Annotated in this window: 31 protein-coding genes, 17 tRNA genes, 2 rRNA genes and 2 pseudogenes (1 of these 52 only partly in view); 50 read left to right on the top strand and 2 right to left on the bottom strand. The window is 34.9% G+C overall.

What is annotated here, in order from left to right; genetic code table 11:
- The 18 genes from AC1DS7_RS16180 to AC1DS7_RS16095 form a co-directional block, all read left to right on the top strand.
- Positions 1-193 (top strand): 23S ribosomal RNA (locus tag AC1DS7_RS16180); the annotation flags it as partial.
- Between the two features lie 100 nt (positions 194-293).
- Positions 294-409, top strand: a 5S ribosomal RNA gene (gene rrf, locus AC1DS7_RS16175).
- 8 nt (positions 410-417) lie between these two features.
- Positions 418-492: transfer RNA gene (locus AC1DS7_RS16170), tRNA-Asn, on the top strand.
- A gap of 2 nt (positions 493-494) precedes the next feature.
- Positions 495-586: transfer RNA gene (locus tag AC1DS7_RS16165), tRNA-Ser, on the top strand.
- A 19-nt stretch (positions 587-605) separates the two neighbouring features.
- Positions 606-680 (top strand) — tRNA-Glu (locus AC1DS7_RS16160).
- 5 nt (positions 681-685) lie between these two features.
- Positions 686-761 (top strand) — tRNA-Val (locus AC1DS7_RS16155).
- 24 nt (positions 762-785) lie between these two features.
- Positions 786-862: transfer RNA gene (locus AC1DS7_RS16150), tRNA-Met, on the top strand.
- Positions 863-919: 57 nt separating this feature from the next.
- A tRNA-Met gene (locus tag AC1DS7_RS16145) sits at positions 920-996 on the top strand.
- A gap of 3 nt (positions 997-999) precedes the next feature.
- Positions 1,000-1,075: transfer RNA gene (locus AC1DS7_RS16140), tRNA-Asp, on the top strand.
- Between the two features lie 9 nt (positions 1,076-1,084).
- Positions 1,085-1,160: transfer RNA gene (locus tag AC1DS7_RS16135), tRNA-Phe, on the top strand.
- A gap of 14 nt (positions 1,161-1,174) precedes the next feature.
- Positions 1,175-1,250 (top strand) — tRNA-Thr (locus tag AC1DS7_RS16130).
- 10 nt (positions 1,251-1,260) lie between these two features.
- Positions 1,261-1,344, top strand: a tRNA-Tyr gene (locus AC1DS7_RS16125).
- A gap of 8 nt (positions 1,345-1,352) precedes the next feature.
- Positions 1,353-1,426, top strand: a tRNA-Trp gene (locus AC1DS7_RS16120).
- Between the two features lie 19 nt (positions 1,427-1,445).
- Positions 1,446-1,521 (top strand) — tRNA-His (locus tag AC1DS7_RS16115).
- Between the two features lie 66 nt (positions 1,522-1,587).
- Positions 1,588-1,662 (top strand) — tRNA-Gln (locus AC1DS7_RS16110).
- Positions 1,663-1,667: 5 nt separating this feature from the next.
- Positions 1,668-1,742: transfer RNA gene (locus AC1DS7_RS16105), tRNA-Gly, on the top strand.
- Positions 1,743-1,756: 14 nt separating this feature from the next.
- Positions 1,757-1,827: transfer RNA gene (locus tag AC1DS7_RS16100), tRNA-Cys, on the top strand.
- A gap of 9 nt (positions 1,828-1,836) precedes the next feature.
- Positions 1,837-1,918 (top strand) — tRNA-Leu (locus tag AC1DS7_RS16095).
- A 156-nt stretch (positions 1,919-2,074) separates the two neighbouring features.
- Here AC1DS7_RS16095 and AC1DS7_RS16090 read toward each other — a convergent pair.
- Positions 2,075-2,393, bottom strand: a pseudogene (locus AC1DS7_RS16090) (DUF3884 family protein).
- A 660-nt stretch (positions 2,394-3,053) separates the two neighbouring features.
- Between AC1DS7_RS16090 and AC1DS7_RS16085 the strand changes: the two are divergent.
- The 19 genes and pseudogenes from AC1DS7_RS16085 (at position 3,054) to AC1DS7_RS15995 (ending at position 29,070) form a co-directional block, all read left to right on the top strand.
- Entirely contained in the window at positions 3,054-3,773 is a 720-nt protein-coding gene (locus AC1DS7_RS16085) for a YebC/PmpR family DNA-binding transcriptional regulator (protein ID WP_002113875.1), read from the top strand.
- A 150-nt stretch (positions 3,774-3,923) separates the two neighbouring features.
- Positions 3,924-4,385, top strand: a complete 462-nt coding sequence (locus AC1DS7_RS16080; protein ID WP_002010362.1) for an NUDIX hydrolase — start codon at positions 3,924-3,926, stop codon at positions 4,383-4,385.
- A 529-nt stretch (positions 4,386-4,914) separates the two neighbouring features.
- A complete protein-coding gene (locus AC1DS7_RS16075; RefSeq protein ID WP_088038372.1) occupies positions 4,915-5,691 on the top strand; it encodes a transglycosylase domain-containing protein in 777 nt (258 codons plus the stop codon).
- 186 nt (positions 5,692-5,877) lie between these two features.
- Positions 5,878-6,531 carry a DsbA family protein gene (locus AC1DS7_RS16070; RefSeq protein WP_002091101.1) on the top strand — a complete coding sequence of 218 codons (654 nt, stop codon included), beginning with the start codon at positions 5,878-5,880 and terminating at the stop codon, positions 6,529-6,531.
- A gap of 115 nt (positions 6,532-6,646) precedes the next feature.
- Positions 6,647-6,720: transfer RNA gene (locus AC1DS7_RS16065), tRNA-Gly, on the top strand.
- 200 nt (positions 6,721-6,920) lie between these two features.
- Positions 6,921-8,063, top strand: coding sequence for a tRNA epoxyqueuosine(34) reductase QueG (gene queG, locus AC1DS7_RS16060; protein WP_002115986.1), 1,143 nt, complete (start codon positions 6,921-6,923; stop codon positions 8,061-8,063).
- A 44-nt stretch (positions 8,064-8,107) separates the two neighbouring features.
- Positions 8,108-8,995 (top strand): amidase domain-containing protein, encoded by an 888-nt coding sequence (locus AC1DS7_RS16055; RefSeq protein WP_002029655.1) that lies wholly within the window; start codon positions 8,108-8,110, stop codon positions 8,993-8,995.
- Between the two features lie 58 nt (positions 8,996-9,053).
- On the top strand, positions 9,054-9,542 hold the full coding sequence (trmL, locus tag AC1DS7_RS16050) for a tRNA (uridine(34)/cytosine(34)/5-carboxymethylaminomethyluridine(34)-2'-O)-methyltransferase TrmL (RefSeq protein ID WP_002029656.1): 489 nt from the start codon (positions 9,054-9,056) through the stop codon (positions 9,540-9,542).
- A gap of 124 nt (positions 9,543-9,666) precedes the next feature.
- Positions 9,667-11,736 (top strand): sensor domain-containing protein, encoded by a 2,070-nt coding sequence (locus AC1DS7_RS16045; RefSeq protein WP_372476163.1) that lies wholly within the window; start codon positions 9,667-9,669, stop codon positions 11,734-11,736.
- Between the two features lie 403 nt (positions 11,737-12,139).
- On the top strand, positions 12,140-14,035 hold the full coding sequence (locus AC1DS7_RS16040; protein WP_002029658.1) for a PrkA family serine protein kinase: 1,896 nt from the start codon (positions 12,140-12,142) through the stop codon (positions 14,033-14,035).
- Positions 14,036-14,483: 448 nt separating this feature from the next.
- A complete protein-coding gene (yhbH, locus tag AC1DS7_RS16035; protein WP_476999109.1) occupies positions 14,484-15,659 on the top strand; it encodes a sporulation protein YhbH in 1,176 nt (391 codons plus the stop codon).
- 128 nt (positions 15,660-15,787) lie between these two features.
- Entirely contained in the window at positions 15,788-18,637 is a 2,850-nt protein-coding gene (locus tag AC1DS7_RS16030) for a leucine-rich repeat domain-containing protein (RefSeq protein WP_476999108.1), read from the top strand.
- A gap of 303 nt (positions 18,638-18,940) precedes the next feature.
- A complete protein-coding gene (gene colA / locus AC1DS7_RS16025) occupies positions 18,941-21,838 on the top strand; it encodes a collagenase ColA (RefSeq protein ID WP_002140307.1) in 2,898 nt (965 codons plus the stop codon).
- A gap of 246 nt (positions 21,839-22,084) precedes the next feature.
- Positions 22,085-22,633 (top strand): NfeD family protein, encoded by a 549-nt coding sequence (locus tag AC1DS7_RS16020; protein WP_002134284.1) that lies wholly within the window; start codon positions 22,085-22,087, stop codon positions 22,631-22,633.
- A 12-nt stretch (positions 22,634-22,645) separates the two neighbouring features.
- A complete protein-coding gene (locus AC1DS7_RS16015) occupies positions 22,646-24,220 on the top strand; it encodes a flotillin family protein (protein ID WP_002029662.1) in 1,575 nt (524 codons plus the stop codon).
- A 112-nt stretch (positions 24,221-24,332) separates the two neighbouring features.
- Positions 24,333-25,520, top strand: a pseudogene (locus AC1DS7_RS16010) (HAMP domain-containing protein); the annotation flags it as partial.
- Positions 25,512-26,459: a methyl-accepting chemotaxis protein gene (locus tag AC1DS7_RS16005; RefSeq protein WP_431179786.1), complete on the top strand. Its 948-nt coding sequence runs from the start codon at positions 25,512-25,514 to the stop codon at positions 26,457-26,459. The pseudogene AC1DS7_RS16010 and the gene AC1DS7_RS16005, both read left to right, overlap by 9 nt.
- A gap of 308 nt (positions 26,460-26,767) precedes the next feature.
- Entirely contained in the window at positions 26,768-28,378 is a 1,611-nt protein-coding gene (locus AC1DS7_RS16000; RefSeq protein WP_033716301.1) for an ATP-binding protein, read from the top strand.
- Complete coding sequence (locus AC1DS7_RS15995; RefSeq protein ID WP_002029668.1) at positions 28,378-29,070, top strand: response regulator; 693 nt, start codon at positions 28,378-28,380, stop codon at positions 29,068-29,070. Before AC1DS7_RS16000 ends, AC1DS7_RS15995 begins: the two co-directional genes overlap by 1 nt.
- 69 nt (positions 29,071-29,139) lie before the next feature.
- On the opposite strand, the gene AC1DS7_RS15990 is transcribed toward AC1DS7_RS15995, so the two are convergent.
- Positions 29,140-30,444, bottom strand: coding sequence for a CitMHS family transporter (locus tag AC1DS7_RS15990; protein ID WP_033730985.1), 1,305 nt, complete (start codon positions 30,442-30,444; stop codon positions 29,140-29,142).
- 255 nt (positions 30,445-30,699) lie between these two features.
- Here AC1DS7_RS15990 and AC1DS7_RS15985 point away from each other — a divergent pair, with 255 nt between their 5' ends.
- The 13 genes from AC1DS7_RS15985 to AC1DS7_RS15925 form a co-directional block, all read left to right on the top strand.
- On the top strand, positions 30,700-30,954 hold the full coding sequence (locus AC1DS7_RS15985) for a hypothetical protein (RefSeq protein WP_002029671.1): 255 nt from the start codon (positions 30,700-30,702) through the stop codon (positions 30,952-30,954).
- A gap of 136 nt (positions 30,955-31,090) precedes the next feature.
- The gene (locus AC1DS7_RS15980; RefSeq protein ID WP_002140312.1) at positions 31,091-31,594 is read left to right on the top strand and encodes a nitrous oxide reductase accessory protein NosL; all 504 of its coding nucleotides are present in this window, start codon (positions 31,091-31,093) and stop codon (positions 31,592-31,594) included.
- Between the two features lie 289 nt (positions 31,595-31,883).
- Positions 31,884-32,756 (top strand): ankyrin repeat domain-containing protein, encoded by an 873-nt coding sequence (locus AC1DS7_RS15975; protein WP_002029673.1) that lies wholly within the window; start codon positions 31,884-31,886, stop codon positions 32,754-32,756.
- A 170-nt stretch (positions 32,757-32,926) separates the two neighbouring features.
- On the top strand, positions 32,927-33,607 hold the full coding sequence (locus AC1DS7_RS15970) for a GNAT family N-acetyltransferase (RefSeq protein ID WP_002125110.1): 681 nt from the start codon (positions 32,927-32,929) through the stop codon (positions 33,605-33,607).
- A 307-nt stretch (positions 33,608-33,914) separates the two neighbouring features.
- Positions 33,915-34,481 (top strand): glycerol-3-phosphate responsive antiterminator, encoded by a 567-nt coding sequence (locus tag AC1DS7_RS15965; protein ID WP_016101863.1) that lies wholly within the window; start codon positions 33,915-33,917, stop codon positions 34,479-34,481.
- Positions 34,478-35,575 carry an ABC transporter ATP-binding protein gene (locus AC1DS7_RS15960; RefSeq protein WP_016101862.1) on the top strand — a complete coding sequence of 366 codons (1,098 nt, stop codon included), beginning with the start codon at positions 34,478-34,480 and terminating at the stop codon, positions 35,573-35,575. The genes AC1DS7_RS15965 and AC1DS7_RS15960 overlap by 4 nt, the downstream gene beginning before the upstream one ends.
- A complete protein-coding gene (locus AC1DS7_RS15955; RefSeq protein ID WP_476999107.1) occupies positions 35,575-36,507 on the top strand; it encodes a carbohydrate ABC transporter permease in 933 nt (310 codons plus the stop codon). Before AC1DS7_RS15960 ends, AC1DS7_RS15955 begins: the two co-directional genes overlap by 1 nt.
- A complete protein-coding gene (locus AC1DS7_RS15950; RefSeq protein WP_002125118.1) occupies positions 36,504-37,325 on the top strand; it encodes a carbohydrate ABC transporter permease in 822 nt (273 codons plus the stop codon). Before AC1DS7_RS15955 ends, AC1DS7_RS15950 begins: the two co-directional genes overlap by 4 nt.
- A gap of 27 nt (positions 37,326-37,352) precedes the next feature.
- Entirely contained in the window at positions 37,353-38,729 is a 1,377-nt protein-coding gene (locus tag AC1DS7_RS15945; RefSeq protein ID WP_016101861.1) for an ABC transporter substrate-binding protein, read from the top strand.
- Between the two features lie 419 nt (positions 38,730-39,148).
- The gene (locus tag AC1DS7_RS15940; protein ID WP_002029682.1) at positions 39,149-39,853 is read left to right on the top strand and encodes a metallophosphoesterase family protein; all 705 of its coding nucleotides are present in this window, start codon (positions 39,149-39,151) and stop codon (positions 39,851-39,853) included.
- Positions 39,854-40,065: 212 nt separating this feature from the next.
- The gene (locus AC1DS7_RS15935) at positions 40,066-40,737 is read left to right on the top strand and encodes a response regulator transcription factor (protein ID WP_002091066.1); all 672 of its coding nucleotides are present in this window, start codon (positions 40,066-40,068) and stop codon (positions 40,735-40,737) included.
- An 11-nt stretch (positions 40,738-40,748) separates the two neighbouring features.
- A complete protein-coding gene (locus AC1DS7_RS15930; protein ID WP_016101860.1) occupies positions 40,749-41,987 on the top strand; it encodes a sensor histidine kinase in 1,239 nt (412 codons plus the stop codon).
- Positions 41,988-42,221: 234 nt separating this feature from the next.
- Positions 42,222-42,541, top strand: partial view of a hypothetical protein gene (locus AC1DS7_RS15925; protein ID WP_002140315.1) — the 5' portion only. The gene runs 502 nt beyond the window's last position; only the first 320 of its 822 coding nucleotides appear in the window; it begins with the start codon at positions 42,222-42,224; its stop codon lies beyond the right edge, outside the window.

Raw genomic sequence — 42,541 nt, 5'->3', positions numbered from 1 at the left:
GGGCATAGCTGGGTAGCTATGTGCGGAAGGGATAAGTGCTGAAAGCATCTAAGCATGAAGCCCCCCTCAAGATGAGATTTCCCATAGCGTAAGCTAGTAAGATCCCTGAAAGATGATCAGGTTGATAGGTTCGAGGTGGAAGCATGGTGACATGTGGAGCTGACGAATACTAATAGATCGAGGACTTAACCATATAATATGAAGCAATGTTATCTAGTTTTGAGAGAATATAAAAAACTTATTGACTTTCAGAGTGAATAAGTTATAATAATGATTGTCTCAAAAGAATAATGTCTGGTAATGATGGCAGAGAGGTCACACCCGTTCCCATACCGAACACGGAAGTTAAGCTCTCTAGCGCCGATGGTAGTTGGGACCTTGTCCCTGTGAGAGTAGGACGTTGCCAGGCAATATTATTCCGCAGTAGCTCAGCGGTAGAGCTATCGGCTGTTAACCGATCGGTCGTAGGTTCGATTCCTACCTGCGGAGCCATTGGAGAGCTGTCCGAGTTGGCCGAAGGAGCACGATTGGAAATCGTGTATACGTCACAAGCGTATCAAGGGTTCGAATCCCTTGCTCTCCGCCATAAGGAATTTATAATATTTGGCCCGTTGGTCAAGTGGTTAAGACACCGCCCTTTCACGGCGGTAACACGGGTTCGAATCCCGTACGGGTCACCACTTTTGGAGGATTAGCTCAGCTGGGAGAGCACCTGCCTTACAAGCAGGGGGTCGGCGGTTCGATCCCGTCATCCTCCACCATATAAATTATATGAATAATATTGTCGCGGGGTGGAGCAGTACGGTAGCTCGTCGGGCTCATAACCCGAAGGTCGCAGGTTCAAATCCTGTCCCCGCAACCAAACATTCTCGTAATGTGGTTGCTAACACTTATCATATAACTATATAAATAATATTATCGCGGGGTGGAGCAGTACGGTAGCTCGTCGGGCTCATAACCCGAAGGTCGCAGGTTCAAATCCTGTCCCCGCAACCAAATGGTCCCGTGGTGTAGTGGTTAACATGCCTGCCTGTCACGCAGGAGATCGCCGGTTCGACCCCGGTCGGGACCGCCATTTTAATAAGGCTCGGTAGCTCAGTCGGTAGAGCAGAGGACTGAAAATCCTCGTGTCGGCGGTTCGATTCCGTCCCGAGCCACCATTTTAATAAAATATGCCGGCTTAGCTCAATTGGTAGAGCAACTGACTTGTAATCAGTAGGTTGGGGGTTCAAGTCCTCTAGCCGGCACCATGTAAGTTTCGGAGGGGTAGCGAAGTGGCTAAACGCGGCGGACTGTAAATCCGCTCCTTCGGGTTCGGCAGTTCGAATCTGCCCCCCTCCACCATTTTACATAGGGGCATAGTTTAAAGGTAGAACTGAGGTCTCCAAAACCTCCAGTGTGGGTTCAATTCCTACTGCCCCTGCCAAATATATAAACACAACATGGCGGTTGTGGCGAAGTGGTTAACGCACCGGATTGTGGCTCCGGCAYTCGTGGGTTCAATTCCCATCAGTCGCCCCATTTTTATTTTTTAAAAAATTACAAATAAATTAATGGATACTTACATATAATTAAGTAAAACTTCGGTGGGCTATAGCCAAGCGGTAAGGCAACGGACTTTGACTCCGTCATGCGCTGGTTCGAATCCAGCTAGCCCAGCCATTTTTGCGGAAGTAGTTCAGTGGTAGAATACAACCTTGCCAAGGTTGGGGTCGCGGGTTCGAATCCCGTCTTCCGCTCCATTTTAACTTCATATGGCGGCATAGCCAAGTGGTAAGGCAGAGGTCTGCAAAACCTTTACCACCGGTTCAAATCCGGTTGCCGCCTTTCTTTTATGCCGATGTGGCGGAATTGGCAGACGCGCACGACTCAAAATCGTGTTCCTTCGGGAGTGTCGGTTCGACCCCGACCATCGGTATCATGAACGGCGTAACATCAAGGCTCTACACTAATTGTGTAGAGTTTTTTTGTGTTTTCTTCACACTACAAAATAAGCACTAATAGTGCGTTGGGGTAGTGTGCGGTGAGTAAGTGACGAACTTTAATTACATATACAAGAATTTTTTCGAGCACTCTAGAGAGAATCTCTCCACCCTGGTGACATGAAGTTAAATCCGATACCACCAGTTGAAATTACCACATTATCAGCTGGTAATTTCGTAATTTCGAAAAACTTCTTTTCAAACTCTTCTCTGTTGTACTTGTACATAGTTGAGTGACACGACCATATTTGCGTTGAAGTACTCAACCAGTCCCCTAATTCCTTTAATTTAGGGAACGACTCAAATTGAATTGGACCATCCAATTTCATGAATCTCACTTGATAGATAGTTGGGTTTAACTTCTCCTATTCCTTTAAAACCATGTGATTTTTTCTCATTTGAATGTGTCATAATTCTCCCCCATCTTTTCTTCAAATTTTTTCCTATTTTAATTATACAGCAATAGAAAGTAATTAAGGAAATATTATGGGATTAGTAGAGGAATGAAAAGGAATAACTTTAGTTTGATAATGAATAGTTCATAACATACTACATAACAAATCTTTAAAAGGACATGGCAGCTTTGCCCTGTTTCTTATTGTTTAGCGAGAAATAATAAAATAAATCATCACAGTAATAAATGAAATATGATAAATTTAATCAAGGGAGAGAAATGAAAGTAAAAGGTGTCAGTTATTTAATATGATTCCATTTTGGCTCCGTTTCATTTTAATTTATCATGTTTAAAGAAGCTCGAAATTTTTAAAATGCTTTAAAATAAAGGATTTTAAGGGTAGCACTCTATATAAATGTCACCTAAAAAGACCCTAACAGAAATGTTAGGTTTTTTTTTGTTAAATTATGCTATGTGATTCTAAAATTCGTAATAAACTTAGGAATTCATGTATAATATAACTTGTCGAAAGAACAAAATGATAGTGATTTATATTATGTCTGTAATATGAATCAAAAATGAACTTTTTATATTTCTTTTAAAAATGTGTTGAATACACATTATATTTCATATTAATATTTTTATGTAGATTTAAAATGGGAAAGAGAGTGGAAAGTATGGGCCGTAAATGGAACAATATTAAAGAAAAAAAAGCATCAAAAGATGCAAATACAAGCCGTATATACGCGAAATTTGGACGTGAAATTTATGTGGCAGCAAAACAAGGCGAGCCAGATCCAGAATCAAACCAAACGTTAAGAGTTGTATTAGAACGTGCGAAAACATACAACGTGCCAAGAACAATTATTGACCGTGCGATTGAAAAGGCAAAAGGCGGTTCAGAAGAAAACTATGACGAGCTTCGTTATGAAGGCTTTGGACCAAACGGATCTATGGTAATTGTAGATACACTGACAAATAACGTAAACCGTACTGCAGCAGATGTACGAGCTGCATTTAGCAAAAACAGTGGTAACATGGGTGTAAACGGTTCTGTCGCTTACATGTTTGATGCGACAGCTGTTATCGGTCTTGAAGGTAAAACATCTGATGAAGTTCTTGAAATCTTAATGGAAGCAGATGTAGATGCACGTGACATTCTAGAAGAAGAAGATTCTGTTATCGTTTATGCTGAACCTGATCAGTTCCATTCAGTACAATCTGCACTTAAAGGTGCTGGTGTTGAAGAATTTACAGTTGCAGAATTAACAATGCTTGCACAAAGTGATGTGGAACTTCCTGAAGATGCTCAAGTACAATTTGAAAAAATGGTTGATGCATTAGAAGATTTAGAAGATGTACAGCAAGTTTACCACAACGTAGACTTAGGGGAATAATATAAGACAGAAGACCCTTTCCTTTAACGGATAGGGTCTTTTTTTATGGAGTTAATTAAGGTGGTAAAGTATTAAAGGTATTTTGTAGCTGCTAGGGAATATGGTTATAGGTTTGTATTTTAAATAATCATATTTCTAGGAGGTATTTCTGTGGAGCATAAAACACCAAAACATATTGTTGCCGTAGCAGGTTATTTAACAAATGAAAAGAATGAGGTGCTTTTAACGAAAGTGCACTGGCGAGCAGATACGTGGGAAATGCCTGGAGGACAGGTAGAAGAAGGGGAAGCGCTCGATCAAGCTGTTTGCAGAGAAATAATGGAGGAAACAGGATTAACTGTGAAGCCTATCGGAGTTACAGGGATTTATTATAATGCTTCTATGCATATTGTAGCTGTTGTTTTTAAAGTAGCATATGTTAGTGGTGAAATAAAAATTCAATCTGAAGAAATACAAGAGGCTAAATTTGTTGCTTTAAACGAAGAGAACATTGATGAGTATATAACGCGTCCTCATATGAAATCAAGGACACTTGATGCGATGAAAGCAATGCATTTTATTCCATACGAAACATGGGAAGTTCAGCCATATAATCTTATAGGAAGGTTGTAAAGAAAAGGTTAGTTATTTGAGGACAGCTCAAATTGCTAACCTTTTCTTTATGTATACTGTTTCAGAAAAAGGTCACAATAATAAAGTGTAGGCTAATAATTGGTGGAGGAAGCAGGACTACCACCTAATTTCCTAGTTTTAGCCAAGTTTTGAGGGAGAATTCTTACTGCACACAAATAGCGAGATAATCCGAAAGCTAGTATTGATTTATAGAACGTTCGTTCTGTATAATGGTGATATATCGTATATAATTAGATTGCTAGATGTTTAAAAGCATAAATGTATAAACTGATATAATAAAAGAATAAAGTGAAATTAAGGAGAGTCCTACTTCCTATGAATAGTGTGATAAATAAATGTATATTCAATATTTCATATGAATAGTAGATAAAAAGGGACTGTGATACAATACATTTTTACACCTTACAATGTTGTAAGGTAGGTGTAAGAGAAATCGATGGGATATTCTTTTATAACAAGGTATTCTTAAATTAAGAGTTATATGCTGTGTGGAAAAGAGGTGTTCGAGATGAAAGAACGAGTATTATCTAGGGTGAACTATCATCAAAAAGTTGCATTAAATCCATTAACTAAATTTCTTTATAAAGCCATTATATTATTATTATTGTTAAGTTTTGCATTATTATTCGTTGGAAATGTAATGATTGAGCGAAGTGATATTGGTAAATTACATGTACCTGCTAATTTAGAGGTGCCAGAATCATTAACACACGCATTTATTGCGACGGAAGATAAAAGATTTTATCATCATAACGGTTTAGACTATATAGCGATTATCAGGGCGTCTATTGAGAATATAAAAGCTGGTGGTGTTGTGCAAGGAGGAAGCACGATTACACAGCAGTTATCTAAAAATGCTTTCTTATCTAATGAACGTACATTTTCCCGTAAGTGGAAAGAAATTTTTTATACGAAAAAGATTGAACGTACATTCACAAAGGATGAGATATTAAAATTGTATGTAAGTAATATTTACTACGGAGAAGGCGCATGGGGGATTGAAAAAGCAGCAAACCTTTACTTCGGTAAAAAAGTGGATCAATTAACACTGGCTGAAAGTGCAATGATGGCTGCTATAGTAAAAGCACCGGCTTATTACTCACCTGCACAAAATTATGATAAAGCAGTTGAGAGACGGAATGTAGTTTTAAGGCTAATGGAGAAAGAAGGGTATATAAATCATGATGAATATGTGCAAGCAGTTAGTGAGAAATTAGTAATTCGCCATGATATAAAAACAGAGCAATCCATGTTAAAAAATGCCCGTGAAAAAGCAGTAAGTTAAAAGAAGTTCCTACATAGGAGCTTCTTTTTTTAATAATTTGTGACAAAAGGCGACACAATATTGTCACAAACGTTGTATTTTTGTAATTTATGTGAGCGTGTTCATTGCGTGACCTATGTAAGTATTGATATTATGTGTATTGTGTACAATGATGTATACAGAATATGAAATTAAAGAGGAATGTATATGAAATCATCAAACAAACTCATGGCTCTTGGTATAGTTTTTTCTATCGCAGTATTGATTGTAATCGGGACGATTGTGTATAGCATCATAAATGACAAGAAAGATAAAGGGAATGAGATGTTTGCTTATTCTACGCAACAATCTTTAGGAAAAGATGATGCTCCAGTTAAGGTAGTTGAATTTGGAGACTTTAAATGTCCAGCTTGTCGTACTTGGGATGTAACAGTATTACCACGATTAAAAGAAGAGTATATTGATAAAGGTAAAGTGCAGTTATATTTTATTAACTTCCCGTTTATCGGAAAAGACTCTGATTTAGGTGCAGCTGCCGGTGAAGCAATTTATAAACAAGATCAAGATTCATTCTGGATTTTCTATGATGAGATTTATCAAAATCAAAAGAAAGATACGGAAGAATGGATTACAGAAGAATTACTTCTTAATATTGTGAAAGAAAAGCTTCCGAAAATTAATGTAGAACAGTTTAAAAAAGATTTACACAGTAAAGAAATGAAAGACAAAGTACGTAAAGATTCAGATCGTGCTCAAAAATTAAAAGTTCAAGGTGCTCCTTCAGTATATATAAATGGGAATCTTGCAAACCCTGATTTCGATAGTATGAAGAAGGCGATTGATAAAGAATTGAAAAAGTGATGAGGTATCTCATCACTTTTTCGACTTTTTTCGATAAATTTCTTGCTTCGATTTTTTTTACATGCTATACTAATTTACATAAGTTATTTCAATATCTTATATTTTTTTCATATTTGCGGGTGTAGTTTAGTGGTAAAACAAGAGCCTTCCAAGCTCTGGTCGAGAGTTCGATTCTCTTCACCCGCTCCAAATTTTATTTAATGTTTTTCTAATAAATTGTGATCAACGCAGTGTTTCGTTTCTAAGATAAACGAAGCATTGCGTTTTTTAATGTTTGAAAATCATAATTGTATGCGAAAATAGAAGTGAAGAATATTATTCCAAAAGTGAATTGATAACCAGTATAGTCGTTACATAAGGGATGGATTCATCGGTGGAGGCGATTGAAAATGGACTTTGAACAATTAAAGCAAGATGTAATTGCGTATAGTAAAACGATTGGTATAGATAAAATAGGTTTTGCCAGTGCTTCACCATTTGAGGAATTAAAGCAGCGCCTAATCCAGCAACAACAATTGAATTATCAGTCTGGATTCGAAGAGCCTGATATAGAGAAGAGAACGAATCCACAGCTATTGCTACCTGGTGCGAAATCAATTATTGCGATTGCTTTAGCATACCCTTCAAAATTAAAAAATGCACCATTAAGTAAACGTGGGGAACGACGTGGGATTTTTTGCCGTGCTTCTTGGGGCCAAGATTATCACCTTGTTCTACGAGATCGTTTGCAAAAGTTAGAGGCGTATTTAATCGAAAAGCTGCCGGATATAGAAGTGAAATCAATGGTTGATACAGGGGAGCTAAGTGATCGAGCTGTTTCAGAGCGTGCCGGTATTGGATGGAGTGGTAAGAACTGCGCTATTATTACACCGGAATTTGGTTCGTATGTATACTTAGGAGAAATGATTACGAATGTTCCATTCCCCCCTGATCGGCCAATAGAAGATCAATGTGGAAGTTGTACGAAATGTATTGATATTTGTCCTACAGGTGCTTTAGTACAAGGCGGGCAGTTGGACTCGAAGAAATGTATTGCATTTTTAACACAGACAAAAGGGTTTCTGCCTGAAGAATATCGCGATAAAATAGGAAACCGTATATATGGATGTGATACGTGTCAGACTGTTTGTCCGAAAAATAAAGGAATGGATTTTCATAACCATCCTGAAATGGAGCCTGACCCTGAGTTAGTTAAACCGTTATTAACACCACTTTTAACAATTAGTAATCGTGATTTTAAAGAGAAGTATGGAATTATGTCTGGTTCATGGAGAGGTAAAAAACCATTGCAACGAAATGCTATTTTAGCACTTGCGCATTTTAAAGAAACAGCAGCAATTCCTGATTTAATCGGTGTTATGAAAGATGATCCAAGACCAGTCCTTCGGGGAACAGCAGCATGGGCACTTGGGAAAATTGGTGGAGATGGAGTAGGAGAAGCGATTGAAAAAGCGATGGAACGTGAGAAAGATGAAGAGGTTCTTCATGAAATGAATCGTGGACTTGAATTGTTAGCACAGAAAAAAGAGTAGATAATATCTCCCTTTTTCATATTGTAATATGGGAGGGAGACGAAATGGTTGTAAAAGCGAATATTGAAAAGCAAGTGCAACAGTTTTTAGCATATATAACAGAGAAACGAACAGATGTAGATGGTATTGCAGTAGATTTGTTACAAATGGTACAGAGAAAGAAACAATTGTTTCAAAAGCGTAGTGCACATATAGTGAAAGCAACTGCAGATATTTCTTTCGTTAGACAATTAAATAGTAATGAGCATCAAGAAATTGATTATCAAATACACTTGAAATATTTAATTAAGCATAAAGAATTATTTTATATCGAAGAGGAACAATTAAAACGACGAGTTTGTTTAAAAAATAGTTGTATAATAGATGATTATGCTCTCGAAGTGTCAGAAGAAATAGGAATAGGTGAAACGTTAGAACGGGAAGTCACGAAAGAAAAATACGGTTCATATCAATATAATCGTTTAGAGGCAGTGAAATATGCAGAGCGTTGGTGGGATGATCGCAATTCTGCATACCGTAATTTTCCGGATAATTGTACAAATTTCATTTCACAATGTCTGCATACTGGAGAAGTACCAATGAATGGACATCCTAACATTCGTAAAGGGTGGTGGCAAAGGGGAAACCAGTGGAGTTGGAGCTGGGCTGTAGCACACTCTTTTTATTGGTATTTGTCAGGTGCTACAACAGGGCTTCGAGCAGAAGCAGTAGAAAGGCCAGAAGACCTTATTCTTGGCGATGTAATTGCGTATGATTTTGAGGATGATGGTAGGTGGAATCATACGACAATTGTAGTAGCAAAAGACGCAGATGGTATGCCGCTTGTAAATGCACATTCAGCGAATAGCCGCAGGCGTTATTGGAACTATGAAGATTCTAGTAAATATACACCACAAATGAAATATAAATTCTTTCATATTATTAATGGGTAGAGATTTTTCGTTCAAGTGGTATAATACGTAGTAGATAAAAAATAGAGGTGAATATCGCGTGGGAGTACATGTTGTTTTATATCAACCAGAAATTCCAGCAAATACAGGAAATATTGCACGTACTTGTGCAGCAACTGGAACAGAATTACATTTGATTAGACCGCTTGGATTTTCAACGGATGACAAAATGTTAAAGCGTGCAGGATTAGATTATTGGCAGCACGTAAAAGTTACGTATTATGATTCAATCGAAGAATTTTATGAGAAAAATAAAGATGGTGAATTCTTTTATTTAACAAAGTATGGCGAGAAAGCTCATACAGCATTTAATTATAGCAAACGTGAGAAGGATTACTATTTCGTATTTGGAAGAGAAACAAATGGATTACCAGCTAATGTAATTGAAGAAAACTTCGATCATTGTTTACGTATTCCAATGACGGATAAAGTACGTTCATTAAATTTATCTAATACAGCAGCAATTTTAATTTATGAAGCGTTCCGTCAACAAAATTATCCAGGATTAGATTTAGAAATCGTGTATTAAAAGTCGCCATTTGGCGGCTTTTTTATTTTTTAAAAAAATATGTAATCATACATTTTAAAAAAGGTACATATTCATATAGAATGAGATATATGAATAAAAATAGATAAGACGGGTTGAGATAAATATGAAGGAACAATATAATAATCAAAATACCTTTTTAAGTATGATAGATATGGATTTAGTAAGACAGGGATTGTTACATGCTATTCAAGATTTAGTGTTTATTGTGAAAGTTATTGATGATGAAACTTTTAAATATATTTATGTGAATAAAATAGGAATGAATCACGCCAGGCTAGGGAAAGAATGTTATGGGAAAACTTTTGCAGAGGTATTACCAGAAGATACGGCAAGGTTATTGCAAGGACACTATGCAAAAGTAATGAGAGAAGCGAGAGCAATTACATTTTGTGATGTAATTAGTTTGCCAACTGGTGATATACATTATGAATCTTCACTTAATCCAGTATGCGATGTAAATGGAACATGTCAGTTTATTATTTGTATTACTAGAGATATTACAGTACAGGTTAAGAAAAAAGTGGAAATAGAAGAAAAACAAATGTTATTTAAGTCATTACTAGAATATAATAATGATTCCATTATATCTGTAGATTCTATTGGAAGAATTACATATGCAAATCCAGCGACTTATGAAATTTTTGGGTATCGATATGAAGAGTTAAAGGACCAATTTATTTTTCAGTTTATAAATAAAGAATATGAAAAAACTTTTCAAATTATATTTAAAAATGCTTTACAGGGAAGCGCAAAACAAATTGTTGCAAAGAAATATATTCATAAAGAAGGATATGAACTTTATATTTCCGTGAGGACAATCCCCATTATTGTGAATAGTGAAATCGTCGGGGTGTACATTGTTACGAGGGATGTTACGAGGCAAGTATTAAATGAGATGAAAACAGAATATTTGGCTTACTTTGATCAGTTAACGGGGTTAATGAATAGAATATCATGTACAAATAAGCTAAATGAATTTTTAGCTGAGAATAAAGAATTCGCATTGGTTTTTATAGATTTGGATGAATTTCACCTTATTAATGATACATTTGGTCATAAAGAAGGGGATCAAGTCTTAAAAAAAGTTACTGAATGCTTACGAGACCTAAAAATAGAAGATATGCATTTATTTAGAGAACATGATGATCAATTTGTTATGTTAATAGAAAATATAACGAGAGAATACGTAGAGGAAGTTGCACAAACAATATTAAAGAAAATTAGTGGGCATTTTGTAATAGAAGAAGAGGATGTTTATTTGAGTGCATCAATTGGGATTGTAATGGCCCCAGAAGATGGAATGGATGAAAAAATGCTTTTCCAAAGAGTCGACGCAGCTTTGGAAAAAGCAAAGGAAAAAGGAAAAGGGTATTATCATTTTTATTGTAGTGGATTAGATTGTGAACGTGAACAAAGGTTTATAATAGAAAATCAGTTACATCGTGCTATAGAGAAAAATGAATTTTCCCTCTATTATCAACCTCAAATTAATATTGAAACGGGAAAGATGGCCAGTATGGAAGCCTTAATAAGGTGGGAGAATAAGGAGCTAGGTTTTGTCTCGCCAAATCAATTTATCCCACTTGCTGAAAGAACAGGGTTTATTATTAAACTTGATGAATGGGTAGTACATCAAGTTTGTGAACAGATGCGTGAATGGTTAAATAAAGGATATGAGGTTGTACCAATCGCAGTTAATATTTCAGCTAGACATTTTCGTTCTATTACATTAATAGAGATGATTACACGTGCTTTAAATAAGTACAACGTTCCCCCTCATTTATTAGCAATAGAAGTTACAGAAGGGGCTCTTATACATAAAGATGTATCAAAAAGAGTGTTATTGCAGTTAAAAGAACAAAATTTAAAGATTCATTTAGATGACTTTGGAACGGGATATTCATCTTTAAGTTATTTAAAAACATATCCGATTGATACGTTAAAAATTGATCGTTCTTTTATGGAAGGTATATATAAAGATGAAAGAGATACGAATATTACGGCTGCAATTATTCATTTAGCACATACTCTAGGGTTAAATGTAATTGCAGAAGGAGTAGAAAAGGCGGAACAAATACAGTTCTTAAAGGAAAAGAATGTGAAAATCGTACAAGGTTATTTTTATAATCGCCCTTTATCGATATACGATGTGGAAAATATTTATTTTAAATAGTGTATAAAAAACAAGAAAAAAAGTGATGTGCTTTTCAGCACATTACTTTTTTTGTGTACCTGGTTTATCGTTATAACCAGATGTGAAAATAGCTGTAAGAAATGTGAGTGATACACCTAAAATTAATAATAACTTCATACTAATTTCCCCCTTACTTTTTCGGTTTACGAATCCTATTTGTGAATCGAAATGTATGTAAGGTTCCCAGAAGAAAAGAATTTATTTACAATGAATAGCAGCGTGAAAACTTTAATACCTTTATTATACAGAATTTTCTTTGAATTTTGGAGAGAATTTTATCGCGCTATTATATATTTCGTTTTGATTTAAAGAATGTTTAAGGACATCCTAGCATACCTTTTATAATAATCCGATTGAACAAGGAGATGGGGGAGGAGCTATAATGGATATTCTAAAGAAAATTGAACAATATCGGGAAGCAGAAGAACGTTTACAATGGGAAGGTACGTTTGCGGAGTATTTGGAGCTTGTGAAAGAAAGACCATGGGTGGCTCAAACAGCACACTCTCGCATTTACAATATGATAAAAGATGCTGGAATTGAAGAAGTTGATGGTAGAAGAAAATATAACTTCTTTAGTAATCAGCTATTTGGATTAGAGGATGCTTTAGAACGCCTTGTGGAAGAATATTTTCATCCATCTGCAAAACGATTAGATGTTAGGAAACGTATTTTGTTATTAATGGGGCCTGTTAGTGGGGGGAAATCAACATTAGTTACGATGTTGAAACGAGGATTAGAAACATATTCACGAACAGATCGTGGAGCGATTTTTGCAATAAAAGGATGCCCAATGCATGAAGATCCACTTCATTTAATTCCGCAACATTTACGGAATGATTTCTTTGATGAATATGGAGTAAGGATTGAAGGGAATTTATCACCATTAAATGTTATGCGTCTAGAGCAAGAATATGGGTCAAGAATTGAGGATGTAGTTGTAGAGCGTATTTTCTTCTCTGAAGATCGCCGTACAGGAATTGGTACATTTAGTCCTTCTGATCCAAAATCACAAGATATTGCCGATTTAACAGGTAGTCTAGACTTTTCTACAATTGCAGAATACGGTTCGGAATCAGATCCTCGTGCATATCGATTTGATGGAGAATTAAATAAGGCGAACCGCGGCATGATGGAATTCCAAGAGATGTTAAAATGTGATGAGAAATTTTTATGGCATTTACTATCGCTTACACAAGAAGGGAATTTTAAAGCAGGAAGATTTGCGCTTATTTCAGCAGATGAATTAATTGTAGCGCATACAAATGAAACAGAGTATCGTTCCTTCATAGCAAATAAGAAAAATGAAGCATTGCATTCACGAATTATTGTAATGCCGGTTCCATATAATTTACGGGTTAGTGAAGAAGAACATATTTATGAAAAAATGATTCGTGAAAGTGATGTGTCCAATGTTCATATTGCACCGCATACACTTCGCGTTGCAGCAATGTTCACTATTTTAACTCGTTTAAAAGATCCGAAGCGTCCAGATATTGATTTAATTAAAAAGATGCGTTTATATGATGGAGAAACGGTAGAAGGATATAATACGATTGATGTAGAGGAACTGCAACGCGAATATCAAGATGAAGGTATGAAGGGGATTGACCCTCGTTATGTCATTAACCGAATTTCTTCTACAATTATTCGAAAAGAGGTACCATCTATTAATGCACTAGATGTACTGAGATCGTTAAAAGACGGATTGGATCAGCACCCGTCAATTAGTAGTGAGGACCGAGAGCGCTATATGAATTTCATCTCATTAGCGAGAAAAGAATACGATGAAATTGCTAAGAAAGAAGTACAAAAAGCATTTGTTTATTCATACGAAGAATCAGCTAAGACACTTATGGATAATTACTTAGATAACGTCGAAGCATACTGCAATAAATCAAAATTACGTGATCCGTTAACTGGTGAAGAAATGAGCCCAGATGAAAAACTTATGCGTTCGATTGAAGAGCAAATTGGAATTTCAGAAAATGCTAAAAAGGCATTCCGTGAAGAAATTTTAATTCGCATTTCTGCTTATGCACGTAAAGGAAAACGCTTTGATTATAATTCACACGAACGTCTTCGTGAAGCGATTCAGAAAAAACTATTTGCCGATTTAAAAGATATAGTGAAAATTACAACATCAACGAAAACACCAGACGAAAATCAGCTTAAGAAAATCAATGATGTTGTTGCACGCTTAATTGATGAGCATGGCTATAATTCTTCATCTGCGAATGAATTGTTACGATATGTAGGTAGTTTGTTAAATCGATAGTTTGATAACAAAACGCTGTCTCTTATTCTTGGGGCGGCGTTTTGTTATCTATTGATATTTGTAAAAAATTTCATAGCTTGTCCGAATATAATAAATTAAGATGCGATTTTATGAATTTCTTGTCAATTATTTTTACAATATGCATATGATAGAGTAACCAACCATTCATACAAAAAAGCCAACACAATACAATATGTTGCAAAACGAAAATGTGTGCAACAATGCATTGTGTTTCTTTCTTATCAACGGCTGAATGTTTCTTTCTATTATGTGAGTGGCAAAATTTTGTTTAGGATGCTCGGAGTATTGTATGAAAAACGCTATATATGTTTATGGGATGATTTTCGATGAACAGTTATTTTTCAAATATTCTAGTTATGCACACTAGAAAACAAAATTATAGATTGCTGTTCATAGGGGAAGACAATTACAGTAAGGAGGGAAAGGAATGAGCGAAGAAAACCAACCAAATTACACGATTTCACAGGAAAACTGGTCCCTCCATCGCAAAGGATATGACGACCAACAACGCCATCAAGAAAAAGTGCAGGAGGCAATCAAAAATAATTTACCAGACCTTGTAACAGAAGAAAGTATAGTTATGTCTAATGGTAAGGATGTTGTGAAAATACCGATTCGTTCTTTAGATGAATATAAGATTAGATACAATTATGATAAAAACAAACACGTTGGGCAAGGAAACGGTGACAGTAAAGTTGGTGATGTTGTTGCAAGAGATGGATCAGGTGGTCAAAAGCAGAAGGGACCAGGAAAAGGGCAAGGGGCAGGAGATGCAGCTGGAGAAGATTATTATGAAGCAGAAGTCTCAATTTTAGAATTGGAGCAAGCGTTTTTCAAAGAGTTAGAGCTGCCTAATTTAAAGAGAAAAGAAATAGATGAAAACCGGATTGAACATATTGAATTTAATGATATTAGAAAAACAGGATTATGGGGAAATATTGATAAGAAACGGACGATGATATCTGCATATAAACGAAATGCAATGCGTGGTAAAGCATCTTTCCATCCAATTCACCAAGAAGATTTAAAGTTCCGTACTTGGAATGAAGTGTTAAAGCCAGATTCAAAAGCTGTTGTATTAGCGATGATGGATACGAGTGGATCGATGGGGATATGGGAGAAGTATATGGCACGTAGCTTCYTTTTCTGGATGACAAGATTTTTACGCACAAAGTATGAAACCGTAGACATTGAGTTTATTGCTCACCATACGGAAGCGAAGGTCGTCACAGAAGAAGAGTTTTTCTCAAAAGGGGAAAGTGGCGGAACGATCTGTTCTTCCGTATACAAAAAAGCACTTGAGTTAATCGATAATAAATATTCACCAGACCGTTATAATATTTATCCATTCCATTTTTCAGACGGTGATAATTTAACTTCGGATAATGCTAGATGCGTAAAGCTTGTGGAAGAGTTGATGAAGAAGTGTAATATGTTTGGGTATGGGGAAGTGAATCAGTACAACCGCCACAGTACGCTTATGTCAGCATATAAAAATATTAAAGACGAGAATTTCAGATATTATATTTTAAAGCAAAAAGCAGATGTATTTCATGCGATGAAGAGCTTTTTTAAAGAAGAATCAGGAGAAAGAATGGCATAACCCCTTGTAAAGGGGTTATTTTTTTGTAAACTTTTTATTTTTTTAGTTGACAATGATAATGAAAATCATTATCATTTATTCGAGAAATGATTATATTTTGATTTATATATTTTGGAGGAGATGTAAAGTTGGAAAGAAATAAAAGAAAACATATAAATGCGATGATTATCGCTGCGGCGTTATCGCTTCCATTTGCTACGTATTCAACGCCTGCTTTAGCGGCAGTAGCAATTGAGGCTAATAAAAAGGGATATGCTTTAGAAGATGGTACATATGATGCTGTTATTAAAGCGTATAAAGATAAAACGAATGAAGAGTCTATGGCAGCTGTTTATATAAAAAATCCTAAATTAACCATTGAGAATGGGAAGAAAATTGTAACGGCAACGTTAAGTGATAGTGATTTCTTCGAATACTTGAAAACAGAGGATATTGATACTCCTGGTGTATTCCATGATGTAAAAGTCATATCAGAGGATAAAAAGAAAAATGGGACGAAGGTTATTCAATTTGAAGTTGGAGAATTAGGAAAAAGATATAATATGCAAATGCATATTTATATTCCGACAATGGCCTATGATAATAAGTACCAGGTGCAGTTTGAAGTAAATGCGTTAAATCTAGAAAACAATGTTCCAAAAGATCAAAAGGAAAATAAAGAGGATAAAGTGGATCAACAAGATGAAAGTGCAAATGTAATAGTTGATAAGAAATTACAACAGCATATTAATAAATATAATTTAGAGAGAAAAAATATAAATGAACCTATAACGAAGGAAGATTTATTACAAATTAAAACATTATCCATATACTCAGGTGAGGGGATAAATGAAATAGCTGGTTTAGAATATATGACAAACTTAGAGAAGTTGACATTAAGAGAGTCTAATGTAACAGACATATCTGTTATCTCGGGATTGAGACATTTGAAATATTTAGATTTATCCTCTAATCCAATTGAAAGCATTCAACCCGTTTCTAAGCTAGAGAATCTTGACATGCTCTTTTTAAGAGATAACAAAATTGCAGATCTTACACCGTTAAGTCAAATGAAAAAGATTAAAATATTAGATTTAATTGGTAATAATATAAAGGATCTTACACCATTATTTACAGTGTTATCGTTAGAAGAAGTATACTTAGCAAATAATCAAATTAGTAATCTTTCGGGTATTGAGAAGTTAAAGAATGTGAATCTATTATGGATAGGAAATAATAAAATTAGTGATGTTGAGCCTATTAGTAAAATGAGTAATCTTATTGAACTAGAAATTGCTGATAGTGAAATAAAAGATATATCATCATTATCTAAATTAGTAAAAATACAAGTATTGAATTTAGAAGAGAATTATATCTCTGATATATCTCCACTGAGTAATTTAACAAATTCACATGAGATAAATCTTGGAGCGAATGAAATTTCTGACATAAAGTCTGTTGAGGAATTGGGTAAGCGAACTTCAATAGATATTCAAAGACAAAAAATCTTTTTAGATGAAGCAAGCGTAGATGAAGAAATAAAAATTCCAGTATACAATTTTAAAGGAGAGCCACTTCAAAATATTAAATTGAAAAGTGAGGGGGCTACGCTGAGTAACGGATTTATAAAATGGAATAGTCCTGGAGAAAAAATATATGAATTTAAACTAGATACGAATCCTGCTGAAAGTAAAATAAGATTTAATGGGACGGTTATACAAAGTATAGTTGAAAAACAAACAGAAAGTAAAAATGTAATTCTTGATAAAAATTTACAACAACATATTAATAAAAAGAATTTTGGTAGAGAGAATCTAAATGCCCCTATAACAAAAGAAGATTTATTACAGATTAAAACATTAGAGATACTTAAAGAAAAAGGAAAAGAGATAAAAGATCTAACTGGTTTAGAATACATGACGAACTTAGAAAACCTCACTTTAGAAGGAGTAGGGTTGAAAAATATTGAGTTCATTTCAAACTTGAAACAATTGAAAGACGTGAATGTATCTCATAATAAAATTGAAGATATAACGACGTTATCTTCACTGGAAAATTTACAGTGGTTAAACCTTGCGGATAATCATATTAAAGATGTATCAGTTCTTGGTTCAATGTTAGACCTACTCAGTTTAAAATTAGCTGGAAATGAGATTCGTGATGTAAGGCCGTTAATACAATTAGGTCAATGGTTTTCAATTGATGCCGGAAGACAAAAAATCATTTTAAATGAAGCGAAAGTAAATGAAGAAATTCAAGTTCCGGTATATGACTTAGAAGGAGAAACTATTGAGAATATTAAACTAACAAGTGAGGGTGGAACGTTTAATAACGGAGTAATGAAATGGAGTACTCCAGGTGAAAAGGTATATAAATTTGATTTAGATTCGGATGAAACTAGTATAAGCTTTAATGGAACAGTTATCCAGAATATAGTTGAAAAAGAAGAAGTGACAGAACCAACAAAAGAAGTTGAAGAAATAAAAGAAGAAGTAAAAGAGCCGGTAAAAGAAGTTGAAGAAATAAAAGAAGAAGGAAAAGAGCCGGTAAAAGAAATTGAAGGTATAAAAGAAGAAGTAAAAGAGCCGGTAAAAGAAGTTGAAGAAACAAAAGAAGAAGGAAAAGAGCCGGTAAAAGAAATTGAAGAAACAAAAGAAGAAGTAAAAGAGCCGGCGAAAGAAGTTGCAGGTACAAAAGAAGAAGTGAAAGAACCGGCGAAAGAAGTTGCAGGTACAAAAGAACAGGTAAAAGAATCAGCAACTGGATTGGATCAAGAGCCGAAAGGGAATAATCAAGTTGGTCCAGTAAAAGTGGTAGGACAAGAGAGTGCGAAAGAAAAAGATTCAAATAAACAACATGCTAATAAGCAAGAGGAAAATCAGAAGTCTTTAGCAGCAACTGGTGGTCAAGCTAACACACCGACCTTACTTTCTGGATTAGCACTTGTTCTTTCAGCATTAAGTATGTTTGTATTTAGAAAGAGATTATTTAAGAAATAAATAACGTTTTATCTTATTATTATACAAAATGATTATATAAGTTTTTGAGAAGACCTTATTATAGCAATTTCATGTTGAAATATGCTTATGATAAGGTCTTTTTGAATAGGGGAAGGATATTAATACGAGGATGTTTCGATTGCTTAAATAATGGAGCAACTGTAGCGGAAACTGTAAGTCCCTTTCGTTCACTATATGTTCAAAATGTATGAAGAAATAATATGAAATATTGCATTTTATATCATTTCATCCAGATAATATGTTAATTTCTTGAATGGAATATATAAATAGGGGGGCAATAATATGAACAAGCAATCAAAGATCAATAAAGTGTTGCTTAGTATTAGTACAATGGCGCTATCGCTCGGAGCAATTCAAACGAATGTATCAGCAGAAGAAAAGGTACCGTATAATGTATTGCATTCGAAACCAGTTGGAATTGAAAAACCAGTAGATGAGATCGGACACGCTTCTAAAGCCGAGGAAACATTATCATTTCAAGAACGTTTAAAAGTAGGAGATTTTTCACAGCGACCAGCATCTATTACGAAGAACTCGGCAGTAAAGCAAGCTAAAGAAGGCTATTCAATGGCTGATTTAAACAAAATGAATGATCAAGAATTAATTGAAACGTTAGGCAGTATTAAGTGGCACCAAATTACAGACTTATTCCAGTTTAATGAAGATGCAAAAGCCTTTTATAAAGATAACGGAAAAATGCAAGTAATTATAGACGAATTAGCTCATAGAGGTAGTACATTTACGAAAGATGATTCAAAAGGAATTCAAACGTTTACTGAAGTGTTACGTTCAGCTTTTTATCTTGCATTTTATAATAATGAATTAAGCGACTTAAATGAAAGAAGCTTCCAGGACAAATGTTTACCAGCGTTAAAAGCTATTGCGAAAAATCCCAACTTTAAGCTTGGAACAAATGAGCAAGATACAGTCGTATCTGCATACGGAAAATTAATTAGTAATGCATCAAGTGATGTTGAAACGGTGCAATACGCATCGGATATTTTAAAACAATATAATGATAATTTTAATGCATATGTAGACGATCGTATGAAAGGACAAGCTGTATACGATATGATGCAAGGCATTGATTATGATATACAGTCTTACTTAAATGAGGCTCGTAAAGAAGCGAATGAAACGATGTGGTATGGAAAAGTAGATGGGTTTATTAATGAAATAAATCGTATTGCTCTTTTAAATCAAGTAACACCAGAAAATAAGTGGCTCGTTAATAATGGAATTTATTTTGCTAGTCGTTTAGGTAAGTTTCATAGTAATCCAAATAAAGGATTAGAGGTTGTTACACAGGCAATGCATATGTACCCGCGTTTAAGTGAGCCGTATTTTGTTGCAGTAGAACAAATTACAACAAACTATAACGGGAAAGATTATAGCGGGAATACGGTAGATTTAGAGAAGATACGTAAAGAAGGAAAAGAGCAATACTTACCAAAAACGTATACATTCGATGATGGATCTATTGTATTTAAAACTGGGGATAAAGTGTCAGAAGAAAAAATTAAGAGATTATATTGGGCTGCGAAGGAAGTAAAAGCGCAATATCACCGTGTGATCGGAAATGACAAAGCTTTAGAACAAGGTAATGCAGACGACGTATTAACGATAGTAATCTATAATACTCCAGACGAATACCAGTTAAATAGACAATTGTATGGATATGAAACAAACAACGGTGGAATTTATATTGAAGAGACAGGGACATTCTTTACATATGAGCGTACGCCAGAGCAAAGTATTTATAGTTTAGAAGAGTTATTCCGTCATGAGTTTACTCATTATCTTCAAGGGAGATATGAAGTTCCCGGTTTATTTGGAAGAGGAGATATGTATCAAAATGAAAGATTAACTTGGTTCCAAGAAGGGAATGCAGAATTTTTCGCAGGATCTACTCGTACAAATAACGTTGTACCAAGAAAGAGCATCATTAGTGGATTATCATCTGATCCTGCAAGCCGTTATACAGCAGAGCGTACACTATTTGCTAAATATGGTTCTTGGGATTTCTATAACTACTCGTTCGCATTGCAGTCTTACTTATATACTCATCAATTTGAAACGTTTGATAAAATTCAAGATTTAATTCGTGCGAATGATGTGGGGAATTATGATACGTATCGTGAGACTTTAAGTAAAGATTCTAAGTTAAATAAAGAGTATCAAGAGTATATGCAGCAGCTAATTGATAATCAAGATAAGTACAATGTGCCGGAAGTAGCAGATGATTATTTAGCTGAACATGCACCAAAAGCACTAACAGAAGTGAAGAAAGAAATTAGTGAAACGTTGTCTATGAAAGATACAAAAATGACAAAGCATACATCTCAATTCTTTAATACATTTACATTAGAAGGCACGTTTACAGGTAGTGTAACAAAAGGTGAGTCAGAAGACTGGAAAGCAATGAGTAAAAGAGTAAATGAGGCTTTAGAACAATTGACGCAAAAAGAATGGAGTGGCTACAAAACGGTTACAGCATACTTCGTTAATTATCGTGTGAATAGTTCAAATGAATTTGAATATGATGTAGTCTTCCATGGTATCGCAAAAGATGACAGAGAAAATAAAGCTCCGACGGTTAATGTAAACGGACCTTATAATGGGTTTGTAAAAGAAGGAATTCAATTCAAAAGTGATGGATCAAAAGACGAAGATGGAAAAATCGTTTCTTATTTATGGGATTTTGGAGACGGCAGAACAAGTAAAGAAGTTAATCCAGTACATGCATATGAAAGAGAAGGAACTTATAAAGTAGCGTTAGTAGTAAAAGACGATAAAGGAAAAGAGAGTAGAAGCGAAACAACTGTTACAATTAAAGATGGAAGTGTAACAGAATCAGAACCAAATAATCGTCCAGAAGAAGCAAATCGTATTGGGTTAAACACTACTATAAAAGGTAGCCTTATCGGTGGGGATCACACCGATGTTTATACATTTAATGTCGCATCAGCGAAAGATATCGATATTTCTGTTTTAAATGAGTATGGAATCGGGATGACATGGGTACTTCACCATGAATCAGATATGCAAAATTACGCAGCTTACGGTCAAGCTAATGGAAATCATATAGAAGCAAAATTTAATGCAAAACCAGGTAAGTATTACTTGTATGTATATAAATATGATAATGGTGATGGAACGTACGCATTATCAGTAAAATAAGTTCTTTTCCAATGTATGTTTAACTTTACTTTTTGTGGAAAATAGTATATTATATAGATATACAATATATCGGTTATTTACTAGGAGGAGCCTGTCACAATAGGTTTCTCCTGTTCTTTTTTAGAGGCCTGTCTTACAGGCTTTTCTTTAAAAGATAAATAACTGAAAATTAAGAACGATAATCTTTGAAAGAGGTGGGGCATACATATAACAAAAAAGGGATTGTTTAAGAAAGGGGGATAAGAAATGGTCTTGTTTGGTTATCCACTTGAAACAATTTATTTATATGGATTTATTATTGCTACTATACTCACTGTTATTTATATTTTCTTTGGAGATATATTTGAATCAATATTTAGTTTTGGGGGCGGATCTGTATCCGTTGTTACTTTACTACTTAGTTTCTTCGCCATGTTATGTGGACTTAGTTATATAGGAGAATATTTATTTTCCTTTAATAGTACTATTATTTTTGCTGGTTCATTTGCTATATCTTTTATCGGTGTTTTCATAATGAAAATATTAATTTTAAAACCGATTGCAGAAGCAGAACAAAATACGGTGCAACGTATGGATGAATTCATTGGTCGCAAGGGAGAAGTCATTACGACAATTCCTACAGAAGGATTTGGAGAAGTGTTAATCTCCTCTCCATTTGGAAGTAATGCAATACCAGCGAAAACAATTGGAAAGAAAGATATTTCACAAGGAACCGAGGTCATTATTGAAGGAGTTCAAGATGGTGTTTTGCTTGTACAAAACATCGCTTATTCTTTAAAGAAACCAAAATTATAAGGGGGAATTTACATGACGATTCCATTAATTATCGGTGGAGTTTTACTCGCAATTTTACTTCTACTCATTTTAGTATTTATTACGAAGTATCGTACAGTTGGTCCAGATGAAGCATTAATTGTAACAGGGAACTGGCTTGGTGGTGGAAAGAATGTTGTTATCACTGATGATGGAAAGAAGATTAAGATTATCCGCGGTGGTGGTACTTTCGTTGTTCCAATTATGCAACGGGCAGAACTTCTTAGCTTATTAAACTACAAATTAGAAGTTGGAACACGTGATACGTATACGAAACAAGGTGTTCCGATTACAGTAAACGGTGTTTCTATTATTAAAGTAGGATCGACAATTGAAGAAGTTTCTACAGCAGCTGAACAATATTTAGGAAAAGAAACGGAAGAGTTAAAAGTAGAAGCAAAAGAAGTTTTAGAAGGGCATCTACGTGCTATTTTATCTTCTATGACAGTAGAAGATGCTTATAGTAATAGAGAGCAATTCGCACAAAAGGTGCATGAAGTGGCCTCTACTGATTTGAAGAAGATGGGACTTCGCATCGTTTCCTTTACAATTAAAGAAATAATGGATAAAAACGGCTACTTAGATGCACTTGGTCAGCCGCAAATTGCAATGGTTAAGCGTGATGCAACAGTTGCGAATGCAGAGCGTGAAAAAGAGGCACGAATTGAAAAAGCTCGTGCTGAGAAAGAAGCAAAAGAAGCAGAATATCAACGTGATGCACAAATCGCTGAAGCTGAAAAACATAAGGAATTAAAAGTACAATCTTATAAGAGGGACCAAGAACAAGCTCGCGCAGATGCAGATCTTTCTTACGAATTACAACAAGCGAAAGCGCAACAAGGTGTTACAGAAGAGCAAATGCGAGTTAAAATCATTGAGCGTGAAAAGCAAATTGAGTTAGAAGAAAAAGAGATTGCGCGTCGTGAAAAGCAATACGATGCAGAAGTAAAGAAAAAGGCAGATGCAGATCGCTATGCTGTTGAACAATCAGCTGAAGCGGAAAAAGTAAAACAAATGAAAAAAGCAGATGCGGATCAATATAAAATTGAAGCAGAAGCAAGAGCACGTGCAGAAGAAGTTCGTGTAGAAGGTTTAGCAAAAGCAGAAATTGAAAAAGCACAAGGTCAGGCAAAGGCAGAAGTACAAAAGGCGCAAGGTACAGCGGAAGCAGATGTTATTAGGTTAAAAGGTTTAGCAGAAGCAGAAGCGAAACAAAAAATTGCAGAAGCATTTGAATTATATGGGCAAGCCGCGATTATGGATATGGTTCTTAAAATGCTTCCGAGTTATGCGAAAGAAATTGCGAGTCCGCTTAGCAACATTGATAAAATTACAGTCGTTGATACAGGCGGTGGTGGAAAGAATAGCGGCGCCGGAAAAGTTGCAGGGTATGCGACAGATTTAATGGCAACAATGCAAGAAACGTTAAAAGCTTCTTCTGGCATTGATTTAAAAGAATTACTAGAAGGATTCGCTGGAAAAGGTGCCGTGCAACAACTATCAAATGATAAACCTGTAGTATCAGTAGTAGAAGATGAGAAGAAAGAAATAAACAAAGATAAAGAATAGCAAGATGAAAAGAACCTCTAGTAAATGGGATACTAGAGGTTCTTTCGTGAAATGTAATATTTCGAATAATGTACATTTTTATATATTGTTTTAATTATTTAAATTCTATAGAATGAAAAAGGTATGTAACAATACTTTAAATGTAGAGAAAGATGAGGGAAAAGAGAAAGAGGGTCTCATCAATACATTTAAATCGTATGATTTGTATAAAGAGATTAAATGTAAAGAAATTGCATTTAAAACGGTATGGAGGGGTAGGAATATGTTTCAAGGAAAATTAAGGAGTAGAAGCTTAAAAACAAAGTTACTTGTATCATTTATTATTATTTTGATTGCACCAAGTATTGTAATTGGTTGGACGTCTTATCAGCAGGCGAAGACAAATTTTAATGAAACAATTTTGCAATCAGCAAAAGATAACGTGAAGGTTTTAAATAATGTAATTAATAAAGAGTTAGATAGTAAGAAAGTAGACGCAGCATATTTTACAAAATTATTCACTGGAGCGAGCTATCAAGCAGATCAGCTTCAAAACGTGCAAAATAAATTAGAAGAATATAATAAATTACATCCAGAAATGGAAGCAATCTATACTGGATCTAGTAATGGACAATTTATTCAATCACCGGTACTTCAAATGCCAGAAGGGTATAATCCTACAGAAAGAGATTGGTATAAAGAGGCAGTGAAAAAAAGTGGTGAAGTAATTATCACAGCTCCATATAAATCAAAAACGACAGGAAATATTGTTGTTACAATAGCAAAACAAAATGAAGATAAAAGTGGCGTTCTCGGTATTGATTTAATTATTAATGATATTGTAAATACTTCAAAAATGGTTAATATCGGTAAAGAAGGGTATGTTGCAATTTTTGATCAAGATAAAAATGTAGTAGCACATCCAGCGTTAAAGCCGGGGGAGAAGGTAGAAGAGAAACTTGAAAAAGAGCTGTACAAGCAGGAAATAGGTGATTTTAAATTCTCATTAGATGGTGAGGATCGTAATATTACCTTTAAAACAAATAAGCAAACTGGATGGAAAATAGCAGGAATTATGCCTTCAAAAGAAATAATTGAAGCGGCTGAACCTATTTTCTATAAAACATTAACTGTTATTGGTATCTCGTTAATAATTGGTGGAATTATAATTTACTTCATAATTGCTTCTATTATTAAACCGTTAAAGCAACTTGTTATATCAGCGAGGAAAATTAGCGAAGGTGACTTAACGGAATCAATTGCTGTTCGTTCGAGGGATGAAATTGGACAGTTAGGTGAAAGTTTTAATGAGATGGCGGCATCATTACATGATGTAATTTCAAATATTAATACTTCAGCTGGTCATGTAGCAGCTTCTTCGGAAGAATTAACGGCTAGTATGAAGCAAGCAAGTGAAGCGACGGAACAAATTACAAGGGCGATGGAACAAGTATCGAGTGGGGCAGAAATACAAACGCGGGAAGTTGAAGAAGGAGCGACTCTGTTAGAAGAAGTTACAGAAGGAATTCAGCGTGTTGCGGATAGCTCTTCATTAGTATCCACAGCCTCTATGTATACGAAGCAAAAAGCTGAAGATGGTGGAAAGTTAGTTGAACAAACTGTGAATCAAATGCAATTAATTCATGAGTCTGTGTCACAGTCAGACGAAGTCATTTCTTTATTAGATGATAAGTCGAAGCAAATTGGAGCTATTCTAGAAGTGATTCAACATATTGCACAGCAGACAAACTTATTAGCATTAAATGCTGCAATTGAGGCTGCAAGAGCTGGAGAGCAAGGAAGAGGTTTTGCAATTGTAGCAGATGAAGTACGTAAACTAGCGGAACAATCGGGACAGTCTTCTACGGAAATTGGAAAGTTAGTGAAAGAGATACAATTTGATATAAGAGAAACTGTAAGTTCTATGAATCAAGTTGGGACAGAGGTACAATCAGGGCTTGTAGTTGCAAATGAGGCGAAGCAAAGCTTTGTAGAAATATTGAAATCTACAAATGATACAGTTGTACAAATTGATAGTATGGTAGATGTAGCGAAGCGAATGACGATAGATACAAAACAAGTAAGTGCATCTATTAATGAAATTGCAGCAACGATTGAAGAAAATGCAGCAAGCGTTCAAAATATTGCTGGCTCCTCTGAAGAACAAGTAGCTTCAGTAGAAGAAATAAATTCAGCAGCAGTTCACTTATCGCGAATGGCTGAAGAATTACAAGAGATGATTGGTAAATTTAAAGTGTAATAACAAGCATTAAGAAACGAGGTAGTAATTTTACCTCGTTTCTTTTTTTATCCCGCTATTTGTGGGCAGTAAAACTCCCACCTCATAATTCGGCTGGAGCAAAGAAGTTAGGTGGGAGTCGGGCGGCCCGTAGATGCCCGATTGGTGAAGGCTAATAATCAGTGAGGGATGAACAAAACCCCCACTGATTAAAGTTTCACTTTATGAAGATAAAGATAAAGAAATATATAGTAACCGTGTTATGATAAAAGGTGATATTTAAAAAAACTGTATTTTCTTTAAATTCTATCTTTAGCCATGTTAGGGGAATGATTTTGAAATTGAAGAAATTGAAACTGCAACCGAGAATTACATTAACTATTAGTACACTTATTCTTGTTGTACTGCTGTTAACGAGTTATTTATTTTACTACATATTATCTGAAACGGTAGAAGACCAAATCGGAAAAAGAGCGTTGCATGTTGCGAAAACAGTTGCTGCTATACCGGAAATCCAGGAAGCTTTTCAAAAAGAAAATCCAGCTTCTATTATTCAGCCAATTGCAGAAAAAATTCGAATCGAAACAGATGCTGATTTTATTGTAGTTGGAAATAAAGATGGTATTCGTTATGCGCATCCTAAGCGAGATAAAATAGGAGAGAGAATGGTTGGCGGAGATAATGAAGGGGTTCTATTAGAAGGGGAATCTTATGTTTCGAAAGCAACGGGATCATTAGGGCCTTCACTACGCGGAAAAGTCCCGATTCGTAATCAGGATAATGAAATTATTGGTGTAGTATCTGTTGGTTTTTCAATGGATGATATTCATGGAGCGATAGAAGTGTATGGAAAGCGTGTGTTTTGGATTACAATAACAGGTCTGTTAATTGGAATAATAGGCTCTGTATATTTAGCAAAAAGTATTAAGCGGATGATGTTTGGAATGGAGCCAGAAGAAATTTCATCTTTATACGAGGAGCATAGTACAGTTATTCAATCTGTACGTGAAGGGATTGTAGTAATCGATAAAAATGGAATGGTTAGTTTAGTAAATCAAGCGGCATACGATATCCTTTCTTTAGATAAACAACAAAATATAATGGGAGAATTTATTTTAGATGTTATTCCTAATTCATCGATACTGGATGTACTTCAAACCGGAGAAGAACAATTTGATCGCCAATTAAATATAAAGGGACAGGATGTTATTGCTAATCGTCTACCTATTAAAGTTAATCATAAAGTAACTGGTGTAGTATCCAGTTTACGCCTGAAATCTGAAATGGATCAATTAACAGCAGAATTGTCTCAAACGCGGCAATATACAGAGGCATTGCGGGCACAAACGCATGAATATAACAATTTATTGTATACGCTTTCGGGTCTTATCCAATTAGAGTCGTATGAAGATGCTTTAGAGCTTATTCATAAGGAAACAGCAGTATATCAAGAGTTCGTTCAATTTATTATGAAACGAATTCAAAATCCATGGTTAGGTGGGATTTTAATTGGATTTTATAATAGGGCGCGAGAGTTGAAGATTGATTTTATGTTAGATCGGGAAAGTAGTTTAGAAGAGTTAAGTCCGCATATTGAGAGTAATTACGTTGTTTCTATTTTAGGGAATTTGATTACGAATGCATTTGAAGCAATCGAAAGAAATCACGAACATAATAAGAAAGTAAGAATGTTTGTAACAGACATTGGAGAAGAAATATTAATTGAAGTGGAAGATTCAGGACAAGGTGTTCATGATGAAATAATTACAAGTATATTCTATAAAGGTTTTTCGACGAAGGCGGGCGAAAAACGTGGATATGGATTAGCGAAAGTGAAAGAGTTAGTGGAAGATTTAAATGGGAGTATTGCGATTGAAAAAGGGGATTTAGGTGGTGCTTTATTTATAATTGCATTACCGAAAGAGAGAGGCGAATTGTAATGAATGAGGGGATTGAAGTATTGATTGTAGAAGATGATATTCGGATTGCGGAAATTCATCGTCGTTTTACTGAAAAAATTGAAGGGTTTAAAGTAATTGGAACAGCAACGACTGGGGAACAGGCGAAAGAATGGTTAGAGTTTGTAAAGCCACAACTCGTTTTATTAGATGTATATTTACCTGACATGCAAGGGACTGAACTCGTCACATATATTAGGCATAATTTGCATGATACAGATATTATTATGATTACAGCCGCATCAGAGACGGATGTAGTGCGACATGCTTTACGAGGCGGAGTAACAGATTATATTGTAAAGCCACTTACATTTGATCGGTTTAAAACAAGTTTAGAAAGTTATCAAAAGAAGATTACGAAGTTAAAGAAAAATACTCAATTATCTTCAGAACAGATTGAACATCTATGGTCCCAAAGAGGGGTGCAGGCAAATCAAATAGAATATGCGCCAAAAGGAATCGACCCTTTAACGTTAGCAAAAATAAAAAAGCATATGCTAACTATTAATGAAGAGGGAATTACTGCAGAGATACTAAGTTCAATGGTAGGTGTAAGCCGATCAACTGCTAGGCGCTATTTAGAGTATTTGATCTCTGGAAAGAAAGTGCATGCGGAGCTTATATATGGAAGTGTGGGAAGGCCAGAAAGAAGGTATTTCCGCGTTTCTTCATAGGGGATTTTTTCAACAATAAAAACAGTAGAGGATTATTACATTTCCTCTACTGTTTTTTCTAGTTTCATCTTATATTGGAATAATTCCAATTACAATTCCAGTAATCAACATAACCATTGTCGTTCCAACAGCCCAAAGTAAAGTGAATCGTTGGTGTTCACCAAAATCAACCTTGGCCATTCCGACTAATAAATAAGTGGAAGCCACGAGGGGACTCAGTAAGTGAACAGGTTGACCGAGTAACGAAGCACGTCCCATTTCTGCTGCACTAATTCCGTAAGCGGCAGCAGCTTTCGTTAAAATAGGTAATACGCCGAAGTAAAAGGCATCATTAGACATGAAAAATGTGAACGGCATACTTAGTAAAGCTGTAATAATTGGAAGTTGGGGGCCAAGTGCATCTGGTATAAGAGTAACAACACTTTGAGCCATTGCATCTACCATTTTTGTTCCAGATAGAATACCTGTGAAAATTCCAGCAGCAAAGACGAGAGAAACAACCGCTAATACGTTTCCAGCGTGAGACGCAATACGCTCTTTTTGCTGTTCTAAGTTTGGATAGTTAATCATAACAGCAATAGCAAAAGCGACTGTAAATAAAACAGGTAACGGCATAATCTCTAGTATGAGACAAACGAGGAGGGAAGCAGTTAATAAAAAGTTAATCCATAGCAGTTTCGGGCGTTTATGTATTTCAGCTTCGACTGTCGCAGCTTGCTCATCCATTGTTTGCATTTGTTTTAAATATTGGACATCCATAATTCCTAAACGTTTTCTTTCTTTTTTTCCAAGATAATAGGCAACGAAAACTACCCAAATTGCACCAGCAATCATTCCTGGTATAAGTGGTGTGAAGAGCTCTGATGCATCAAGTCCAAGAGCACTCATAACCCGAGCAGTTGGTCCACCCCAAGGTGTAAGATTTGTAACACCTGCCCCTAACATAACAACCCCAGCTAATATAAGTGGATTCATTCCAAGACGTTTATATAGTGGATACATTGCGGAAACTGTAATCATATATGTTGTTGTTCCGTCACCATCTAATGAAACGATAATAGTAAGAATAGCTGTACCAACAACAATTTTTAAAGGATCACCTTTTACAAATTTTAAAATTTTACTAATAACAGGATCGAATAAACCGCTATCAATCATAATTCCGAAATATAAAATGGCGAACATAAGCATAATACCAGTAGGTGCTAGCTTTTGAATTCCTTCTAACATCATCGGGCCCATATTGGCATAAAAGCCACCAATTAATGCGAAAATAATTGGAACTAATATTAATGCGACTAAGGCTGACATACGTTTAGTCATAATCAAAAACATAAAGACGAATACCATTGCAAATCCAAGTAATGCTACCATGTAATCTCCCCCTCAAAAAATGATTGCGCTTTCAATATAAAACGAAAATTCAGATAAAAGGTTTTTTATTTATAATAAAAGGTTCAATTCGAATGGTAAATAATTAAAGAAATAACATCATTAGAAACATAATCTTTATTTTGATCATTTTGTTCATGAGGTAATTTTGAATTTTTAAAAAGATAAATGCCTTCGTACAAGAATGGTAGAATAAGGTGAAAACGAGAAGCGCGTGAAGTAGGGAGTAGATTTTGAATGGAAACAAGAATAGAAGAGATTTATAGTTCATGTAAAGGAAAAGTAGAGGAGATTTTTATTAATGAATCCTCTTACGTATATGAATGGGAGAAATTAATGATGATCCGAAAAAATGATGGTGAGCTTGAGAAAATCGGGATAGGGATCAGTGGAAATATAAGATTAGTAAATGTAGAAGTTGGACAGGAAATTGATACGGATACATTATTAGTTAAGCTGGAAGATGATTTATTAATTACTGGTTGTGAATGATGAGGGATGTGTAGAAGTAACTGCACATCTCTTTTTTGTTCCATATATTACAAAAAGAACATTGTTTTTTCACAAATCTCACACAACCTTCTGCTATTCTTTTCGTGGAGTATACGGTTTTTAGGGAGGAATATTAATGAGGGTAAAATATGTCGTACTTGTTATATGTGTATGTTTCATCTTTATGGCAGTAGGATGTGGAAAACAGGAAATAAAAGCTGTGGCAATTAATGAGAAACATGATAAATGTGATATTTGCCAAATCGGGGTAATGGATAATCAATTTGCAACAGAAATCATTTTAGAAAGTGGAAAAGCGTTAAAGTTTGATGATATCGGTTGTATGTATAAATGGATGGAGATCAATTCAGGTGAAAAGACGAAAGAAAAATTTGTTCGAGATTATGATTCGAAAGATTGGGTTTCGTTAGAAGATGCTACTTACGTATATGATAAAACAATAACGACACCGATGGCTTATAATGTCATTTCATTTAAAAATAAAAAAGATGCAGAGAGTTTTGTATCTAACTATAAGGGGAAAGTTCTTTCGTATAAAGAGCTATCAGAGCATAAATGGGAAATGAATAAAGAGATGATGGGGAAACCGAAAACAGGGAATCACGGTGGGCATCATTAATAATAGAAAAAGACAACTATATAGTTGTCTTTTTCTATTATTACTCAGGTGCAAATATAGAAAAGGTGTAAAAATTTTAGAAGAACGGTTACAATGGAATATAGTAACCTAAAGCAATCATTTATGTACTTTTTAGAAATATATACAAATGCGGTAAAAACGTGCTAAACTAATTGCTTCATAATGTTAATGATGAGGCCATCAGGCGTATCATTCCAATAGGTTGAGAAACATAGTATAAGTTTAAGATAATCCGATTAAAGAAGGAATCTAAAGGGCTTATGGATAAATGTACTCAAGAAGAGTTATTGTATGTGATGGAGGAATGGTTAAGAAAACATTATCTTTCATAGGAGCTGTAGTTGTGAGAAAACAAAAAATTTTATTATGTATGTTATTAGGACTTTTAATGACGGTAGTGGCTTGCGATAAGCAAGAGGAGCCAGAATCAAAACCGGTTCATGTGAAAAACGAAAAGAAAAAAGAAAAGCATAAAGAACAGGAAGAATCTAAAGAAGAAAAAAGTATAAATTTAATGGACAAACAGTTGCTACTTTCTGCGACGCTTGGAGACACAGAAACAGCTATGAAGCTGATCCAAGATGGAGCGAATATCAATGTAGAAGGTGACAACGGAGAAACGCCTGTCCTTGCAGCGACGTATCAAAATCATGTAGAGACAGTTAAAGCATTAATTGATGCGGGTGCTGATATTGAAATTCAAGACGAAAAACAAAGTAATCCATTTCTTTATGCAAGTAGAGAAGGATATACGGATATTGTAAAAGTATTAATTAATGCAGGAGTTAATACGAAGGAAACGACTAAGTCAGGTGGAACAGCACTTATTTCTGCATCTGAGCGTGGCCATGTAGAGGTTGTTAAAGAATTATTAGAGCATACAGATATTGATGTGAATTATAAGAATGAACGTGGTGGAACAGCTTTATTAGAAGCAATTGTATTAGGAAATGGTAGTGAAAGTCATAAGAAAGTAATTCAAATGCTTATTGACCACGGGGCAGATGTAAATATGGCCAATAAGGAAAATATTACGCCGCTGCAATATGCTGAAAAAAGAGGTTTTAAAGATATTGCGAATATGTTGAGGATAGCTGGAGCGAATGAAGTAGTACAGCCGCAACCACAACTGGCAGAATAACAAGCTGAAGAAATAAAAAGCACGAGATAATCCCATTTAGATAGACAGAATGAAGAAGTCATTTTAGTATGATGGATTCAGTAATGTGTATTTAAATGGGATTTTTGTTTTGAAAAAATGGATGGATGCTATATCGAGAAGGCTACAAATAGTAGTTAAGGAGGGTATAAATGCGATTTTCAGAACTTGAGTTAATAGCAATTCAGGCAGAAGTTTTATTTGTTCATAATCAAGTAGGAAGAATAAAGTGTGTAAATGAAAATGGAAATCTGAAAGCACCACGTTTTTTTCTTAGCAGAACTCGTGAAGGGAATATAACGAGGTATCATTATAAACTGCATGGTGAAATGATAAGTAAGATTGAGAAATTAATTCGAGAATGCTCAAATCACATTGAGATAGCAAAGATCATTAAAGTATTAAATGAAGAGAGAACGGTGGAGAATATTTGGGTGGGTCCTGCTTTCATGTTCCCTAATAATTTACATAAGCCAACTAGAACAATACAAATAACAGAGAAGAATAAAGAGCTTTTGCGAGAAAATTTTTCTAATCTAATAGAACAGATGGAATGGAGGCGACCTTATTTTGCAATTGTAAAAAATGAAAAGGTAGTTTCTATATGTTGCAGTGCCAGAAGTACGCCCGTAGCTGCTGAGGCAAGTGTAGAAACTTTAGTGGAGTTTCAAGGGAATGGATATGGTGCTGATGTCGTTACAGCCTGGGCACTATCAATACAAGAGGAAAAGCGCATTCCGCTTTATAGTACTTCTTGGGATAACTTTGCTTCGCAAGCAGTGGCGAGAAAACTAAAACTCATTAACTATGGAATGAATTTACACATTGATTGAATTTTAAACATTGTTGTGTTCTGTTGGGATTTATTCGTATATCTAGATTATTGTAAAAGTAATATGGTGAATATTAACATTCGATTAACATCTAATTAACAATTTATCAAAACTGACTTAATAAATGCGTAATATAGTAAAGGTAACAAAATAACTAGGGTAGAGAACATTTGAGAACACCCGCTTACATATAACGTGCCGCTTTCTTAAGTGTGCTCTATTCCCTAGAGTTCAAATAAGGAGAAAGGTGTTCTATGTAAGTAGGTGTTTTTAGTTTGGATAAAAATAGAAAAGCTAGGTGGAATAAATGTTTAAAGAATCTTATATTGCGATGATAAAGGATTGGAAAGGGTACAAAACATACAAAAAATTACCGAAAACAGTTTTTCTTATGACTGGTTCAATGCTGGAGTTACCAGAGCGTGTATATGAACTACAGAAACATGGACACGATGTATTTCTTCATTGTGATTTTATACAAGGCTTAAATACGAACACAGAGGAAGCACTTTTATATATTCAAGATGTTATCGGAGCACAAGGTATTATTTCGACAAAGGGATCGACAATTCGAAATGCCAATAAAATTGGATTGAAAACGATTCAACGCATTTTTATTGTTGATACTTTATCTCTTACAAAATCAATTGAAAATTGTAAAACGACTAAACCGAATGCAGTAGAGATTATGCCTGGCATTATGCCTTCTATTATTAAACAGCTAGCGGAGGAAATAAAATTCCCTATTATTGCAGGTGGGCTGATTCAAACGCGAGAGGATGCAGAAATCGCAATTCGTGCAGGAGCAAGTGCAATTTCAACGAGTCATTATGAAGTGTGGATACAAGAAGAAAAAAGGAGTGCAACCTTGTGATTGAATTGAAAAATGTTTCAAAGGTATATAAAAATGCGGAAGAGACAGCAGTTAAAGGCGTATCAGTTCATATTAAAAGAGGAGAATTTTTTGTTTTAGTTGGACCTTCGGGATGTGGAAAAAGTACATTATTACGAATGCTGGCTGGTTTAGAGGAAATTTCTTCGGGAGATTTAATTATTAATGAACATGTTGCAAATGATTTAGAGCCGAAAGACCGTAATCTATCAATGGTATTTCAAAATTATGCATTATATCCACACCTAACTGTAGAAGAAAATATTTTATTTGGACTTAAGGTAAGGAAGGTACAAAAAGAAGAGCGACAAAGGCGATTAATGGAAGCTATTGAAATGGTAGGACTGAAAGAGTATGTGAAAATGAAACCGGGCCAATTATCAGGCGGGCAAAGACAGCGTGTTGCACTTGCTAGGGCCATCGTCAGTCAAGCACCGATTTGTTTAATGGATGAACCACTTTCGAATTTAGATGCGAAATTACGTGCACAGATGAGGATTGAAATTAGAGAAATTCAGCAACGATTAGGAATTACGATGATTTACGTTACTCACGATCAAATAGAAGCAATGACTATGGGAGATCGTATTATGGTTTTAAATAAAGGAAGTATACAACAAGTTGGAACACCGCTTGATATATATAACGAACCAGCAAACGAATTTGTTGCAAGTTTTATAGGTTCTCCTTCTATGAATATAAATGATGGGGAAGTGGATAAAGAAAAAGGCATATTACATATAGGGCAATTGCAAATCCCATTATCTATTGGACAGCTAAAGCAATTACCAGAAGGAACTATTCGAATAGGTATGCGTCCTGAGCATATTGCACTGTCTGAGGAAGGACAAGAAGTGACGCTACAATCTGTAGAAGTATTAGGGAATGAATCTATATTAAACTTTGCGGTAAATGGAACAACTTGGAGTGCGAAAGTCATCGGACAGTTACTCCTGAACAAAGGTGACAAAGTAAAATTATTATTTTCGCAAGAAAAACTATGCTTCTTTCATCAAAATAAGAATGAACGATTAAAAGTGGTGGCTGAAGAAGAGTTGAAAGTGGTGGCGAAATAATGATTGAAGTAGGTAAGTTACCAGTTCAAACAACAGTGTCAAAAAAGAAGAGTTTATGGGGCAGAACGAAAGATTTAAGAATAGGATTATTGTTTTTGGCGCCATCTATTTTGTTATTTTCAATTTTTCTTTTCTATCCATTGTTTAGGACGATCTACTATAGCTTTTATTTAACAGATATACACGGAGAAGCTAATCTTTTCGTTGGCTTAGAAAATTATCAATATTTATTTTCGGATCCTGCTTTCTACAAAAGTATAAAGTCAACTTTATTATTTGTTTTATATACAGTGCCTACTAGCATTGTATTCGCCTTATTTCTTGCATTAATTGCAAATGAAAAAGTAAGAGGGATCGGGTTATTCCGAGTACTGTTTTCTTCAACGATGGGAATATCAGTAGCTGCTAGTGCAGTGATTTGGCTATTTTTATTTCATCCAAGTGTAGGGTTATTTAATAATATATTAGCCTCTATGAATCTTCCTGCAATCGCATGGTTAACGAGTCCAGAATGGGCACTGTTTTCTGTATCGGTTACAACGGTTTGGGTGAATACAGGATTTGCATTTTTAGTTATATTAGGTGGTTTACAAAATATTGATACGTCTTTATATGAGAGTGCATCTATAGATGGTGCTAGTTATTTATATAAGCTTCGCCGCGTTACATTACCGACGCTATCACCAACTTTATTTTTTATCGTGACAGTAACGTTAATTAGTGCATTCCAAAGCTTTGGACAAATTGATATTTTAACGCACGGTGGACCGAATGATGCAACGAATTTAATTGTGTACTCGATTTATAAAGAGGCATTTGTGAATCATCAATTTGGAACAGCAAGTGCACAAGCGATGGTATTATTTATTTTCATTTTTATTGCTACATTGATTCAATTTAAGTTTGCTGAGAGAAAGGTGCATTATAAATGATCGTTAAACAGTGGAAACAAAATTTCCTATTATACATGCTGCTCATTATTAGTGCAGTAATGGTGTTTTTTCCTGTACTGTATGCGTTTTTAATAAGCTTTATGACACCAGACGATATTCAAATGAGAAGGTTATTTCCAACTCAATTTACTTTTGATAATTTCATTAATATTTTTCAAAAAGTACCTCTTTTTACATACTTATATAACAGTTTAATTGTATCGACAGTTGTTATGCTTGGACAACTTATCGTATCCAGTTTAGCAGCTTATGCTTTTGTTTTTCTTCAGTTTAAAGGTAGAAACTTAATTTTCTTCTTGTTTATTTCAACAATGCTTATTCCGTGGGAAGCAACGATGGTACCGAACTTTTTAACGATTCAAAACTTCGGATGGATTAATAGTTTTGCTGGGATGACGGTGCCGTTTTTTGCAACAGCTTTCGGTATTTTCTTACTACGTCAACATTTTATGACACTTCCGAATGAACTGAAAGAAGCTGCTTTTATTGAAGGGATTGGAAATGTAAGGTTTTTATTCAGTGTTGTAATTCCGTATTGTAAAACGAGTTTTATTACGCTTGGAGTATATAGCTTTTTAACAACGTGGAATATGTATTTGTGGCCGCTCTTAGTAACCACTGATGAAAAAGTAAGAACGGTTCAAATTGGTGTAAAGCAGCTTCAATCTCAAGAAGTTGCAACTGATTGGGGCAGTGTAATGGCCGGTGTTACGGTTATCGTCATTCCAACGTTGATTTTACTATTTTTAGGGCAAAAGCAATTACAAAAAGGATTAACAAAAGGTGCAATTAAATAAGCATACATAGGAAAAGGTGGGATTGAGATGAGTTTATTGAAAAAAAGTGCTGCTCTTTTAATGGCAGCCACAATGGCATTAACCGGCGCAGCTTGTTCAAATAGTAAAACAGAGGGGAAACCTGAAGCACAGGCAAAAGTAGCTCCAGTTGAAAAGAATGGTGATAAAACTGTAATTCGTTTCTGGCATGCAATGGGTGGAAAAACACAAGGTGTACTAGATGGGCTTGTTGCAGACTATAATAAGTCGCAGAATAAATACGAGATAAAGGCAGAGTTCCAAGGAACATACGAAGAGTCTTTAACGAAATTTAAAACGATGTCTGCAACGAAAGAAGCGCCAGCTCTTGTTCAATCGAGTGAAATTACAACGAAGTATATGATTGATAGCAAAAAGATTACGCCTATCGATAGCTGGATTAAAAAAGATAAGTACGATACATCAAAATTAGAAAAATCAATTACGAACTATTATTCAGTTGATGAAAAAATGTATTCTATGCCGTTTAATTCATCTACACCAGTATTAATTTATAATAAGGATGCTTTCGCGAAGGCTGGATTAGATCCAGAGAAAGCTCCGCAAACATATGATGAGTTAAAAGAAGCGGCGAAAAAGTTAACGATTAAAGAAGGCGGAAATGTAAAGCAGTATGGATTTTCAATGCTGAATTATGGTTGGTTCTTTGAAGAGTTGTTAGCGACACAAGGTGCTTTATATGTAGACAACGAAAACGGCCGTAAAGATGCTGCAAAGAAAGCGGTATTTAACGGAAAAGAAGGTCAAAAAGTATTTGGGATGTTAGATGAATTAAATAAAGCTGGTGCACTTGGAAAGTATGGAGCAAGTTGGGATGATATTCGTGCTGCGTTCCAGTCTGGACAAGTTGCTATGTATTTAGATTCTTCAGCTGGTGTTCGTGATTTAATTGATGCATCTAAGTTTAATGTAGGCGTTTCGTATATTCCGTATCCAGAAGATTCGAAACAAAATGGTGTTGTTATTGGCGGTGCATCATTATGGATGACGAATATGGTTTCAGAAGAAACGCAGCAAGGTGCTTGGGACTTTATGAAATATTTAACGAAGCCAGATGTACAAGCAAAATGGCATACTGCAACAGGATATTTCTCAATTAATCCAGATGCATATAATGAGCCGTTAGTAAAAGAGCAGTATGAAAAGTATCCGCAGTTAAAAGTAACGGTAGAGCAATTACAAGCAACGAAGCAATCTCCAGCAACTCAAGGGGCATTAATTAGTGTATTCCCAGAATCAAGAGATGCAGTTGTAAAAGCATTAGAAGCAATGTATGACGGAAAGAATAGTAAAGAAGCTTTAGATGAAGCTGCAAAAGCAACAGATAGAGCAATTAGTATTTCAGCTCGTACGAGTCAAAAATAAGAGAAAGCCGCATCCTTTTTCAGGATGCGGCTTTCTTTATTGGGAGATAAGGGATCAAAGAAATGATGAAGTCTTATCTCTTTTATATGAGTAAAGGGTCTAGAATGAATTTTGTCTTTTTCATTATTTGTTTAACTCCATTGCAACTTGTTTCCCATTTACAAAAACCTCTGCCACCGCTACTACAACTTCCATCACTTTTTTCATATCTCATCTCTCCTTGTTTTTTGTTTCATTTCTTACTTTTAGTATAAGGAAATGCAGTAATTGCAACCATCGAATTGGATGACAAGAGACTTACAGTGTTGTAAGGATAATAGTTTTATTTGTAATAAATGCTATTTCGGATTATGATTCAGAAATTTCTATCGTTTTAATCTATAATTAGAAAGAGAATGGTTTAGAAAGAAGGGGAAGAAATGAAGAGAATACTTGTTATTAGTGATATTCATGGAGAAATAGAAAAGTTCGAACAGTTATTGGAAGAAGCTCAATACGATGCAAGACAGGATCAATTGATTTTATTAGGGGATTATGTAGATCGTGGTCCAAATGCGCGTGCAGTAATTGAAAAGGTAAAAGAGTTAAAAGAAGCGGGAGCCCTCGTTCTAAAGGGCAATCATGAAGATATGATGATCAAGGCGTTAACGACTGATGAGGAACGTTCATGGAACCATTGGGTAAAAAGGAATGGTGGAGATAAAACGTTATATAGCTATGGATTTGTAGAAGAAGACATTGCGGTTAATGAGGAAAACTTCCAAAAACCGATTTTACAATCTCATATATTAGAGGAACATGTAACGTTTATTCAAGAATTAGATCATTACATTGAAACAGAAGAGTATATCTTTGTACATGCTGGTGTTGAGCCGATGAACCGAGTTTCTGAATCTGAACCATATACGTTAATGTGGATCCGTAATGAATTTCATAATGGATATAGCGGCGAAAAGGTTGTTGTATTTGGCCATACGGAAACAAAAACGCTTCATGGTAGTGAGAATTGCGGAGTGTATTTTGGTAGTAATCGTATTATTGGAATTGATGGCGGTGCGGTTTATGGTGGTCAGTTAAATTGTTTAGAATTGCCGAGTAAAAAGGTGTATGTAGTAAAAAATTGAAAGAGATAAGGGTAATCTTATTTCTTTCAATTTTTTATTAAGCAAAATTTAAGAAAGAGCCTTTATAATAAAGGTTCAAAATTTTATATCGAGCAAAACTTTAGAAGGAAATAGTTGAAAATGAAATTACATAATATGATTACATTATTTCGTTATGAAGAGAAGAGATGCAATAATAAAGAGAGTTGAAATAGATTGTGGAAGGTGAGAATATGCGCTTACTTGTAGTAGAAGATAATGCCTCGTTATTAGAGTCTATCGTACAAATTTTACGTGATGAATTTGAAGTGGATACGGCAATGAATGGGGAAGACGGCTTGTTTTTGGCGCTGCAAAACATTTATGATGCAATTTTGCTTGATGTGATGATGCCAGAAATGGACGGATTTGAAGTGATTCAAAAAATACGTGATGAAAAGATTGAAACGCCAGTCCTGTTTTTGACAGCGAGAGATTCTTTAGAAGATCGAGTGAAAGGATTGGACTTTGGTGGAGATGATTATATTGTTAAACCGTTTCAGGCCCCTGAATTAAAAGCGAGAATTCGTGCATTACTACGCAGAAGTGGTAGTTTAACAACACAGCAGACCATTCGCTATAAAGGAATTGAATTGTTCGGAAAAGATAAAGACATTCAAGTAGATGGACAAGGTATTAAGCTGACATTAAAACAATACGAGCTACTAGAGTATCTCATTCAAAATAGCGGGAAGATTTTAATGCGTGAACAAATTTTCGATCGTGTTTGGGGATTTGATTCAGATACGACAGTAGCAATTGTAGAAGTGTATGTACATCATTTACGTAAAAAATTAGAACCATTCGGTTATCAGAAAGATATTCAAACCGTTCGTGGTATTGGATATATATTAAAAGAACAATGAGAAAGGGAAGCATGTTTCAAAAGACACGTATTCGTCTAACTATATTGAATTCGTTAGTATTTATCCTATTAATAGGTGTATTAGGTAGTATTATTTATTCGTACACATACAAGCGTACTTATAATGAAGTGGATCAATCTATAAAAATGATAACTCAGTATAGAGAAAAATTTGATGTTAAAATGCCACCACCAAGAAAACGTATAGAGAATATCAAAATTCGAGACCCACGGATAACTATAATAACTTGGAATGGAAAAATAGTGGAGATAGAAGGCGATAACCATAAATTTCGCTCTAACTTTGAAGGGGATTTGGAAAAGTTTTCTCCAAAAAAGGTAGGGGATTTGCAAGATATTGAAGTGCAAGGACGATATTTTAGAACGTTTGCGTTTCAAGAAGATGGAAAAATAGTTCAAATTGTACGTGATACAACAGCTGAAGAAGAAATGCTAAATACTTTATTTTTAATTCTCATAATAGGTTGTAGCATAGGAAGTCTATGTGCAATAGGTATCGGTTTTTTCCTAGCTGGCAGGGCACTCATACCTATTCAAAATTCATGGGAGAAACAGCAGCAATTCGTTTCCGATGCATCACATGAATTAAGAACACCGCTTGCAGTTATTCAATCAAAAACGGATGTATTATTCCAGTCCCCATCCGCTACGATAGAAGAAAAAGCCGTGGATATCTCTACAATTTCAAAAGAATGTAGGCGGCTATCGAAACTCGTTAGCAATTTATTGTTGTTAGCACGTTCGGATTCTAATCAAATTGAGATGGATAAGAAAACATTTGAACTGGATAAGTTGTTAGAAGAAATTATAAATCCATATAAAGAAATTGCCTCTTATCAAGAAAAAGCGATGATATTAAAAGTAGAACGTGATATAACATTTATGGGTGATAGAGAGAGAATCCATCAAATGATGGTCATATTGTTAGATAATGCGATGAAGTATACGAATGAAGATGGGCATATTCAAATTGATTGCACACAAACGAGTAATTCAATTCGTATACGGGTGAAAGATAATGGGATAGGAGTTAAAGAAGAAGATATTCCAAATTTATTTGATCGTTTTTATCAAGGAGACAAAGCAAGAAGTATGTCAGAAGGAGCTGGGTTAGGTCTTTCAATCGCTAATTGGATTGTAGAAAAGCATTATGGAAAAATATCGGTAGAGAGCAAATGGGGAGAAGGAACTTGTTTTGAAGTGATTTTCCCAAAAAATCAAAGATTATAAGTGAGAAGACGACCTTGTTTTTACAAGGTCGTCTTTTTTAAGGGAAAGTTAAGGAATAACTTGTAGCATGTATTACATAATGGAAACTTGTGATGGAAAGAAAAGATGTAAGGTTTTTTTGAATGAACTGGATAAATCATAAGGTTATTTCTAACAGAGATGAAGTTTATGTATAGTATAAAAAAAAATTATGGGAAAGCTGGAAAAAGAAAGCGTGAGAGGGAGGAAGAAGTCTTGAAAAAGAAAATGATGACGGTATTCACTATTGGAGTAATGAGTTTAAGTATATTAGGGGGTGCCTCCCCTTCTGGAATGACAAAAGGAAAGACAGATTACACGCAGCGTAGTAAAGAACAATTAAATGATGGGAAAATACATGCAATGCATACGGAAGAAAAAGCGGAAAAGTTAGGCATTGAAACGGATGGGAAAGAACAAATTACGTTAGAAAAAGAAATTCATGAGACGGAAGTAGGAAGAGAAGCTAATCAATTAGGTATCTCGGCAGAAGGGAAAGATGTTGGAATTCTTTCAGAAGAAATTTATGAAACAAA

The organism is Bacillus sp. P4_E1 (assembly GCF_056401715.1).
This window is presented reverse-complemented; position numbering and strand designations above follow the sequence as displayed.

Coding starts and splice junctions, on each gene's coding strand:
- colA (WP_002140307.1), top strand. CDS start 18,941: ATGAACAAGCAATCAAAGATCAATAAAGTGTTGCTTAGTATTAGTACA.
- AC1DS7_RS15970 (WP_002125110.1), top strand. CDS start 32,927: ATGCGATTTTCAGAACTTGAGTTAATAGCAATTCAGGCAGAAGTTTTA.
- AC1DS7_RS16055 (WP_002029655.1), top strand. CDS start 8,108: ATGGTTGTAAAAGCGAATATTGAAAAGCAAGTGCAACAGTTTTTAGCA.
- AC1DS7_RS15950 (WP_002125118.1), top strand. CDS start 36,504: ATGATCGTTAAACAGTGGAAACAAAATTTCCTATTATACATGCTGCTC.
- AC1DS7_RS15955 (WP_476999107.1), top strand. CDS start 35,575: ATGATTGAAGTAGGTAAGTTACCAGTTCAAACAACAGTGTCAAAAAAG.
- AC1DS7_RS15945 (WP_016101861.1), top strand. CDS start 37,353: ATGAGTTTATTGAAAAAAAGTGCTGCTCTTTTAATGGCAGCCACAATG.
- AC1DS7_RS16000 (WP_033716301.1), top strand. CDS start 26,768: ATGATTTTGAAATTGAAGAAATTGAAACTGCAACCGAGAATTACATTA.
- AC1DS7_RS15930 (WP_016101860.1), top strand. CDS start 40,749: ATGTTTCAAAAGACACGTATTCGTCTAACTATATTGAATTCGTTAGTA.
- AC1DS7_RS16005 (WP_431179786.1), top strand. CDS start 25,512: ATGGCGGCATCATTACATGATGTAATTTCAAATATTAATACTTCAGCT.
- AC1DS7_RS16015 (WP_002029662.1), top strand. CDS start 22,646: ATGACGATTCCATTAATTATCGGTGGAGTTTTACTCGCAATTTTACTT.
- AC1DS7_RS16075 (WP_088038372.1), top strand. CDS start 4,915: ATGAAAGAACGAGTATTATCTAGGGTGAACTATCATCAAAAAGTTGCA.
- AC1DS7_RS16040 (WP_002029658.1), top strand. CDS start 12,140: ATGGATATTCTAAAGAAAATTGAACAATATCGGGAAGCAGAAGAACGT.
- AC1DS7_RS16020 (WP_002134284.1), top strand. CDS start 22,085: ATGGTCTTGTTTGGTTATCCACTTGAAACAATTTATTTATATGGATTT.
- AC1DS7_RS15985 (WP_002029671.1), top strand. CDS start 30,700: ATGGAAACAAGAATAGAAGAGATTTATAGTTCATGTAAAGGAAAAGTA.
- AC1DS7_RS16045 (WP_372476163.1), top strand. CDS start 9,667: ATGAAGGAACAATATAATAATCAAAATACCTTTTTAAGTATGATAGAT.
- AC1DS7_RS15975 (WP_002029673.1), top strand. CDS start 31,884: ATGTACTCAAGAAGAGTTATTGTATGTGATGGAGGAATGGTTAAGAAA.
- queG (WP_002115986.1), top strand. CDS start 6,921: ATGGACTTTGAACAATTAAAGCAAGATGTAATTGCGTATAGTAAAACG.
- AC1DS7_RS15935 (WP_002091066.1), top strand. CDS start 40,066: ATGCGCTTACTTGTAGTAGAAGATAATGCCTCGTTATTAGAGTCTATC.
- AC1DS7_RS15980 (WP_002140312.1), top strand. CDS start 31,091: ATGAGGGTAAAATATGTCGTACTTGTTATATGTGTATGTTTCATCTTT.
- AC1DS7_RS15990 (WP_033730985.1), bottom strand. CDS start 30,444: ATGGTAGCATTACTTGGATTTGCAATGGTATTCGTCTTTATGTTTTTG.
- AC1DS7_RS15995 (WP_002029668.1), top strand. CDS start 28,378: ATGAATGAGGGGATTGAAGTATTGATTGTAGAAGATGATATTCGGATT.
- AC1DS7_RS16070 (WP_002091101.1), top strand. CDS start 5,878: ATGAAATCATCAAACAAACTCATGGCTCTTGGTATAGTTTTTTCTATC.
- AC1DS7_RS15940 (WP_002029682.1), top strand. CDS start 39,149: ATGAAGAGAATACTTGTTATTAGTGATATTCATGGAGAAATAGAAAAG.
- AC1DS7_RS15965 (WP_016101863.1), top strand. CDS start 33,915: ATGTTTAAAGAATCTTATATTGCGATGATAAAGGATTGGAAAGGGTAC.
- AC1DS7_RS16085 (WP_002113875.1), top strand. CDS start 3,054: ATGGGCCGTAAATGGAACAATATTAAAGAAAAAAAAGCATCAAAAGAT.